This is a genomic window from Allokutzneria sp. A3M-2-11 16, assembly GCF_024213555.1.
Taxonomy (GTDB): domain Bacteria; phylum Actinomycetota; class Actinomycetes; order Mycobacteriales; family Pseudonocardiaceae; genus Allokutzneria.
In genome coordinates, this window is sequence record NZ_JANAVO010000015.1 from 55450 (window position 1) to 109950 (window position 54501).

Consider the following 54501-nt stretch of genomic DNA (forward strand, 5'->3'; position numbering starts at 1 on the left):
GCGCAACGACACCAGCTCCTGGGTGGCCTTCGGCAGCGGTGACTCCTCCAGCAGCATGCTCATCCCGGCGAACCGCTTGGTGAACTTGGCGGCGACCGCGTTGTCGAACAGGTTGATGCGAGCGTCCATGGTCTCGTCCTCACTCGTGGTGTTGCACTGGACGAACACCAGATGCCGGTGCCCCGCGCCCTGTGACAGCGCGGCGGAGTGACGCGCGCCACGCCGTCCGGCTGTCACACCGCGGGAGGTCCTGGCGTCTGGTGGGAGACACAGCCCAGAGCGAGGAGACAGGCATGGCGCGCGATCCGGCCACCGAAGCGTTCGTCACCCACCGGAACCTGCTGTTCACGGTCGCCTACGAGATGCTCGGTTCGGCCGCGGACGCGGAGGACGTCCTCCAGGAGACCTGGCTGCGCTGGGTGAACGTCGACCTCGGCACGGTGCGGGACCGGCGCGCGTACCTCGTCCGGATCACCACCCGCCAGGCGCTCACCCGACTGCGGGCGCTCGGCCGCCGCAAGGAGTCCTATGTCGGGCCCTGGCTGCCCGAGCCGCTGCTGACCACGCCCGACGTGGCCGAGGACGTCGAGCTGGCCGACAGCGTCTCGATGGCCATGTTGCTGGTGCTGGAAACGCTCGCGCCGACCGAGCGGGCCGTGTTCGTGCTCCGCGAGGTGTTCGACTTCGGCTACGACGAGATCGCCGAGGCCGTCGACAAGAGCCCCGCCGCGGTCCGCCAGATCGCCCATCGCGCGCGGGCCCACGTCGCCGCGCGCCGCCCTCGCGCGGTCACCTCCGCGGACGAGGCCCGAGGCGCGCTGGACGCGTTCCAGCGAGCGGTCGAAACCGGTGATCTGCAAGGGCTGCTCGACATCCTCGCTCCCGACGTCGTGCTGCTCGGTGATGGCGGCGGCATCAAGCAGGCCGTTCCCCGCCCGATCGTCGGAGCCGACAAGGTGGCGCGCCTGCTGGCCGCCGGGCTGGGCCGGGTCGCCGAGGCGATCTCGCTGGAACGGGTCCAGGTCAACGGATTCCCGGCGCTCCTGGTCCGGCTCGACGGCCAGCTGGACAGCGTCATGGCGGCGCACGTCGAAGACGGGCTGATCACCGGGCTCTACGCCGTGCGCAACCCGGAGAAGCTGTCCCACATGGACCGCGAGACCTCACTGCGCCGGTGACCTACCGGCGGAACCACCTCGTCGCAGATCCTGCCGCTGACCACGAAGCCACCGTGCCCGGTGCCGCGCGGGTTGAACTTGTACTTCCCCTCGAACGTCGCCCCGCCCCCGGGCGTCTTGAGCGAGAAGGTGTGCCAGCGCCCGGTATCGGCGGCCGCGAAGGTGAGCGCGCCGACAGCGGCGACAGCGCTCACGGCGGCCGGGACACGTGTTTGATCACCGTGTTTCTTCCCCCATCCGGTGTTCGGGCAACCGTTTCCGGCCGCCGGGACGAAGCCTACGAAGCACCGGGAACGCCGATCCACGCCTTTGCACCTCACCGCAAAGCATCCTGAATGTCCACACTGGACAGCTCGGGAGACGCTGTGCTTGCCTGGCCGTGTCCCGCAAGTCCCCCAGCACTCCGCCCACCAAGTAAACTCTGTCCCATGCCCCACACGCGCCCGTCCACCCCATCCCCCCGCGCGCGCCGTCTAGAGAACCCCGTTTCGTACTCATAACGGGAAAAAGAGCGCTCCAAAAACCCGTTTTGAGTACGAAACGGGGATTTGGGCTGCCCAGGTGATGTTCTGGGGAAGGGTAAGGGGGCGTTGCGGGCGTTGGGGGCCACTGGCAGGACGCGGACTAGTCGGAACATGAGAAGGAGAGCCTGTGAGCCAGCACCACCTCCGGCCGGAGGGTCTGCCCCCGGTCAACGGCTACAGCCACGTCGTGGCCACCACAGGCACGATGATCGTGGTCTCCGGCCAGGTCCCGGTGAACGGCGCGGGCAGGTTCATCGGGCGCGACGACCCGGAAGCCCAGATGCGGCAGGTGTTCGCCAACCTCGCGATCGCGCTCGCCGCGGCCGGGGCGACCATGGACCACCTGGTCAAGCTCACCGTGTACCTGACCGACCTCGCCGATCTGGACGTCTTCCGGCGCGTGCGCGACGAGCACATCTCGCACGAGAACCCGCCCGCCAGCTCACTGGTGCAGGTCAGCGGACTGGTCAATCCGGCGTTCCGCGTGGAGATCGACGCGCTGGCCGCCATCTGACCTCGGGGGTTTGTCGTGGTCAACGGTCGCTGGGGCGGGGGTTGGGTGTACTTGAAGACGCCGGAACTCACGCTGCGGTGACCGATTCGGTGGAGTGGGCTTGGGTGCGGCGGCGGGTGGGGGTGCGGTCGAGCCACCACTGCGCGATCAGCAGCGGGATCGTCCAGCCCAGCCAGGCCGACACCGAGCCGATGGCGTGCATGAACGCGATCTCGCTGCCGCCGAAGGTGGTGGCGATCCGCGGTTCCAGCGCGACGGCGGCCAACGCGGACCACAGCCGGTTGGTGATGATCGACATGGTCAGCGCGAAGCTGCGGATCATCCACCTGCGGTGCTCCGCCATCCGCCGTTTCCGCGCGCTGATGACGCCCATGGCCGTGGTGCCCAGCCACAGCGCCGCCAGGAGAACGTGGCTGACCATCGCCACCGGGCCGAACGGTGTGTTCACCCCGACGACGAACCCGAGCACCCCGGCGGGCAGCACTCCCGCGAACACGTAGACCCGGCCGATCCTCCGGTGCAGCGCCAGGTCGCGGCTGCGCAGCCACGGCCAGATCTGCAGGCAGCACGTCACCATCGCGATCGAGCCGAAGATGATGTGCGAGACCAGGATCGGGTAGTACGCGGGAAAGTCCGGCGGCGACGGCAGCCTGGACCGCGCGGGGTCGAGGCTGAGGTAGCCGGGCAGTGAAACCACCAGGAAGACCAGCACCACCAAGGCGAGCGGAGCCATCCAGGGCCTGCGCAACATCGTGTTCTCCCACCAGAAGTCGTGGCTTCCGACGGTAGGAACCGGGAGCTCTCCGCGCTCTGGTGCTGGCCGCCGCACCGGGGTGGGGTTGCCCCTACCGGAGCGCGGTGTGGTCGCGCGCGAAGTCCCGTGCATGTCCACGCATGAAAACGCTTGCCGGACAAGGAAAATGCTGTTCAAGCGCGTCGCACCGGGCGGCTCCGCGTGCGACGATCCTGCGATCGACCACCGGAGGGCTGGATGAGCGAGACGAAACCGTTGCCGCGCTTCGCGATCGGGCCGGTGGCGCTCGTCGCCGCGGTCCAGGCGGTCGTGCTGACGGCGGTGTCCGGGAGGTACGGCTTCCACCGCGACGAGCTGTACTTCCTGTCCTCCGGGGAGCACTTGGACTGGAGCTACGTCGACCACCCGCCGCTCACCCCGCTGCTCGCCAAGATCGCCGCGACGCTGTTCGGCGCCACCCCGAGCGGGTTGCGGATCGTGGCGACGCTGATCGGCGCGGCGGTCGTGGTGGTGGTCGCGCTGGTCGCGCGTGAGCTCGGCGGAGACCGGGCGGCGCAGCTCCTCGCCGCGGCGGCCACGTCGGTGTCGACGTACGTCCTCGTGGTGACGCACATGCTGTCCACCTCGACCTTGGACCTGTTGGTGTGGACCGTGATCGGCCTGCTGGCGCTCCGACTGTTCCGCGCCGGCGACGCCCGCCTGTGGGTGGCGATCGGCGCGGCGATCGGAGTCGGACTGGCCAACAAGTGGTTGGTGCTGCTGCTGGTTTCGGTGCTGGGCGTCGCGGTCCTGCTGGTCGGGCCGCGATCGGTGCTGCGCACCTGGTGGTTGGCCGGCGGAGTCGCGGTGACGACGGTGCTGGCCCTCCCACTGGTGATCTGGCAGGTCGCTCACGGGTTCCCGATGCTGACCGTGGCTTCGGGCATCAGCTCGCACGACGGCCTCAAGAACCGGCTCTTGTTCGTCCCGCAGCAGGTGACCTACCTGTTGCCCGTGCTCGTGCCGGTGTGGATCGCGGGCATGGTGCGCCTGTGGCGAGATCCCGCGCTGCGCTGGGCGCGAGCGCTGCCGATGGCCTATCTCGTGCTGTGCGCGGCGCTGTTGGTGCTGGGCGGAAAGCCGTACTACTCGATGCCCCTGTTGCTCCTCCTGGTCGCGGCGGGCGCCGAACCGACCACGCGCTGGTTCGCCACCAAGCGGCCCGTGAAGCGCGCGCTCAGCGGTGCGGTCGTGGCAGTCTCCGTCGCCCTCTCCTTCATGATCGCGCTCCCGCTGCTTCCCCCCGATGCGCTCGGCGGCAGCCCCGTCATGGCCGTGAATCGGGAGCAGGCTGAACAGATCGGCTGGCCGGGGTTCGCCGCGAACGTCGCGAGCGTGTGGCAGCGCATCCCACCCGAGCAGCGCGACAAGGCCGTGATCCTCGCCAGGAACTACGGCCAGGCGGGCGCGCTCGACCGCTACGGCGCCGAACACGGCTTGCCCAGGACGTACTCGGGGCACATGTCCTTCGCCGACTGGGGACCGCCGCCGGACGACATGACCGGGCCCGTCCTGTTGATCGGGTTCACGCCGATACCACAAGACGGATTCACCGGGTGCCGCGAGATGGCCCCGCACGACAACGGGATCGACCTCGACAACAGGGAGCAGGGCACGCAGATCGCGCTGTGCGAGGCCACGACGACGGCGTGGTCCGAGCTTTGGCCCACCCTGCGCCGCTTCTACGTCACGTGACGCCTGATCACTTCTCGTGCATCCAGGCGAGCGAGGTCCGTGATTCGCGGATGCGCCACCCCACCGCCGTCCGCACCGCGGTGCAGGCCAGTCGCAGACCGCTTGTCCGGTGGGGCGCCTGGCCGTCGCGGTAGAAGTACACGAGCGAGTTCGCCGTGGCAGCCGCCTGGTCGCCGTCGACGTCCACCAGCAGATCAGTGGTCAGGTGCTGGGTGTGCTCCCCCGCGACCTCGGCCCCTCGCAGGAAGCCGACGAGGTTGTCGACGCCGTGGAGTTCGCCGTTGCGGGGCGAGTACACCGCCACGTCCTCGGCGAAGACGGTGTCCGCGTCCCCCCACCGCTTCTCGTCGAGCAGGTGCGCGAGGCGGCTGAACAGGTCGGCGATCTCGATCCGGTCGGCGACCACGACATCCTCTTTCATTCGGGCTCCTAACGTTGGTCTCGCCAACGATATGGGATGGTGTCAGGGAAGGACACCCCTGCTCGCCTGGCCGCGCGGCTCCCACTACCGCTTCCAGCCGAGGATCGCCAGACCTTGACCCATCTGGCTCAGGCGTCGCGGCGCAGGTCCTGGATCTCGGGGAGTCGCTGGAAGCCGCCCGACGCGTAGGTGGCGACGGCGCCGACGTTGGAGCTCGGCGTGCAGACAAGCGCGCTCGACGACCCCAGCTCCCGCAGTGCGGCCGCCGCGGCGACTGTGATCGCCTTGCCGTAGCCGTGTCCCCGGTGGTCCCGGTGCACGCCCATCGGCTCAAGCAACCCGGGCTTTCCCGGACCGGCCGACCACACCGCTACCGCCGCCACCGCGTTGTCCCGCTCGTCGCGCGCGATGAGACTCCGTGCGTCGGCGTACGGCGAACCGGCCGCCATCGCGTGCCAACGCTCTTCGGTGAACGTCGACTTGTCGAACGATGCCCGGATGACCCCAGCCCAGGCGTGCGCCTGATCCGGCCCGACCACCTCGATCCGCACACCCGGGTCCTCGACAGGCGCCGCCAGATCCCGGCTCAGCGGCGTCCACGGCTCGTCGACGTCCCAGCCGTCCTCGGACAGCAAGTCCTTGAACAGCGCGCCTTTCCGGGCCTCGAGGTACACCTTCCCCTCGGGCAGCACGGTCATGTCGTGACGGAGCCGCTGTGCCAACTCCTCGTCTCGCAGGGCGTCCGGCGCGATCGTCATCCGCAACAGGTCGCGCCCGTCCAGCAGCCCGACAGCGAGAATCCGCCCGTCCCGGCTCCAGGTGCGGACCGCCGCGGCCGTCGCCTCCGCGCCGAACCGCCAGAACCAGCCCAGGTCCCCCGGGTGCAGCTGCATCGGCGCCCCGTCGTCCTGCCACTCCCGCAGCGCGGCCACGGCGTCGCCCAGCTCGTCGACTCCGGGTGTGCCCAACACGATCGTCATCTCCCGATGACACACCACCGCGCCCGCGGCGGCATCTCGTTTTCCGCCGGCGGCTCGACGCGCCCCTGTGACCACCGGTGAACGCGCGTGTTCCGCGAGCCACGTCAATTCCGTAATTTGAAAAGTTCAAGCCGTCTCCGCCACACCCTGGGTTAGGCTGGCGCCGTATCCTCGACCTGATGGGCGGTAATCTTGTCTCTCTCGCTTGAGTTGCGCAGGGACGCCAATGCGGCCGAACTGCTTGACTGGTTCAAGTACATGCGGGCGAATCACCCGGTCTACTGGGACGAGTCCCGGCAGGCGTGGCAGGTATTCGGGTACGCGGATTTCGCGCACGTTGCCTCCGATCCCTCGATCTTCTCCTCGGACTTCCGCGAGGCGTTCCCGCTGACCCCGGAGACCGAGGTGCTGATGGGCCCCGGCGTCTTCGGCGGCATGGACCCGCCCGGGCACGGCCCGGTGCGCAGGCTGGTCAGCCAGGCGTTCACCCCGAAGCGGATCGCGGCGCTGGAGCCGCGCATCGCCGAGATCGCCAAGGAGCTGCTGGGCGGCATCTCCGGGGACCGCTTCGACATGGTCGAGCAGCTGGCCTACCCGCTGCCGGTGATCATGATCGCCGACCTGCTCGGCATCCCCGCCGACGACCAGGACAAGTTCCGCGACTGGGTGGACACCTTCCTGAGCAACCAGGCGATGGAGTACCCCAACTTGCCGGAGGACTTCGCCGAGACCACCGGTCCGGCCATCCAGGCGATGGTGGCCTACTTCCACGAGAAGGCCGCCGAGAAGCGGGCCGTGCGCACCAACGACGTGTTCAGCGACCTGGTGCACGCCGAGCTGGACGGCCGCAGGCTGACCGACACGGAGATCGTCGGCATCGTGGCGCTGCTGCTCTCGGCCGGCCACATCTCCAGCAGCACGCTGATCGCCAACATCATGCTCTGCCTGGACGAACACCCCGAGGCGGAGCGGGAGCTGCGGGCCGACCACTCGCTGATCCCGGCCGCGATCGAGGAGGTGCTGCGCTACCGCAGCCCCTTCAACAACATCTTCCGCATCCTCAAGCAGGACACGGAGCTGCACGGCCACAAGATGCGCAAGGGGCAGATGGTCATCGCCTGGATGGCCTCGGCCAACCGGGACGAGACAGTCTTCCCGAACCCGGACGTCTTCGACATCCACCGCGAGCGCAACCGGCACTTCAGCTTCGGCCACGGCATCCACCACTGCCTGGGCTCGGCGCTGGCCCGGCTGGAGGCCAAGGTGCTGCTGCCGATGCTCTTCGAGCGCTTCCCGCGCTTCGAGGTCGACCACGACGGCGTCGCCTTCTACGAGCCGGACGAGCTGACCGCCAAGCACGTCCCGGTGAAGGTGCGAACGTACTGAAAAAGGCACGCCTGGGGGACCCTCGGACATTTCTCCGAGGGTCCTTTCGCGTACGGGGATCGTTTAGTCGCGCACGCCGACGAAAAGGCCCCTGCCGGACGGACCTCCTTCCAGGAATTCGACGCGAAGGCCCGCCCGGACGAATGCCCGCTCGTACTCCGGGCGTTCGAAGAGCGTAATCTCGTGGACCTCGCTGAAATGCCGGATGCCGCGCTCGGCGGTGGCCACCACGTAGTGCACCTCGATCCGGGTGTGATCGTTTTCCCGGATCGAGTGGGAGACCCGCGAGATGGTCCGCCCGTCCGCCCGGACCACGTCGGCGGCGATGTAGCCGGGGGTGAAGGTCTCCGGGAACCACCACGGTTCCACCACCACGACCCCGCCGGGGGTGAGGTGGTGGGCGAAGGTGGCCACCGCGCTGTCCAGCTCCGCGGTGTCGGCCATGTGCCCGATCGAGCTGAACATGCAGGTCACAGCATCGAATTCGCGGCCAAGCGCGAAGTCGCGCATATCGCCCTGGTGCAGCCGGACCGAGGGGGTCTTGCGCCGGGCGATGCCCACCATGTCCTCGGACAGCTCCACGCCCTCCACCTCGGCGAACTCCTCGGCGAAGAACCGCAGGTGGGAGCCGGTGCCGCAGGCGACGTCGAGCAGCGACGCCGCGTCCGTGCGGTAGGTGCGGACCAGCTTCGCGATGTCGGCGGCCTCGGTCCGGTAGTCCTTGCCGCGACCCTGGTGCACCGCGTCGTAGACCTCGGCGGCTTCCTCGACGTAGTCCTCGTACGCCACGTCGTGCTCCTCTCTGCCTAGTGGCGCCGGTGCGCCTCGGTCAGCTCCTCCAGGCGGCCGACGATCGCGTTCGGGCTGGGCTCGGCGAGCATCTCCGCGCGCAACCGCTGTGCGCCTTCGCGGAACGACGGCTCGGTGAGCACCCGCGCGACCGCGTCGCGCACGCCGCGCGCGGTGACGTCGTCGGTGTGGATGGCGATGCCCGCGCCGAGGTCCTGTTGCTGCTGGGCCTTCAGCGGCGCGTCCCACAGGTTCGTCAGCATCACCTGCGGCACCCCGTGCAGCATGGCCGTGGAGTGCGTGCCCGCGCCGCCGTGGTTGATGATCACCGAGCAGGTCGGCAGCAGCGCGTTCATCGGCACGAAGTCGACGAGCCTGGTGTTGTCCGGCACGCGCGGCAGCAGCGCCTGCTGCGTCGCGTCGAGCGTGGCGACGACCTCCGCGTCGAGGTCGCCGAGCGCTTCGAGCAGGTCGCCGAGCGACACCTCGTCCTTGCCGAGGGTCTCGCGCGCGGACACGCCCACGGTGAGGCAGATCCGGGGCTTGGCGGGCGGTTCGGCGAGCCAGTCCGGGATCACCGAGGGGCCGTTGTGCGGGACGTAGCGGGTGCCCACGGTCGGCACGCCGAGGTCGAGGCGCGTGCTCGGGGCGGACGGGTCGATGGTCCACTGCCCGGTGAGCAGGTCCTCGGAGAACGCCTTCTCCTTGCCGTAGCGGGCGAGCGTCCAGGTCATCCACTCCGCGAACGGGTCCTCGCGGTGCTCCTCCGGCTGCTCGGCCATCGCGCGGAGGAACTGCTGCCGGGCCCGGGTGACCACGTCGGGCCCCCACAGCAGCCGGGCGTGCGCGGCCCCGGACACGGTGGCGGCGATCGGCGCGGCCAGGGTCATCGGCTCCCAGACGACGAGGTCCGGCTGCCAGGACAGGGCGTAGTCGGTCAGCTCGTCGATGGTGGCGTCGCCGTTGAGCGGCTCGTGGCAGAACGCGGTGATCATCGTCTGCATGCCGAGCAGGTACTCCCAGCTCAGCCGCTCCGGCCGCTGCTCGGTGAAGTCCAGGCCCTTCTGGTAGAGGCCGATGTCACCGCCGATCCTGGTGATCAGTTCGATGATCGAGTCGTCGTTGCCGACCGGGACCGCGGTCAGCCCGGTGCCGGTGATCGCGTCCACAAGGGACGGTTGGCTGGCGACGCGGACCTCGTGGCCCGCGGTCTGCATCGCCCACGCGAGCGGGACGAGGTTGTAGTAGTGGGTCTTGTGGGCGAAGGAGCTGAACAGCACGCGCATGGGTATCTCCTCGCTCAGGCCGCGGTCACGGGCAGACGGGACACCGAGCGCAGCACGGGACTGCGCCGGTTTCGCACCACCGGGCCGGTGACCCGCAGGGCGGGCAACAACTCCAGCGCGACCTCGGCCTGGAGCCGGATGAGCGGCGCCGCGAGTCCGAAGTGGACACTGCGGTCCAGCGTGGCGGCGCCACCGGCGAGGACCACGACGTGGTCGTCCGCAGCGATCTCCGCGCCCGCCAGCTCCACCGGCTCGTGCGCGACGCGGCTCTCCAGTGCCACAGGCGGGGCATCCGGAGCACCGAGGACGGCGTTGCAGATCAGTCCGGGCACGATCTCCACGGTTGTGACCGCGAGCAGCATCCCGGCGAGGCGGGTGTCCTCCGGCGCGGGTCCCGCCTGCTCCGGGGTGAGCGCGGCGAGGTGATCGGCGAAGACGCCGTGCAGTCCGTCCACCGCGCTCATGGTGCGGAGCGTGTCGGTGGCGCGCTGCGGGCACAGCACGCTGTCCAGGGTCCGGCCGAGCCCGGCGAAGTGCGCGGGGAACCGCTCATCGGTCAGCTCGAACAGGTCGGTGAGCACCGCCGCGGGCAGCCGCCGCGCGAAGTCCGCGAGGTCGAAGCTCGGACCAAGTTCGCCCAGAAGGCGACTCGCCACAGCGGAAACGCGGGAGCGCGCGTGGTCTCCGGTGACGGGCTCGATGATCGCCCGGACCCGCTCGTAGTCAGCGCGGTCGCGGTGCAGCCCGGAGTTCTCCAGCGGCAGCACGTGCTGCGCGGGGTGCGCTCCGTCCGCGCGGCGGAGCCCGAAGCGGGGATCGCCCAGCACGTCGGCGCCCAGGTCCTGGTCGGCGATCACCCAGGTGCCGTCGTCCGCGCGGTGCACCGGTCCGCGTGCGCGAACCAGTTGCTCGGTGCTGTCGTCCATGGCGCGCAACAGAAGCGCGTAGGGGTCGCCGTGTTCACCGGAGAACCAGTGCGACGCCCGCGTGAAGTGCAGTCGCCTGCCCAGCACCCGGTCGATCGCCGGCTCGGCGTCAAGGGTGGTCATCGGTCTCCTTCGAGTGCGGTCAGCCAGTCGTCGATCGTGCGGACGGCGAACTCCGCGTGCTCGCCGTTCATCGTGAAGTGGTCGCCGGGAACGTCGGCGACGGTGTGCGCGCCGGGCCACGACGAGCGCCAGTCACCGGGCCCGCTCCACTCCGCCATCGGCTCCGACGCCCGCAGCAGCAGGACAGGAGCCTTGGGGGGCAACGGTTTCCAGTCGCCGAGCAGCCTGCGGTAGGCGCCCATCGCGGTGAGCCGGGCGTCGTCGATCTCCACCGGCGCGTTGTCCAGCGCGTAGGCGGTGATCTCCTGCTGCCACACGTTCATGGCGCTCTGGTCGTTGGGCGGGAACACATCGATGGCGACGAGGCCGAGCGGTCCCCTGCCCAGCCGCTCCAGGTGGCGAGTCAGCTCGTGCGCCATGTTCGCGCCGCCGGAGTGCCCGAGCAGCACGAACGGCCCGTCCAGCGCGGCGAGCGCCTGCGCCTGGGCCTCCAGGACGGCTTCCAGGGTCGCGGGCAACGGTTCGTCCGGCGCGAACCCGGGCTGGGGCAACGCCCACACGTCCCGATCACCGCGCGCGGCGTTGGCCAGTCGGGCGAACTCGTGCGGCCCGGCCATCGCGGCGGTGCCGCAGCAGAAAACCAGGCTCGGCCGCCGCGATCCCTCGGCCAGGCGAACCAGGTCGAGGCGGTGGCCGGTGGTGAACCGGGGGCGGAAGCGGGCGAGGTCGCCGAGCACCGCGATGAACTCCTCGGCGGTGCCCTCCGCCACAGCCGTCCGGTACATCGGCGCCAGGGTGCTCGCGCGTGCGGCCGGAGCGCTGCCGAGCCGGGATTCCAGGTGTTCGGCGAGCGCCCGCGCGCAGGAGTGCTCGAACACCAGCGTCGCGGGGAGGTCGAGCCCGGTCGCTGCCTTGAGCCGATCCCGCAGCTCAACGGCGGTCAGTGAATCGAAGCCCAGCTCCTGGAACTCCCGCTCGGCTGGGATCGTCGTCTCGTCGTCGTGCCCCAGGACGCGAGCTACCGTCGTCCGCACTAGCTGCTCCAAGTCCTTCGGAGTCTCTTGTGCTACAACGGTTTCCGCAGTCTTGGGCACGAGTTCTTCGATCAGCGGGCGAGCGCGCAGCGCGGTGAAGCCCACGGCGAAGCGCGACCAGTCCACGTCGGCGACGGCGATCGTCGTGTCGTCCTGTTCCAGGGCGATGCGCAGCTCAGCGAGGGCGCGCTCCGGGTCCATGGTGCCGAGCCCACGTCGGCGCAGGTACTCGCCCCCGGCGCCCGCGGCCATTCCGTCGCCGTCCCACAGGCCCCACGCCACCGACACCGCGTGCAGCCCGCGCGAGCGGCGCTGCTGGGCGAGTGCGTCGAGGAACGCGTTGGCGGCGCCATACGCGCCCTGGCCGCCGCTTCCCCACACGCCGGAGGTGGACGAGAACAGCACGAACGAGGTTTCCGGATCGTCAACCAAGTCGGACAGGTGTTGCGCACCAAGGGTCTTGGCAGCGAGCACGTCGACGAACTCGGCTTCCGTCATCTCGGCGACCGGCGTTGTCTGGGCGACGCCCGCCGTGTGCACGACCGTCCTCATAGGACCGTGGTCCCGGATCACGGCCGCTACCGCGTCCCTCTCAGTGATGTCACACGGCACCACGGTGGTCTTCGCGCCGAGGTCAGCGAGCTCTGCTTCCAGTTCGGTGACGCCGTCCGCGCCGGTGCCACTGCGGCTCACCAGCACGACGTGCTCAGCACCGGACTTGGCGAGCCAGCGCGCGACCTGCCTGCCCAGCGCCCCGGTGCCGCCGGTGACCAACGCGGTCCCGCCCGGCGCCCAGTCCCGCCCGCCACCGCGAACCTGCGCCCGAGCGAGGCGCCGGGCCAGAATCCCCTTGGTGCGCACGGCGATCTGATCCTCCGGGCCGCCGTCCGCCAGCACGTTGGCCAGGCTGTCCTCGCCGCCGGAGGCGGGCAGGTCGATCAAGCCGCCCCAGCGCTCGGGGTGTTCGAGGCCGATGGCCCGGCCCAGTCCCCACACCTGTGCCTGGTCCGGATCGGGCACTTCGCTCGCCGAGACGGCGACCGCGCCCCGGGTCACGCACCACAGCGGCGCGGTGCTCCCCGCGTCACCGAGGGCTTGGACCAGCGCGAGCGTGCCGACCGCGTCCAGGGTCGAGACGACGCCCGTAGCGTGCGGGAACTCACGAAGCCGGGCCGCGAGGTCGGCTCCCGGCGCGATCACCTCTGCGCCAAGGCGCTCCGAGATCGCACCCGGCTCGCCGACGACGAGCCAGCCGCTTCCGGGTTCCTGCGCCTGAATGGTCAGCGGACGCCAAGAAACGCGGTAACGCCAATCGTCCACAGTGGACTTATACGTCCGTTCAAGCCAGAACCGCTTGTGCTGGAACGGATACGTCGGAAGGTCGACGCGGCGGGCGCCCGGCAGGAAAGCGTCCCAGTCCACCGCGACACCGTGTGCTGCGGCCAGGCCGACCGCGGACCGGATCGATGCCAGCTCACCGCGTTTCCGGTGCAACGTCGGCAAGAACACTCCGTCGTCGGCGCACTCACGGCCGAGCGCCGACAGCGTGCCGTCCGGCCCCAGCTCCACGAAGACCGTCGCGCCCCGCTCACGCAGGTGCTCGATCCCATCCTGGAACCGCACCGCCTCCCGCACATGCCGCACCCAATAATCGGCCGTGTAGGCGGTGACTGGCTCACCGGTGAGGTTGGAGACGACCGGGATCTGCGGCGCAGCATAGGAAATCTCCGATGCGACACGGCGGAAGTCCTCCAGCATCGGCTCCATCAGCGGCGAGTGGAACGCGTGGCTGACGCGGAGCCGCTTCGACTTGTGCCCGCGCGTGTCCAACTCCTCCGCCGCGCGCAGCACGGGACCCTCGGCGCCGGAGAGCACGACCGAGCCGGGCGAGTTGATCGCGGCGATGCCGATCTCATCGGTCAGCAGCGAAGCGACCTCGGCTTCGGTGGCGCGAACGGAGATCATCGCGCCACCTTCGGGCAGCGCCTGCATCAGCTCGGCCCGAGCCGCGACGAGCTTGCACGCGTCCGGCAACGACAGGGCTCCGGCGACGTGCGCGGCCACGAGTTCGCCGACCGAGTGGCCAAGGAGCAGGTCCGGCTTCACGCCCCAGCTCTCGACGAGCCGGAACAGCGCGACCTCCAGAGCGAACAGCGCGGGCTGGGCGGCGCCGGTCTGGTCCAGGTCGTCCTCTCGCACCGCGAGGTGCTCGGCAACCTCGTCGAAGGCCGCCGTGAACACGGGGAACGACGCGTACAGCTCGCGTCCCATCCCGACCCGCTGACTGCCCTGCCCAGCAAAGAGGAACGCCAGCTTGCCGGGCTTGGGCGAAAACGGGGACAGTCGCCCAAGTTCACGGCGGAACCCGTCCGCGTCCACCGCGACGACGACGGCGCGGTGGCTCAGCCCGGACCGCGTGGTGGCGAGCGAGTACGCGACGTCCGCGAACGGCACATCGTCCACAATGGACGCAAGGTCACGAGCCTGTTGTTCCAGAGCCTGAATGGATCGACCGGAGAGCAGCCACGGCACGGGCCCGGCGACCTCACCAGGCGGGGTGATCTCCTCCACTGCGGGAGCTTCGAGGATGATGTGCGCGTTGGTGCCGCTGATACCAAACGACGACACCGCACACCGGCGCGGACGTTGCCCGACAGGCCACGGCTGTGCCTCGGTGAGCAGCCGCACCGCACCCGCGGACCAGTCGACGTGCGGGGTCGGCGCGTCCACGTGCAAGGTCTGCGGCAGCACTCCGTGCCGCATCGCCAGCGCCATCTTGATCACGCCGCCGACGCCGGACGCGGCCTGGGTGTGGCCGATGTTGGACTTGAGCGACCCCAGCCACAACGGCTGTTCCCTGTCCTTGCCGTAGGCCGCGAGAACCGCTTGCGCCTCGATCGGATCGCCGAGCACCGTGCCCGTGCCGTGCGCCTCCACAGCGTCCACATCGGACGGTTCGAGCCGGGCGTTGGCCAGTGCCGCCCTGATCACCCGCTGCTGCGCGGGACCGCTGGGCGCGCTGAGCCCGTTGGACACGCCGTCCTGGTTGACGGCCGATCCCCTGACAACTGCGAGCACGTCGTGGCCGTTGCGGCGCGCGTCGGACAACCGCTCCAGCAGCAGCACGCCGACACCCTCGCCCCATCCGGTGCCGTCCGCCGACGCGGCGAAGGACCGGCACCGGCCATCGGCGGCCATTCCCCGCTGGCGGCTGAACTCCACGAAGGCGTCCGGCGTGGCCATCACCGCGACGCCGCCGGCCAGGGCCATCGAGCACTCACCGCCGCGCAGCGCCTGCGCGGCCAAGTGCAACGCCACCAGGGACGACGAGCACGCCGTGTCCACCGTCAGCGAAGGTCCTTCCAGACCGTACACATAGGACAGACGACCGGAGAGCACCGCGGAGGCGTTGCCGGTCAACAGGAAGCCGCCCAACTCCTCGGGCACCTCGTCCGGTGGCGGCGCGTATCCCTGGTAGGAGGCGCCGAGGAAGACACCGGTGCGGCTGCCACGGACGGAGAGCGGCGCGATTCCCGCGCGCTCGAACGCCTCCCACGAGGTCTCCAGCAGCAACCTCTGCTGCGGGTCCATCGCCAGCGCCTCACGAGGACTGATGCCGAAGAACTCCGCGTCGAAACCCGCCACGTCGTCGAGGAATCCGCCCTCTCGGCAGTACGTGCGGCCGGGCGTCCCCGGTTCGGGGTGGTAGATGCCGTCCACGTCCCAGCCGCGGTCGGCGGGCATCTCCCCGACCGCGTCCACCCCGGCGGCGACCAGGTCCCACAGCCGCTCGGGCGAGGCCGCCCCGCCCGGGTAGCGGCAGCCGACGCCGATGATCGCGATCGGCTCCCCCGCCTCGGCGACGAGCCGCTGGTTGGCCTTGCGCAGCCGCTCGGTCTCCTTCGCCGACGCACGCAGCGCTTCGAGCAGTTTCTCCTGGGACACGGCCATGGTCAGGACTCCTCGGCACCGTCGAGGACGAGCCGCACCAGCATGTCGGCGTCCATGTCGTCGAGCTCGCTCTCCTCGGCTTCCGGCTCCTGCCCGTCGGCGAGCCGCAGCAGGTCCGCGAGCAGCCCGGACTCACGCAGCCGGGCCAGCGGGATGCTCGCCAGCGCCGCCCGCACCGCACGCTCCTCCGGATCGGCCGGTTCGCCATCCAACCGGAACTCGCCGAGCACGAACAGGGCCAGCGCCGAGGATGTGGGGTGGTCGAACACCAGCGTCGTCGGCAGCGTCAACCCGGTTGCCTCGGCGACCCGGTTGCGCAGCTCGACGGCGGTCAGCGAGTCGAAACCCAGCTCGCGCAGCGGCCGGTCCGGTTCGACTGCTTCAGCTCCGGCGTGCCCGAGCACCGCGGCGGCCTGCCGCCGGACCAGGTCGAGCACGAGCGCGCGCCGATCGTCCTCGGGCAGCGCGGCCAACCGCTCGGCGAGATCGTTCTCGGCGATCACCGGCTCGTCCAGCACCACGTCGATCAAGCCCTCGATCAACGGGCGGGACCGTGCTGCCGTGAAGCCGACAGCGAAGCGCGGCCAGTCCACATCGGCGACGGACACGAAAGTCTCGTCGTGGTCAAGGGTCTGCTGGAGCGCGGCCAGCGCGTGCTCCGGGTCCATCACGCCAAGACCGTGACGGCGCAGGTAGTCCTCGCCCGCGCCCTCACCCATCCCGCCGCCGCCCCACAGGCCCCAGGCCACGGACACCGCGTGCAGCCCGCGTGCCCTGCGCCGCACGGCGAGCGCGTCGAGGTGGGCGTTCGCGGCGGCGTAGGCGCCCTGGCCCCGGCTGCCCCACACGCCTCCGTTGGAGGAGAACAACACGAACGTCGTCCCGGGATCGTCGAGCAGGGCGTCCAGGTGCTCGGCACCGGCGACCTTGCCCGCGACGACCTCCTCGAACCGCGCAAGGTCCAGTTCGTCCAATGTGGACGTCTGCGGCATCCCCGCGGTGTGCATCACCGCCGAGAGCGGACCGTGCGCCTCGACCAGGCCCGCCACGGCGGCGCGGTCGGCGAGGTCGCACGCCGCGATGGTGACCTTGGCGCCCAGCTCGACCAGCTCCGCCTCCAGCTCGGCGGCGCCCGGCGCGGCGGGGCCACGGCGGCTGACCAGGACCACGTGCTCGGCACCGGACTTCGCGAGCCATCGCGCCACGTGGCCACCGATCGCGCCAGTGCCGCCGGTGACCAGGACTGTCCCTTGTGGACGCCACTGGCTCTCCGCTGGTCCGATCGGCGCCCGGACGAGCCGCCTGCCGAAGGCTCCCGCCGCGCGGATCATGACCTGGTCTTCGCCACCGACGACGCTCAGCGCGGCCGCGAACCGCCGCTTGGCGTCCTCGTCGGCCTGGGCAGGCACGTCCACCAGGCCGCCCCAGCGTTCTGGCTGCTCCAGCCCGACGACTCGACCCATGCCCCAGATCTGTGCCTGTTCAGGACTGACCTGGTCCCCCACGGCGTTGCTCGTCAAGAACCACAGCGGCGCGGACAGCTCGGCGTGCACCAGGTCCAGCGTCGCCGCCACCCCGGCGGGAACGGCCGGATGCTCGGAATGCGGCTGTTCGTCGGCGCCGAGCAGCGACAGCACTCCGGCGTAGGACGCGCTCCGATCGATTTCGTCCACAGTGGACACACGGACCGCTTCGACACCGTGCTCGGTCAGCGCAGCGACCCACGGGTCACCGCCTTCGCCGACCACGAGCCAGGTCCCGGACAGCTCGGGCTCGCGGTCCGGCAAGGGCTTCCATTCGATCCGGTACCGCCAGCTATCCACATTGGACTCGCCGTTTTCCCACCACGGAACCACCGCGTCGAGCCAGTACCTCTCGCGCTGGAACGCATACGTGGGTAGTTCGACGCGACGCGCATCCGGGAACAGCTTCGCCCAGTCCAGCCGCACGCCCCGCACGTGCGCCTCCGCCAGCGAGGTCAGGAACCGCCGCTCGCCGCCATCATCCCGGCGCAGCGAGCCGAGGGCCGCCGCGGGGCTCTCCGTCGCGGAGATCGTCTCCTGGATGGCGGGGACGAGCACCGGATGCGGGCTGCACTCGACGAACGCGCCGTGACCCGAGGTGAGCAGTGCCCGGACACCAGTGTCGAACTCCACCGTCTGCCGCAGGTTGCGGTACCAGTACTCCGCGTCGCACTTCGCCGTATCGATCCGCGATCCGTCCACAGTGGAATAGAACGGGATCTCCGAGGTACGCGGTGTGATTCCGGCCAGAGCGTGCAGCAAGGAATCGCGAATGCTCTCCACCTGTGCGGAGTGGGAGGCGTAGTCCACCGGAATCCGCCGCGCGTGCACACCGTCAGCTTCGCAGTCCGCGAGGAGTTCTTCCAGCGCTTCCGGCTCCCCGGAGACCACGACGACGGCAGGGCCGTTCACCGCCGCGACGGAGATCCGCTCGCCCCACTTCTCCAAGCGAGGCAACAGCTCCGCCGAGGGCACCGATACGGACACCATGCCACCGCGACCAGCGAGAGAACGGCGGATCTCGATGCTGCGCAGGGCGACAACCTTCGCGGCGTCCTCAAGGGACAGAGCACCGGCCACGCAAGCCGCTGCGATCTCGCCTTGTGAATGACCGATCACCGCAGCGGGCTCGACACCGTAGGAGCGCCACAGCTGCGCCAGCGACACCATGACCGCGAACAGCGCGGGTTGCACGATGTCCACGCGGTCCAATGGTCCGCGCAGCTCCTCGAACAAGTCCCAGTCCACGTGCGGCCGCAGCGCCGCCGCGCACTCCCGCATCCGCTCCGCGAACACCGGCTCGGACTCGATCAGCTCGGTCGCCATGCCGCTCCACTGCGAGCCTTGACCAGGGAAGACGAACACAGTCTTGGCCGTGGCTCGCGCCACCCCGCGCACGGCGAGATCCAGATCGGCCAAGCCCCGCCGCACTTCGTCCGCGTCCCGCGCCACGACCACGGCCCGGTGCGCGAACGTCGCACGCCCCGTAGCCAACGAGTGGCCGAGATCGTCGAGCCCGTAGAAGTCCACAGTGGACGCGAGCCGACGTGCTTGTGCCGTCAGTGCCTTGACGGTGCGGCCAGAGACCGGGATTAGCCAGTAGCGCTCCGGGCGCTCGGAGACTTCAGCCGGAACGCTCGGTGCGGCTTCGAGCACGAGGTGCGCGTTGGTGCCGGAGATCCCGAAGGCCGAGACGGCCGCCCGGCGCGCGCCCTCGGCCCACGGCACCGCTTCGGTCAGCAGCGACACGTTCCCGGCCGACCAGTCGACGTGCGGGGACGGGGTGTCCGCGTGCAGCGTCTTCGGCAGGACGCCGTTCCGCAGCGCCATGACCATCTTGATCACACCCGCGACCCCGGCCGCCGCCTGCGTGTGACCGATGTTGGACTTCACGGAACCCAGCCACAGCGCGGTTTCCCGGTCCTTGCCGTAGGTCGCGAGCACGGCGCGTGCCTCGATCGGGTCGCCCAGCTCGGTCCCGGTGCCGTGCGCCTCCACAACGTCCACTTCGGACGGACGCAGCTTCGCGTCGGCGAGCGCGGCCCTGATCACCTTCTGCTGCGCCGCACCGCTCGGCGCGGTCAGCCCGTTCGAGGCGCCGTCCTGGTTGACCGCGCTGCCCCGGATCACCGCGAGGACCGGGTGTCCGTTGCGCTCAGCGTCGGAAAGCCGCTCCAGCAACACCATCCCGACGCCCTCGCCCGGACCGAACCCGTCGGCGGTGGCGCCGAAAGCCTTGCAGCGCCCATCCGGCGCCAATCCGCGCTGGCGGCTGAACTGCACGAACAGGTCCGGCGCGGCCAACACGGTCACGCCGCCCGCCAGCGCCAGCGAACTCTCACCGGCGCGCAGAGACCGCACGGCCAGGTGCAGCGCCACCAACGACGACGAGCACGCAGTGTCCACTGTGACCGCAGGGCCTTCGAGACCGAGCGCGTAGGAGACGCGCCCGGCGACCATGCTCACCACGCCGCCGGTCAGCATCGCCGCTTCCAGCTCCGGCGACGCCGACCCGGCTCCTGCGGCGTAGGCATCGTGCCAGGCACCGGCGAACACCCCGACCTGCTCACCGCGCACCGTGTCCGGGTTGATCCCGGCGTGCTCGAAGGCTTCCCACGAAGTCTCCAGCAGCAGCCGCTGTTGCGGGTCCATCGCCAGCGCCTCACGAGGGCTGATCCCGAAGAACTCCGCGTCAAAACCCGCCACGTCGTCGAGGAATCCACCCTCGCGGCAGTACGTCGTTCCGGGGTGATCGGGATCGGGGTGGTAGAGGCGTTCCGCGTTCCATCCCCGGTCGGCGGGCATCGGCCCCACCGCGTCCACACCGGATTCCAGCAGCTCCCAGAACTCCTCGGGGGAGGCAACACCGCCGGGGTAGCGGCAGCTCATGCCGACGATCGCGATCGGTTCGGTGCCGCGTTCCTCGGCCACCCGCAGCCGCTCGCCGAGACTGTTGATCTCCGCCGTCGCCCGCCGCAGGTAGTCGCGGAGCTTGTCCTCTGCCGCGCTCATCCCTGTCACCGCCCCAGTTTCTGGTCGAGGAAGTCGAAGATGTCGTCATCCGACGCTGTTTCGATGTCGACTGCGGTTTCGATGTCCGTGACGGGTTTCTCGTCCTGAAGAGCCCGCCAGCGGGCCAGCAGATCGGCCATCCGGGCACCGACCTCGTCCCGCACCGTCGCGTCGAGCCGGTCGAACCGCGCGAGGGACCGCTCCAGCCGGTCGATCTCGTCCAAGACCGGTTCGGTCGGCTCCGGTGCGATCTCCGCGCACAGGTAGGCGGCGAGCGCGGTCGGCGTCGGGTGGTCGAACACCAGCGTCGCGGGCAGTTTCAGCCCGGTCACGGTGTTCATCCGGTTCCGCAGCTCGACTGCGGTCAGCGAGTCGAAGCCCAGCTCGCGGAACGCCCGATCAGCCTCGATGCCCGCCGCGCCACCGTGTCCGAGCACCGCCGCCGCCTGGGTGAGCACCACTTCCAGCACCAGTTCGTGCTGCTCCTCGGCCGTGTGCCCGGCGAGCCGCGCGGCCAAGTCCTCCGCCGTGGTCCCGGCATCCGCCGCGCTGACCGCGCGCACGGGCCCGGTCCGTACCAATCCGCGCAGCAGCGGCGCGACGGCCTTGGACCGCAGCGCCCCGAGGTCCAGTTTCATCGGCGCCAGCACCGGTTCGGTGGCGGCGATCCCCGCGTCGAACAGCGCTGCGGCTTCCTCGGCGCTCATCGGCAGCTGTCCGCCGGAGGCCATGCGGCGCACCAGCTCCTCGTGGTCGAGGTGCTTGGTCATGCCGCTGGCCTCCTTCCACAGTCCCCACGCCAGCGCGGACGTGGGCAGCCCCGCCTCTTTCCGCTTGCGCGCCAAGGCTTCCAGGTATGCGTTGGCCGCGGTGTAGTTGGCCTGTCCCGGGCTGCTGAACATCGACGACGCCGACGAGAACAGCACGAACGCGGCCAGGTCCTGGTCCCGGGTCAGCTCGTGCAGGTTGATCGCGGCGTCCACCTTCGGCCGCAGCACGGTGTCCACACGCTCGGCGTCCAGCGCGCCGATCACCCCGTCGTCGAGGACGCCCGCCGCGTGCACCACTGCCGTGATCCTGCGCCCCGCAAGGACTTCGCCCAGCGCCTCCCGATCGGCGGCGTCACAGGCGGCGACGGTGACCTTGGCGCCCAGCCCGATCAGCTCGGCCTCCAGATCCGGTGCCTTGCCGGTCCGGCTCACCAGCAGCAGATCGCGGACGCCGTGCTCGGCAACGAGGTGGCGGGCGATCGTGCCACCGGCGACACCCGTGCCGCCGGTGATCACCACGGTGCCCTCGGGGTCCAGCGGCGCGGGCACGGTCAGCACGAGCTTGCCGATGTGCTTGGCCTGGCTCAGGAAACGCAGTGCCTCGGGGGCTTCCCGCACGTCCCACGCGCGGATCGGCAGTGGCCGCAACACACCCGCCTCGAACAGCTCGACCAGCTCGCGCAGCATCTCCTGCGTGCGCTCCGGCCCAGCTTCCACCAGGTCGAACGCGCGGTAGAACACCTCGGGATGGTCGGCGGCCTCGCGGATGTCGGTTTTGCCCATCTCGATGAACCGGCCACCCGGTCGCAGCAGTCGCAGCGACGCGTCGACGAACTCCCGCGCCAACGAGTTCAGCACCACATCCATGCGGTCGAACTCACGCTCGAAGCCCAGCGTCCGCGACGACGCGATGTGCGTGATCCCCTGCTGCCGCAAGGTTTCCCACTTGCCCTGGCTCGCGGTGCCGTACACCGTCGCGCCCCAGTGCCGCGCGAGCTGCACGGCCGCCATGCCGACACCACCGGCCGCCGCGTGGATCAGCACCGACTCACCGGCCTTCAGGTCGGCCAGGTCGCGCAGCGCGTAGTAAGCGGTGAGGAACACCGCGGGCACGGAAGCGGCCTCGGCGAAGCTCCAACCAGCGGGCATCCGCACCACCATGTGGTGGTCGGCCACCGCGACCGGGCCGAACGAGCCGGGGAACATGCCCATCACCCGATCGCCCGGCGCCAAGTCGGGCACGCCCGGACCAACCTCGGTGATCACGCCCGCGCCCTCGGTGCCCATGATCGCGAGCCCCGGGTACATGCCCAGCGAGATCATCACGTCCCGGAAGTTGACTCCGGAGGCGCGCACCGCGATGCGAACCTGCCCTTCCGCCAACGGTTCCGCGGCTTCAGGGGCGGGGATCAGCGAGAGACCGTCGAGGGTTCCATCGCCCGCCTCCAGTCGCCACGGCCCGTCCGTGGGGGCAGTCAGCGCCGTCGTGTCCGCGCGGGCCAGCCGTGGCGCGGTGATCACCCCGTCGCGCGCTCGGACCTGCGGTTCCCCCGTGGAAAGCACTGCGGGAAGCATCGCGTCGTCGTCGATGTCCGCGAGCACGAACCGCCCTGGGTTCTCGGTCTGCGCGGACCGGACCAGACCCCACACGGCTGCGGTCGCCGGGTCGCTCGCGTCCCGGCTCACCAGGACCATCCGTCCGTCCTCGTTGGTCAGGAACTCCTGAACCCGTGAAAGGGCGCGATGGACGGCTTCGCGGACAGTCCCACCAGTCGGCCAGTGCACGACGACCGTGTCAGCCATCGAGTCGGCTTCCTCGCGCGGTCGCACCTCCGCCCAATCGAGCCGGAACAGCGAGTCCCTTGTGGACGACGTGAGTTCGTCGGCCACGGCGCGCACGGTCAGCGAGTCGACCGACAACACCGGCTGACCGGCAGCGTCGACCGCGTGCAACGCCACCGCGTCCGGGCCCGCGGAGCTGATCCGCACCCGCAACGTGGTCGCACCGCTGGCGTGCAGGGTCACGCCCTGCCAGGAGAACGGCAGCCGGACCGCGCCGTCCTCGGGGAAGAACGTCCCAAAGCCCAGGCTCTGCACCGCCGCGTCGAGCAGCGCCGGGTGCAGCCCGAAACCGTCGGGGTTAGCGGGCAGGCTGACCTCGGCGAAGACCTCGCCCTCGCGCACCCACCCGGACCGCACACCCCGGAAAACCGGACCGTAGCCGTAGCCCAGCTCGTCCAGGCGCGCGTACAGCTCGTCGGCGTCGGCGCGGGTGGCACCGGACGGCGGCCACTCTCCATTGTGGACTGGAGACGCGGGTTCCTCGGCCAGGAAGCCGCTGGCGTGCCGCGTGGAGTTCTCGCCGTCCCGCGTGTGCAGTGCGAACGGACGGCGGCCGGACTCATCGGCACCGGAGACCACCAGCTGGAGGCTCACAGAACCGCGCTCCGGCAGCACCAAAGGCACTTCAAGGGTCATCTCGTCCAGTCGTCCGAACCCGACCTCGTCGGCCGCCCGGATCGCCAGCTCGACGAAAGCCGTGCCCGGCAACAGAACCGTGCCGGACAAAGCGTGATCCGCGAGCCAGGGGTGCGTGCGCAGCGACAGGTTGCCCGTCAGCACAACGCTGTCGGAGTCGGGCATCCGGAGCACGGCGCCGAGCAGCGGGTGATCAGCGGCATCGAGCCCCGCCGTGCTCACATCACCGCTCAGCCCAGTGGGGTCCAGCCAGAACCGCTGGCGCTGGAAGGCATAAGTCGGCAGGTCAACGCGCTGCGCGCCCGGGAAAACCGCGCCGAAGTCCACACGCACCCCGTGCACGTGCGCCTGGCCGAGCGAGGTCAGGATGCGTCGCAACCCGCCTTCCTCGCGGCGCAGCGTGCCCAGCGTCGCGGCCTGCGCGCCGGTGTCCTCAATGGTCTCCTGCATGGACGTCGCCAGCATCGGATGCGGGTTGCACTCCAGGAACACACCGTGCCCCTGCTCAAGCAACGCGCGCGTGGCCAGCTCGAACTCCACCGGCTCCCGCATATTCCGGTACCAGTAGGCAGCGGTCAGCCCAGCGGTGTCGAACAGCCCGCCAGTCACCGTGGAGTAGAACGGGATCTCCGAGGTGCGCGGCGACACCGGGGCCAGCACGTCGTGCAGGTGGTCGTAGAACACATCGACCTGCGCGGAGTGACCCGCCGTGTCCACACCGGGAATGGGGCGGGCACGGATACCCTCCGCCGTCAGCTCCTCGGTGAGTTCCTTGAGCGCGTCGGGATAACCCGCGACGGTGGCGGAGTGCGGCCCGTTGACCGCCGCGACCGAGATGCGATCGCCGAACCGCTCAATCCGTTCGCGCACGGTGTCGGCGGGCAGGGCGATCGAGACCATTCCGCCCTGTCCGGCCAACTTCAGCCACGCCTGGCTGCGCAGGGCCACGATCCGCGCGGCGTCCACAAGGGACAGTCCGCCCGCGATGTGCGCGGCGGCGATCTCGCCCTGGCTGTGGCCGACCACCGCGGAAGGCCGAACGCCGTAGGAGAGCCACGTCCTGGCCAGCGAGACCATCATGGTGAACAGCACGGGCTGCACGACGTCGACCCGGTCCAGGCCGGGGGCTCCACGCAGGACGTCGAGCACCGACCAGTCCAGGAACTCCGACAGCGCCCGGTCGCACTCCTCCGCCGAAGCCCGGAAGACGTCCGACTCCTCCAGCAGCGCCTTCGCCATGTCCACCCACTGCGAGCCCTGGCCCGGGAAGACGAAGACGACGCGGTTGTCGCTCTGCGGCTGGCCAGTCAGGACACCGGCTTCCGGGCGACCTTCGGCCAGCGCACGCAGACCGGCGAGGACAGCTTCCCGGTCACCGCCAATGACGGCCGCGCGCTGCTCCAACGCGGCCCGGCCGGTGGCGAGGGAGAAACCGATGTCGGCGAGGCTGTGCTCGCTACCGTCCACAAAGGATGCGAGCTGGGCGGCTTGTGCCTTCAGCCCGCTCTCGCCACGACCCGACAGCACAAGCAGATGCTCAGCGGCCTCCGTCGACATCGCCGCGACGGGCTCTGGGGCGGCTTCCAGGATGACGTGGGCGTTGGTGCCCGCGATACCGAAGGACGACACGGCACTGCGACGCGGCCGGTCCACCTCCGGCCAGTCGATCCGCTCGGTGAGCAGTGCGACCTCGCCCGACGACCAGTCCACGTGCGGAGTGGGCGCGTCCACGTGCAGGGTCTGCGGCAGCACACCGTGCCGCATCGCCATGACCATCTTGATCACGCCCGCCACACCGGCCGCCGCCTGCGTGTGGCCGATGTTGGACTTCAGCGACCCCAACCACAGTGGCTCCTGCCGCCCCTTGCCGTAGGTCGCGAGCACGGCCTGCGCCTCGATCGGATCGCCGAGCACCGTGCCGGTCCCGTGCGCCTCGACAGCGTCCACATCGGACGGTCCGAGCCCGGCGACCGCGAGCGCGCGGCGAATGACTCGCTGCTGCGAAGGGCCACTCGGGGCGGTGAGGCCGTTGGAAGCGCCGTCCTGGTTGACCGCGCTCCCCCGCACCACCGCGAGGATCGGATGACCGTTGCGCTCCGCGTCGGACAGCCGCTCCACCAACAGCACGCCGACACCCTCGGAGAGGCCGACCCCATCGGCTCCCTCCGCGAACGCCTTGGACCGGCCATCGGCCGACATCACCCGCTGCCGGGAGAACTCGACGAACATCTCCGGCGTGGACATCACCGTGACGCCGCCAGCGAGCGCCATATCGCACTCACCACGCTGAAGCGCCTGAATCGCCATGTGCAATGCCACCAACGACGACGAGCACGCGGTGTCCACAGTAGCCGCTGGGCCTTCGAGGCCGAGCACGTAGGAGACGCGGCCGGACACCGCGCTCGCCGAGTTGCCGGTGCCCATGTAGCCGTCGAAGTCCTCGGCGGAGCCCACGACGAGTGGCATGTAGTGCTGGCCGTTGACACCGGCGAAGACACCGGTCGCAGAGCCCCGCAGCCCGGTCGGGTCGATCCCGGCCCGCTCCAGTGCTTCCCAGGTCGCTTCGAGGAGCAGGCGTTGCTGCGGGTCCATGGCAAGGGCCTCGCGCGGGGAGATGCCGAAGAACGCCGCGTCGAAATCGGCCGCCTCGTGCAGGAAACCACCCGCGCGGACGTAGGTCTTGCCCTGCACCCCGGGCTCGGGGTCATACAGGGTGCCGACATCCCAGCCACGGTTCTCGGGCAGCGGCGTCACCGCGTCCACGCCGTTGACGACGAGGTCCCACAGTTCTTCCGGCGAGCTGACCCCGCCGGGGAAACGGCAGCCGATGCCCACGATCGCCACCGGTTCGTCCGAAGTGGACAGTACCGGCGCCTCGGTGCGGTCGGCGGCCCCGCGCACCTGTTCCAACAGGAACTCCGCCAGCGCGACAGGAGTCGGGTAGTCGAAGATGAGCGTCGCCGGGAGGGTCAGCCCGGTCGCCGCGCCGAGCCGGTTGCGCAGCTCGACCGACGCCAGCGAGTCGAAGCCCAGTTCCTTGAAGGCCCTGGCCGATTCGACGGCTCCCCCGCTGTCGTGGCCGAGCACCGCGGCGACGTGCGCGCGGGTCAGGTCGAGCACGAAGGTGCGCTGGTCGGCTTCGGCGACCTCGGTGAGCCTGGCCGCCAACGCGGAAGCCTGACCGGGAGCGCTGACCGGCTCGGCGAGCCGACGCGCCGCGGGCAGGTCCGACACCAGCGGACGCGGACGGGCCGCGGTGTAGCGGGGCAGGAACACGTCCCAATCCACGTCGGCGACGACGAGGTGGCCGGAGTCCGCGTCCACCGCGCCGAGCGCCGATTCCGGGGTCATCGGCCGCAAACCACGGCGCAGCAAGTCGTCCTCGTCCACCCCGGCACCGCGCCACGGGCTCCACGACACGACACGCGTCGGAGCGCCACGACCACGGCGGTACACGGCGAGCGCGTCCAGGTAAGCGGTCCCGGCCGCGTAACCGCCCTGCCCGATGCCACCCCACACACCGGAGACCGACGAGAAGACGACCATGGGGACGTCTCCGGCGGTCTGGGCCAGCCGCAGCATCTCCGCTGCCTTGCCGGACACCGCCGCCGCGAAGGCACCGAGGTCCGTTTCGTCCAGTGTGGACAGTTCGACCACGGGAGGCGCGAGCACGATGAGGTCTGCGGGCCCTTCGGAGACCACGCGCTCGGCGCCGTTGGCGAGCAGCCACTCCGCCAGCTCGTCGTTCCCGCCCACGAGCTGCACAGTGCCCGTAGGGCGCCACGGGTTTCCCTTGTGCTGAGCGGGAACCAGGCGGCGGGCAAGCAATCCTGCTCCGCGCACCGCAACCTGGTCCTCCGCACCCGCGAGCGCCGAGACCAGGAGCGCACCGACCCGCTCATCTCGCTGTGCGGGCAGGTCGATCACGCCGCCCCAGTGCTCCGGCAGCTCCAGTCCGACCACCTGGCCGAGGCCCCACAGTTGCGCCTGCGCCGGGCTGGTCACCCGCTCGACCGCGCCACTGGTGACGCACCACAGCGGTGCTCGCAGACCGCCCTGCACCAGGGCTAGGACCTCCGCGACGCCCTTGGTCAGCTCGGGCTGCTCCGGGTGCGGGGTGTCATCAAGCCCGTGCAGCGACAGCACTCCGGCGATCTCGCCCTCGGCATCCGCGGCGACAACCTCGGCACCGTGCGCGGCGAGCGTGGAGGCGAACCAGCCATCGTCCTCTCCCACCACGATCCACCGTCCACTCAGGACCGGCGTGGCGGCGGTGACGGGCTTCCAGTCGATCCGATACCGCCGATTGTCCACATCGGACACCTGGGCGGTCTGTTCCAACCAGAAGTGCTGGTGCTGGAAGGCGTAGGTCGGCAGCTCGACCCGTCGCCCACGCACCGCGCCAGACCAGTCCACGGCGATCCCGTGCGCGTACGCCTCGCCCACCGAGGTCAGGAAGCGGCGTCGACCCCCCTCGTCCCGCCGCAGCGTTCCCACGGCGAACCCGTCCGTCTCCTGGATGGCCGGAACCAGAACGGGATGCGGACTCGTCTCCACGAACGCCGTAAGGCCAGATCCGATCAGCGCACGAACGGTGTCCTCAAAAAGAACGCGCTGCCTCAGATTGCGGTACCAGTACTCAGCGTCCAGCGTCGCCGTGTCGATCCGTTCGCCGGTCACCGTGGAATAGAAGGGGATCGCAGATGCAGTCGGCGTGATTCCAGCCAGCGCGGACAACAGCCGCTCGCGAATCGTTTCCACGTGAACGGAATGCGACGCATAGTCCACCGGAATCCGACGCACCCGGACACCGTCCGCCTCACACCGCGCGAACAGCACATCCAACCCAGCAGGATCACCAGACACCACAGTGGACGCCGGACCGTTCACCGCGGCAATCGAAACACCCTGCGGCAGAAGCAACTCCACCTCAGACACCGGTAGAGACACCGACATCATCCCGCCACGCCCGGCCAAATCCTCCGCGATCGCCCGGCTACGCAACGCCACAACCTTCGCAGCGTCCTCAAGCGACAAAGCACCCGCCACACAAGCCGCAGCGATCTCACCCTGGGAGTGACCGATCACGGCAGCAGGCTCCACGCCATAGGACCGCCACAGCGAAGCCAACGACACCAGAACCGCGAACAGCACGGGCTGAACCACATCGACCCGCTCCAGGGGCCCACGCAGCTCCTCGAACAGGTCCCACTCCACATGCGGAGCCAACGCCGAAGCACACTCCGCCATCCGAGCCCCGAAAACCGGCTCCGACAACAGATCAACCGCCATGCCGCTCCACTGCGAACCCTGACCAGGGAACACGAAGACCGGACGGTCGTCGACGCGCACAGACCCCGTGACCACCGAGGCATCGGGCATACCATCAGCCAGCGCGCGCAGGCCACGCAGCAGCTCGTCCCGCTCGACCCCGACGACAACCGCGCGGTTCTCCAGCTTCGCGCGGCCCGTGGCGAGCGAGAACGCGATGTCCGAGATCTCGGCCGATGAGGAAAGCGGCTCCAGCAGGCGGGAAGCCTGGTCGCGCAACGCCTTCTCGGTCCGCCCGGACAACAGCAGCGGGATCTCGCCGTGCACTCGCTGCACCGAAGGGACTTCGGCGGGCGCAGGTGCTTCCACCACGACGTGCGCGTTGGTACCCGAGATCCCGAAGGACGACACGGCGAACCGACGCGGGTGATCCCCGGAAGGCCAAGGCTGCGCCTCGGTGAGCAACCGCACCGCTCCGCTGGACCAGTCCACGTGCGGAGTGGGCGCGTCGACGTGCAGTGTGCGCGGGAGAACTCCCTGCCGCATAGCCATGATCATCTTGATCACGCCCGCGACACCCGCCGCCGCCTGCGTGTGGCCGATGTTGGACTTCAACGACCCCAACCACAAAGGCTCCGAGCGATCCTTGCCGTAAGTCGCCAGCAACGCCGCGGCCTCGATGGGGTCACCGAGATCGGTCCCCGTGCCGTGCGCCTCCACGGCGTCCACATCGGAGTAGGTCAGGCCAGCACCGGCCAGGGCCGAGTCGATCACGCGCTCCTGCGACGGGCCGTTGGGCGCGGTGAGGCCGTTGGAAGCACCGTCCTGGTTGACCGCACTCCCTCGGATCACCGCGAGGATCGGGTGACCGTTGCGCTCCGCGTCGGACAGCCGCTCCACCAACAGCACGCCGACACCCTCGGAGAAGCCGACGCCGTCCGCCGACGCCGCGAAGGCCCGCGACCGGCCGTCGGGCGATAGTGCGCGCTGACGGCTCATCTCGATGATCCCGCCGAGCGTGGACATCACGGTGACGCCACCGGCGAGCGCCATGTCGCACTCACCACGCTGAAGCGCCTGAACCGCCATGTGCAGTGCTACCAACGATGACGAGCACGCAGTGTCCACAGTGACCGCAGGACCTTCAAGGCCGAGCACGTAGGCGACGCGGCCGGACAGCACGCTGCCGGAAGTGCCGGTGCCGAGGTAGCCGCCGAAGTCCTCCTGCACGCTGTCCAGCGCGGGCGCGTAGTCGTGGTACATCGAACCCGCGAAGACCCCGGTCCTGCTGCCCCGCAACGATTGCGGGTCGATGCCCGCGCGCTCCACGGCCTCCCACGAAGTCTCCAGCAACAGCCGCTGCTGCGGGTCCATCGCCAGGGCTTCCCTGGGGGAGATCTCGAAGAACGCCGGGTCGAACAGGGCGGCCTCGTGCAGGAAGGAACCCTCTCGCACGTAGGTCTTCCCGGGCGTTCCCGGCTCGGGGTGGTAGCTGCCCGCCACATCCCAGCCGCGGTCGGACGGCAACGGCCCCGCCGCGTCCACCCCGTCATCCACCAGTCGCCACAGGTCCTCCGGCGAAGCGACTCCGCCGGGAAGACGGCAGCCCATCCCGACGACGGCGATCGGCTCCCGCTGGCTGTCCTCCACCGCGCGCAGACGCTCACGCGTCTCCTTCAGCTCGGCGAGGGCACGCTTGAAGTACTCCCGGAGCTTCGTCTCGGTGTCGTGGTCGGCCACGTGCGCTGTCCTTCCGAAGTCTCAGGGCAGGGACAAGTCGTTGTCGAACATCTGGAACAGCTCGTCGTCACTGGCACTGTCAAGATCACCGGAAGCCGGGTTCTCCGACAACGCCGCCAGCAGCGCCCGCAGCCGAGCGGCGAGCCGATCCTTCTCGCCCCGTGTCAGGTCCGGGACCCGGGCCTCCAGTTCCGCGAGCCCAGATGTGTCCACAGTGGATATCTGTGCACGCAGGTAGTCGGCGACCCGTTGTGGCGTCGGGTGGTCGAAGACCAGCATCGCGGGCAGCGTCAGCCCGGCCGCGGCGCCGAGCCGGTTCCGCAACTCCACCGCGCTCAACGAGTCGAACCCCAGCTCCTTGAACGGCCGCTGCGGACGGATCGCGTCGGTTCCGGAGTGCCCGAGCACCACCGCCGCGTGTTCCCGGACGGTCTCCAGCAGTACCCGGTCCCGTTCCGCGGAGTCCAGCCCGGCAAGCCGCCGTGCAAGGGGCTCGACCGAGCGCTCCACAGTGGACGGACCACGTCGCGGGACGAGACCGCGCAGCACAGCGGGCACGTCGTCTCGGTTCCGCAGTGCGGCGAGGTCGAACCGCACTGGCGCCACCACGGCTCCGTCAGTGACCATGGCCGCGTCGAAGGCGTCCAACGGCGACTCCAGCGCCACCAACCCGGTCCGCGCCATCCGCGACGCGTCGGTGGTGGCCCCCATGCCTTCCGACCACAAGCCCCAGGCGAGCGACTTGGTCGGCCTACCGGCAGCGGCCCTGCGCATGGCGAAAGCGTCGAGGAAGGCATTGGCCGCCGAGTACGCGGCCTGTCCGGCACCGCCGAGCATCCCCGCCGCCGAGGAGAACAACACCAGCTCGACGTCGTCGTCGCACACCTCGTCGAGGGCCAGCACCCCGTCCACCTTCGGCCGCAGCACCGCAGCCAACCGCTCCGGCGTGAGCCCGCTCAACACTCCGTCGTCGAGCACCCCAGCCGTGTGCACGACAGTGCTGACCTGGTGCTGCGCAAGAACTTCCCGGAGTGCGTCACGGTCGGCGACGTCGCACGCCACCGCCGTGACCTCGGCGTCCAGGTCCACTGTGGAGCCACTGCGGCTGACGAGCACGAGCCGCTTCACGCCGTGCGCGGTGACGAGGTGTTCGGCGATCCGCTTGGCCAGCGCCCCCGATCCACCGGTGATCAACACCGTTCCGTCCCACTTGCGCGACTGCTCGCGGGGCTTCGCGAGAACGAGGCGAGGCACACTGACCACTCCCCCGCGCACCGCGAACTGCGGCTCCCCGTGCGCGAGCGCGGTCGGCAGCGCAGCGATGTCGTCGACCTCGGCGAGCACGAACCGGCCCGGGTGCTCCGCCTGCGCCGAGCGGACAAGCCCCCACACAGCCCCGTTCGAGGACTCCGCGACGACGACGAGCTTCGCCGCACGATCCCACCGCTGAAGCAACTCGAGGACCGCAGTCACATCGTCGGTGACCCGGGTATAGACGAACTTCGCAGCCTCGCCCGCCTCCGCGAGTTCCACAACACCGTCCACCGGCGTGGGCGAACCCGTCAGCGGTTCCCACCTCAGCCGGTACAGCGGGACCGGCGCGGTAATCCCGGCGGTGTCCAGAGGCCGCAGTGTCAGCGAATCGGCGGAGAACACCAACTGGCCACCGGCGTCCGTCGCCGACACCGCGAACGCGTCCTCACCGATCTTGATGATCCGGACCCGCAGCTCACGGGCCCCGGTGGCGCGCAGCTGGACGCCTTCCCACGCGAACGGCACTCTCGGCGCACCGCCCGGGACAGCGAGGGAGATCACGTGCAACGCGGCGTCGAGCAGCGCCGGATGCACACCGAACCCTTGAACAGCAAGCCCTTCCGGCAGTTCGACCTCCGCGAAGTACTCGTCCCCTCGCTGTTCCGCCGCGCGCACGCCTTGGAAAGCCGGGCCGTAGGCGATCCCGGTGTTCTCGGCATACCAGTCCGGGCGCGGCGTCAATCCGGACGGCCACTTCTCCGAACTGTCCACAGCAGACAGTCCACTCAGGACAGCCGTGGCGTTCTTCACCCACTCCTGGCCGACCCGGGAATGCACCGCCACGGCCGTCCCATCGACCCGAAGCCGGATCTCGGCGGGCAACACCACAGGCGCGGTCAGCGTGAGTTCCGCGATCCTGGGCAGACCGACCCGCGCTCCGGCATGTGCCACGAGATCGACCAGAGCGGTTCCCGGCAGCAGCACCGAGTCCAGCACACTGTGATCTGCCAGCCACCCCGCCGCGGGCAGTTTCGCCGTCCACACTCGACCGCCGTCCTCCGGCAGCTCGACCTCGGCGCCGAGCAGCGGATGCGTGGCCCGCTCCAAGCCGACCGAGGACAGGTCACCGCTGGCGTTGGTGCCTTCCAGCCAGTAGCGGCGGCGTTGGAACGGATACGTCGGCAGATCGATCCGCCGCGCCCCGACGAAGAACTGCTCCCAGCGCACCGCGAACCCGCGCACGTGCGCCCCGGCCAGCCCGGCGAGGAACGCCTCGTGCTCGTCGCGGTTCTTGCGCAGCAACGGAATGAAGACGGCGTCGACGCAGTCCTGTCCCATCGCGGACAGAACGCCATCGGGGCCCAGCTCGACGAACGTGCGCGCGCCGGCCGACCGCACCGCGTCCAGGAACCGCACAGGCTGGCGAACGTGCCGCACCCAGTAGTCGGCGGTGGCGATCTCCGCGCCCGCGACGGCCCCGGTCACGTTGGATACCAAGGGAATCGTCGGCAGCGAGTAAGTGACACGGTCGGCCACCGCGCGGAAGGACTCCAGCATCGGCTCCATCAACGCCGAGTGGAAAGCATGACTGACCGTGAGCCGCTTCGTCTTGTGCCCGCGCTCGGCCAGCTCAGCCGCGACCGCCTCCACCGCGTCCGCGCTGCCGGAGACAACGGTGGCGTCCGGGCCGTTGATCGCGGCGATCGACACGGCGTCGCCCAGCAACGGCAGTACCTCGTCCTCGGAGGCACGCACGGACACCATCGCGCCGCGCTCGGGCAGCTCCTGCATCAGTCGGCCCCTTGCCGCGACCAGCGCGCACGCGTCGGCCAGCGAGAACACCCCGGCGACGTGGGCGGCGGCCAGCTCGCCGACGGAGTGCCCGAGCACCACGTCCGCTCGCACGCCGAACGAGCTGATCAGCCTGTACAGCGCCACTTCCAGGGCGAACAGCGCGGCCTGCGTGTAGCGGGTCTCGTCGAGGGCACTGGTGGTCAGCACCTCGCGCAACGGCAGGTCGAGGTGCTGGTCAAGAGCCGTGATCACCTCGTCGTATGCCTCGGCGAACACCGGGTGCCGGGTGGCCAGGTCGAGGCCCATCCGCGCGCGCTGACTCCCTTGTCCGGTGAACAGGAACGCCAGCCCCCCGTCCGAATCCGCGACCCCGGTCACCAGGCCCTGGTCCGCACGCCCCTCCGCGAGGGCGTCGAGCGCATCCGTGCTGAACGCCACGGCGTTGTGTTCGAAGGCCGACCGCGACAACAGCGAATACCCCAGGTCGGCGAGGTTGCCCGCCAACGGCCGCACGGCCCCGGCCTGCGCCCTCAGCGCCGCCTCGGTCCGCCCGGACAACACCAGCGGCAAGCCCTGCTGCGGCGCGACGACACGCGGAATGTCCTCTGTAGACGGAGCTTCCTCGATCACCGCGTGCGAGTTCGTCCCGCTGGCCCCGAAGGAAGAGATGCCGAACCGTCGCGGCCTTTCTCCCCGCGACCATGGCCGCGCCGACGCGAGCAACGACACCGAACCCGCGGTCCAATCGACCTTCGTGGACGGTGTGTCCGCGTGCAGCGTCTTCGGCAGCTCGCCGTGCTGGAGGGCCAGCACCATCTTGATCACGCCCGCCACACCGGCGGCAGCCTGCGTGTGACCGACGTTGGACTTCAACGAGCCCAACCACAACGGCTCGGAGCGTCCCTTGCCGTAGGTCGCCAGCAGCGCGTCCGCTTCGATCGGGTCGCCGAGCCTGGTCCCGGTGCCGTGCGCCTCGACAGCGTCCACATCGGACGGTCCGAGACCCGCGTCGGCCAGTGCCTGTCCGATGACCTCCTGCTGCGCCAGGCCGTTCGGCGCGGTCAGCCCGTTGGAGGCGCCGTCCTGGTTGACCGCGCTCCCCCGCAGCACCGCCAGGATCGGATGACCGTTGCGCTGGGCGTCGGAAAGCCGCTCCAGCAGCAGCATCCCGGCGCCCTCGCCGAAACCGGTCCCGTCCGCGTCGTCGGAGAAGGACTTGCAGCGCCCGTCTCGCGCGAGGCCGCCCTGGCGGGAGAACTCCACGAACATCGTGGGCGTGTTCAGCACGGTCACGCCACCGGCCAGGGCCAGCGAACACTCTCCGCGTCGCAGCGACTGGGCCGCGAGGTGCAGTGCCACCAGCGAGGACGAGCACGCGGTGTCCACGGTCAGCGTAGGCCCGTTCAGCCCGAGGGTGTAAGCGACGCGGCCGGAGGCCACACTGCCCGCGCTGCCGTTGACCAGATATCCCTCGAAGCCCTCCGGAGGTTCGCCCAGCCGGGTCCCGTAGTCGTTGTACATCACCCCGGCGAACAGGCCGGTTTTCGTGCCGCGCAAGGACTTCGGATCGATGCCCGCGCGCTCGACCGCCTCCCACGACGTCTCCAGCAACAGCCGCTGCTGCGGGTCGATGGTCAGCGCCTCACGCGGGCTGATGCCGAAGAACTCCGCGTCGAACTCGGCGGCGTCGTAGAGGAAACCGCCCTCGCGGGAGTAGCTGCTGCCCGGCCGCTCGCCGGTCGGGTCGTAGAGCCGGTCGGTGTCCCAACCGCGGTCAGCGGGGAAACCGCCGATGGCATCGCCACCGGCCGCGAGCAGCCGCCACAGGTCCTCGGGCGTGCGCACGCCACCGGGCAACCGGCAGCTCATCGCGACGATCGCCACCGGCTCGGCGGCCTCGGCAAGGCGTTGCCGGGCCTCGTGCAGGTCGGCGGTGACCCGCTTGAGGTACTGGCGGAGCTTGTCCTCATTGGACACTGGGCTCACCCCCATCACAGCTGCTCGTCGATGAACTTGAACAGGTCGTCGTCGCTGGCGTCGGCCAGCTGGTCGGTCACGGCGGGCACGCCCCCGACCCGCTCGGTCAGCTCCCGCAGCTTCTCCCGCAGGTCCGGCAGTCGCGCGTCGTCCGGGTCCACGCCGTCGAGCAGCCCGGCGAGCTCCTCCAGCCGTTCCAGCACCGGATCCGGCTGTTCCGCGCCGAGCGCGGCGAGCAGGTGATCGGCCAGCGCGCGCGGCGTGGGGTGCTGGAAGACCAGGGTCGCCGGCAGCCGCAACCCGGTCGCCGCGGTGAGCAGGTTCCGCAGCTCGATCGCGGTCAGCGAGTCGAACCCGAGCTCATGGAACGCCTGGTCCGCACCGATGGCGTCGGCATCACCGTGCCCGAGTACCCGTGCCGCCCCACCGCGCACCAGGTCGAGCAGGATGCGACGGCGGCCGTTGTCGTTGGCAGCGGCCAACTCCCGCCGCAACCCATCGGAGTCCTGCTCTCCAGCCATCTCCGCGGCCACAGTAGTCCTACTGACCCGCGCAGGCACGAAACCGCGTAGTAGCAACGGAACCGACTCGGGGTGCAGCCGCAGCGCCGCGCGGTCCAGCCGCATCGGCACGACCAGCGCCTCATCGACACCCATGGCCATGTCGAACAGGGCGAGGCCCTGCTCCGCGCTCATCGGAGCGAGGCCGGACCGGTGCATCCTGGCCAGATCCGCCGCGTCGAGGTGCCCGGTCATCCCGGTCGCCTGCTCCCACAGCCCCCACGCCAGCGACACCGCGGGCAGCCCGCGTGCCCGGCGGAACGACGCAAGCGCGTCCACGAATGTGTTGGCAGCAGCGTAGTTCCCCTGTCCGGGGCGGCCCAGCAGCCCGGCAGCGCCGGAGAACAGGACCAGCTCGGTGTCGTCGCCGAGCAGTTCGTGCAGGTTGAGCGCGGCGTCGACCTTCGGCCGCAGCACCGTGTCCAGCCGCTCCGGCGTCAGCGACTCGATCGCCGCGTCGTCGAGCACTCCGGCCGCGTGCACGACCGCGTCGACCGGGTGCGCGTCCAGCAGCCGCGCCAGCGCCTCACGATCCGCCGCGTCACAGGGCTCGACCCGCACGTCCGCGTCGAGGCCGGTCAGTTCTCCCGGCATCGGCCCACCGCTGCGGCTCGCCAGCACGATGTGCCGGACTCCGTGGCGCACAACGAGGTGCCGCGCGAGGAGGGTGCCGAGCGCGCCGGTCCCGCCAGTGATCAACACCCGCGTGTCCGGCCCGAACGGTGCGCGGTGCCCGGCGGTCGCCCGCGTCAGCCTCGGCACGTGGAGGGTGCCGTCGCGCAGGGCGAACTGCGGTTCTCCCGTGGCGAGCGCGGCGGTCAGGGCCTGCCGGGAGGAGTCCTCGTCGTCCATGTCGGCCAACACGAACCGACCGGGGTGCTCGGACTGGGCGGACCGGAGGAGCCCCCAGATCGCCGCGGACGGCAGGTCGGGCACGTCCTCACCGGGCCGGACGGCGATCGCCCCATCGGTGAGCACGACCAGCGTGGACGCGGCGAACCGCTCCTCCGCCAGCCATTCCCGCAGCAACGCCAACGCCTGTCCGGTCAGCCGCCGCACCCGCTCCGGCGTGGCGGGCGACCCGCACCGCAACGAGGCGAGGACGACCGCGGGCACCGGCTCGGCGAGCGCGTCGAGGGTCGCGGCCAGGCGCACCTCCGACTCGATCCGGCCCAGCTTGAAGTCGTCCGTCCCGAGCACCGCCCAGTCCCGGCGCACTTCGTCCACAGTGGATGGTGGCGCCATCGCCGTCCAGTCGACGCGGTGCAGCGAGTCCGCGCCGCCCGCCCGGGGATCGGCGTCGAAGCGACGCATCGCCAGTGACTCCAGCGAGAACACCAGCGCGCCGGACGGATCGGTCGCGGTCACGGAGAACGCGTCCTCTCCTGCTCCGGCCAGCCGAACCCGCAGCACGCGCGCACCCGTCGCGTGCAACTGGAAGCCCTGCCAAGCGAACGGCAGCATCACGTGTTCCGCACTCGCGAAGCCGCCGAGGGACCACGGCTGCAATGCCGCGTCGAGCAAGGCGGGGTGAGCCCCGAACCCGGTGGTGTCCGCCTCGTCGGAGAGCACGACCTCCGCGAAGACCTCGCCACCCCGCGTCCACGCCGCACGAACGCCCTGGAACATCGGGCCGTAGAAGTAGCCACGCTCGGCGAACCGCGCGTAGAACTCTTCCACAGCAACGGGTTCGGCGTGCGCGGGCGGCCACTCGATCGGCGTGGCCGCGACCTCGACGGCCTCCGTCAGGACACCGGCGGCATGCCGAGTCCACTCTTCGTGATCACCGCCACGCGAGGCGATGGTGATCGTCCGGCGGGCGTTCTCCTCGGCGGAGACCAGCACCTGCAAGCGCAGGGCACCGCGCTCGGGCAGGACCAACGGCGTTTGGAGCGCGAGCTCCTCCAGCCTGCCGTATCCGACCTCATCCCCAGCGCGCACGGCCAGTTCGACGAGCGCGGTTCCCGGCAGCAGAACGGTTCCGGAGACGGCGTGCTCGGCGAGCCACGCGTACGTGCTCAACGACAGGCGGCCAGTCAGCACCAGGCCGCCGTCCTCAAGTTCAACGGCAGCGCCCAGAAGTGGATGCTCAGCGGGATCGACGCCGAAACGATCGGCGGCGGCCGGGCCCACGCTCGCGGGCGAGGTGTTCAACCAGTAGCGGCGGCGCTGGAAGGGATACGTCGGCAGGTCGATGCGCCGACCGCCGCGCACCGCAGGCGACCAGTCAACGTCGACACCGCGCACGTAGGCTTCGGCGAGCGACGTCAGGAACCGCCGCCGCCCACCGTCCTCACGGCGCAACGAGCCGACGACGAGCACGTCCTGGACGGTCTCCTGGATCGCGACCGCGACGCCAGGATGCGGACTGCACTCGATGAAGACGTCGCAGCCATCGGCGGCGAGATCACGGATAGCCTGTTCGAAGTGGACGGTCTGCCTCAGATTCCGGTACCAGTACTCGGCATCCATGCTCGCGGTGTCGATCCACTCACCGGTGACGGTGGAGCGGAACGCGACCGTGCTCGTCCGCGGCCTGATCGGGGCGAGGACACGAAGCACCTCGTCCTGGATGGCCTCCACGTGTGCGGAGTGCGAGGCGTAGTCCACAGGAATGAGTCGAACCCGAACACCCTCAGCCGCCAACGCGTCCAACAACGCCTTCAACGGCTCGACATCACCAGAGACAACGACCGACGAAGGCCCGTTGCTCGCCGCGATCGACACCCCCTCAGGCAGGCGCGACTCAACGTCCGCAACCGGCAGCGCGATCGAGCCCATCCCACCACGACCAGAAATCGCCCTGATCGCCTTGCTACGCAAACACACCACGCGCGCCGCATCCTCCAGCGACAACGCCCCCGCAACGTACGCCGCAGCGATCTCGCCCTGCGAATGGCCAACCACAGCATCGGGCGACACCCCATAAGAGCGCCACAACGCCGCCAATGACACCATCACCGCGAACGTCACCGGCTGAACAACATCCACCCGGTCAAGCGGACCACGCAACTCCTCGAACAAATCCCAGTCCACAAAGGACCGGAACGCGGTGGCACACTCCTGCATCTGCGCAGCGAACACAGGCTCCGACAGCAACTCCAAGCCCATGCCGACCCACTGCGAACCCTGACCAGGGAACACAAACGCGGTCCGGCCGCTAACCGTGGCAACGCCACGAAGCTCAGCACCGTTCAACAGGACCGCACGGTGTTCGAAGGACGACCTGGTCGACAGCGAGTAGCCGACGTCGAGCGCACTCGCTCCGTCCACAAAGGATTCCAGAGCATCAACACGCGCAGTAAGCGCTTCGGCAGTGCGTCCCGACACAACCCAGGGCACGACGTCGGGGATCGGCTCCGGTGCCACTTCCGGCTGGTGCGGCGCCTCTTCGAGGATCATGTGCACGTTGGTGCCGCTGACCCCGAACGCGGAGATCCCGGCGCGGCGTGGGCGGTCCACCTCGGGCCACCGCCGGGCCTCGTTCAGCAACGACACCGCGCCCGAGGACCAGTCCACGTGGCTGGAGGGCTCGTCGGCGTGCAAGGTCCTGGGCAACAGGCCGTTTCGCAGCGCCAGCACTATCTTCAGCACACCGGCGGCTCCGGCCGCGGCCTGCGTGTGGCCCGTGTTGGACTTCAGCGAGCCCAGCCACAACGGATGGGAGCGCTCACCGCCGTACGCGGCGATCAGGGCCTGTGCCTCGATCGGGTCGCCGAGCGTGGTGCCGGTGCCGTGCGCCTCCACAGCGTCCACTTCGGACGGACGAAGCCCGGCCGCCCGCAACGCCGAGCGGATGACCCGCTGCTGCGAGGGACCGTTCGGGGCCGCGAGCCCGTTGGACGCGCCATCCTGGTTGACCGCGGAGCCCTTGATCACCGCGAGCACCGGGTGCCCGTTGCGCCGCGCGTCAGACAGACGCTCCACGAGAAGCATCACCGCACCCTCGGCCCAGCCCGTGCCGTCAGCGCCGTCGCCGAACGCCTTGCAGCGCCCGTCCGGCGCGAGCCCGCGCTGCCGGGAGAACTCGACGAACAACCCGGGCGAAGGCATGATCGTGACCCCGCCCGCCAGCGCCAGCGAGCACTCGCCGTTGCGCAGCGCCTGCGACGCGAGGTGAAGCGCGACCAAAGAGGACGAACACGCGGTGTCCACGGTGATCGCCGGCCCTTCCAGGCCGAGCGTGTAGGACACGCGACCGGAGACCACGCTGGAGGACTTGCCGGTGAGCAGGTAGCCCTGGAAGTCCTCGGGCGCCTCGTGCAGCCGCGATCCGTAGTCCTGGTGGGTCATCCCGGCGAAGACACCGGTGCTGCTGCCGCGCAAGGACTTCGGGTCGATCCCGGCCCGCTCCAGTGCCTCCCACGAGGTCTCCAGCAACAACCGCTGCTGCGGGTCCATCGCGGACGCCTCACGCGGCGAGATCCCGAAGAACGCCGCGTCGAACTCGGCCGCGTCGTAAAGGAATCCGCCTTCGCGGCAGTAGGACTTGCCGTGCGCGTTCGGATCGGGGTCGTAGAGGGCGTCGAGGTCCCAGCCGCGGTCGGTGGGCAGCTCGCCAATGGCGTCCCCACCCGCGAGCAGCATGTCCCACAACGCTTCCGGAGTGGCCACTCCGCCCGGGAGCCGACATGCCATGCCCACAATGGCGATCTCGTCACCGGAGTGGGCCTGCGGCTCCTCCTGCTCGGCCTCCGCGACGGCGCCCACCAGCTCCGCGAGTGCGAAGCGGGCGACGGCTTCCGGCGTCGGGTGGTCGAACAACAACGTGCTGGGGAGTTTCAGGCCGGTCGCGGCGTTGATCCGGTTCCGCAGCTCCAACGAGGTGAGCGAGTCGAACCCGGCGTCCTTGAAGGACCGCCCCGGTTCAACCGCCTCCGGTCCTGCATGTCCAAGCACAGCAGCGGCCTCGGCACGCACGACCGCCAACAGGGATCGCAGCTGCTCGGCTTCCGGGCGACCCGCCAGCCCAGCGGCGAGGGAGTTCCCGGAACTGTCGCGCGGCGTGAACTCGCTGAGCAGCGCACTCGCGCGGGACGAGGTGAACGCGGGCACGAAGGCGTCCCAGTCGACGTCGGCGACCACGGTCACCGTCTGCCGTCCGACGAGAGCCCGCTCCAGCGCGATCACGGCCGACTCGGCATTCATCGGCGTGACACCACGTTTGCCGAGATTGCGTTCCCCGGCACCGACCGCCATTCCTCCACCGGCCCAGACACCCCAGGCGACCGAGGTCGCGGGCAGGCCCGCGCGGCGGCGGCGCTCGGCGAGCGCGTCAAGATGGGCGTTGGCGGCGGCGTACGCGCCCTGCCCGGCGTTGCCCCACACCCCGGTGATCGACGAGAACACCACGAAGGCGTCAAGATCGCCGGTCAGCTCGTCCAGCAGGTCGGCACCAGCAACCTTGGGGCCGATCACCGCGAGCGCGCGCTCGGCGCTCAGCGTGTCGAGCACTCCGTCGTCGAGCACACCGGCCGTGTGGAACACCGACTTCAGATCCGGGATCGTCGCCAGCAACCCGGTCAGCGCAGTGCGATCGGCCGTGTCGCAGGCCGCCACGGTCACCCGCACGCCACGCGCGCTCAGATCATCCCGGAGTTCGGTGGCACCGGGCGCGTCGAGCCCCCTGCGGCTGGTCAGCACGATGTGCTCGACCCCGGTCCCCGCCAGCCAGCGCGCGACGTGCCCGCCGATCGCGCCGGTACCGCCCGTGATCAGCGCGGTGCCCCGACCACTCCACGTCCCGCCCGGGACGGCGTCGGCGCGGCGGAGCCTGCGGGCGAACGCCCCGTCCCGGCGCAGTGCCACCTGGTCCTCGGTCCCGGTGAGCACCGCCGGGTCGAACACGGCGCCGTCCAGCTCGACCTGGCCGCCCCAGCGCTCCGGGTGCTCCAGCGCGGCGACGCGGCCGAGCCCGAGCACCTGCGCGCACTCCGCCTCGCCGACATCGCTGACCGTCCACAGTGGAGCGCTGATCGCAGCGTCACCGAGCGCTTGGACCAACGTCAGCGTTGCGAGGAAACCGTTGTGGGCGGACAGAACACCCGCCACTTCGCCAACTTCGCGAAGCCGCTCGGCCAGCGCGGCGCGATCTTCACTCGGCTCGATGCGGACGACGTCGGTGCCCAGCTCGATGTCCTGACCGGAGACCAGTAGCCACAGTCCCGCCGGGCGGTTCGCGGGAAGCTCGATGCGCTGCCAGTCGACCCGGTACCGCCACTTGTCCACAGTGGACACAGTGGAGCCAGGAGCGCGGTACTCGACCGACTCCGTCCAGTACCGCTGCCGCTGGAACGGATACGTGGGCAGGTCCACCCGCCGTGCGCCGGGGAACGCCGGAGTCCAGTCCACGGCGATGCCGTGGACGTGAGCTTCACCCAGCGACGTCAGGAACCGGCGTCGACCGCCGTCGTCCCGGCGCAGCGAACCGACGGCGAACCCGTCCGTCTCCTGGATCGCCGGGACCAGAACGGGATGCGGGCTGGCCTCGACGAACGCCGAGTGCCCCTGCTCGATCAGCGCGCGGACGGTGTCCTCGAACAACACGCGCTGCCTCAGATTGCGATACCAGTACTCGGCATCCAACGTCGCCGTGTCGATCCGCTCGCCGATCACCGTGGAGTAGAACGGAATCCGCGAAGCCTTCGGCGTGATTCCAGACAGGTCCGAAAGCACACGTTTGCGAACCGATTCGACGTGAGCGGAGTGCGAGGCGTAGTCCACCGGAATACGGCGCACCCGGACACCGTCCGCTTCACACCGCGCGAACAGCACATGCAACCCAGCAGGATCGCCAGACACCACAGTGGACGCCGGACCGTTCACCGCAGCGATCGAAACACCCTGCGGCAGAAGCGACTCCACCTCAGACACCGGCAGAGACACCGACATCATCCCGCCACGCCCGGCCAAATCCTCCGCGATCGCAAGGCTCCGCAACGCCACAACCTTCGCAGCGTCCTCAAGCGACAAAGCACCCGCCACACAAGCCGCAGCGATCTCACCCTGCGAATGACCAACCACCGCAGCGGGCTTGACCCCGTAAGACCGCCACAGCGAAGCCAACGACACCAGAACGGCAAACAACACGGGCTGGACGACATCCACCCGATCCAGAGGTCCGCGCAGCTCCTCGAACAGATCCCACTCCACATGCGGAGCCAACGCCGAAGCACACTCCGCCATCCGAGCCCCGAAAACCGGCTCCGACAACAGACCAACCGCCATACCGCTCCACTGAGAACCCTGCCCAGGGAACACGAAGACCGGACGCGACACGTCGCCCGCGACACCGCGCACCACAGCTCCGGAAGCTCGCCCGTCAGCGAGCGAGCGCAGTCCTTCGAGATCGAACACGACCGCCCGATGATCCAGGTCGGCGCGGCCGGTAGCCAACGAGTACCCGACATCAACCGGAGCAGCCGCAACGGACAGAAGGCGCTTTGCCTGCACCGCAAGCACTTCAGGCATATGTCCACTGAGGACGAAGGGGAAGTCCCCCGCAGCGTCGCGATCCGGCACTGGCGCGGGCTCGACGGCTTCGAGGATCACGTGGGCATTGGTGCCGGAGATGCCGAATGACGACACCGCAGAGCGGCGCGGACGCCCCGCGTCGGGCCACTCGACCGGCTCGGTGAGCAGCCGCACCGCGCCACCGGACCAGTCGACGTGCGCGGTCGGCGCGTCCACGTGCAGGGTCCGCGGCAATACACCCTCGCGCATGGCCATGACCATCTTGATCACGCCCGCGACACCGGCCGCCGCCTGGGCATGCCCGATGTTGGACTTCAACGAGCCCAACCACACCGGCACTGTGTCGGGCCGGTCCTGGCCGTAGGTCGCCAGCACCGCCTCGGCCTCGATCGGGTCGCCGAGCCTGGTCCCGGTGCCGTGCGCTTCGACAGCGTCCACATCGGACGGTTCGAGTCCCGCGTTGGCCAGCGCCTGGCGGATCACGCGCTCCTGCGCGGGCCCACTGGGCGCGGTCAGCCCGTTGGAGGCGCCGTCCTGGTTGACCGCGCTCCCCCGCAGCACCGCCAGGACCGGATGGCCGTTGCGGTGTGCGTCGGACAAGCGCTCCAGCACGAGCATCCCGACACCCTCGGCCCACCCGGTGCCGTCAGCGTTGTCGGAGAATGCTTTGCAGCGCCCGTCCGCCGACAATCCGCGCTGCTGCGCGAACTCCACGAACATGCCGGGGTTGGCCATGACGGTCGCACCGCCTGCCAACGCCATCGAGCACTCGCCGGAACGCAGCGACTGGGCCGCGAGGTGCAGTGCCACCAACGAGGACGAGCACGCGGTGTCCACGGTCACCGCGGGACCTTCGAGGCCGAGCGTGTAGGAGACACGGCCGGATGCGACGCTCGGGGTGTTGCCCGTGAGAACGTGACCCGCTGCCTCTTCGGAGGCGCTTTGCAGTCGCGGGCCGTACTCCTGGGACATCGCGCCGACGAACACTCCGGTCGCGGTGCCGCGCAACGAGGTCGGCGCAATCCCGGCCCGCTCCAGGGCTTCCCACGAGGTCTCTAGCAACAACCGCTGCTGCGGGTCCATCGCGGACGCCTCACGCGGCGAGATCCCAAAGAACGCCGCGTCGAACTCGGTAGCGCCGATGAAGCCGCCCGAGCGCGTGTAGGTACGGCCGGGCACTCCCGGTTCCGGGTCGAACAGACCGTCGACGTCCCAACCGCGGTCCTCCGGGAACGCGGAGATCGCGTCAGTGCCGTTGCGGACCAGCTCCCAAAGCTGTTCCGGTGTGTCGGCACCGCCGGGCAAACGGCAGCTCATCGCGACGATCGCAATCGGCTCGCCCGCGCGCGCCACCGCGGGAGCCCGCTTCACCGGACGCGATGCCGATCCCACCCGCCGCGCGAGGTGATCAGCGAGCTCGGCCGGGGTCGGATGGTTGAACAGCACCCCGGACGGCAGGCTCAGCCCGGTCGCGGCGGACAACCGGTTGCGGAGGTCCACTGACGTCAGCGAGTCGAAGCCGAGGTCGCGGAAGGTCGTGCCCGCAGCCAGATCGTCCTTGCCGAGCACGAACGCGGCGTGCGCGCGAACGAGGCCGAGCATGTCGTGCGTCGGCTCGTCCACCACGTCATCGGCGACCGAGTCCAGCCAGTAGCGGCGCCGCTGGAACGCATAGGTCGGCAGGTCGACCGCGACGCCGCCGGGGAAGGCAGGACGCCAGTCCACCGCGACTCCACGCACATACGCCTGCGCTACGGAGGTGAGGAACCGGCGCCTGCCACCGTCTTCGCGACGCAGCGACTCGACCACCACCGCGTCCTGAGCGGTCTCCTGGATCGCCACCGCCAGTCCGGGATGCGGGCTGCACTCGATGAACGTGGTGACACCATCGGCGGCGAGCGCGCGCACCGACTGTTCAAAGTGGACGGTCTGTCGCAGGTTCTGGTACCAGTACTCCGCATCCACGAGCGCCGTGTCGAGCGGCACCGTCGAGTGCATCCGCACCTCGGGGGCGACCGGGCTCACCGGCGCCAGCAGCTCCAGAAGCGAACCCCGCAGCTCTTCCACGTGCGCGGAGTGCGAGGCGTAGTCGACAGGAATGAGTCGAACCCGAACACCCTCAGCCGCCAACGAGTCCAGCAACGCCTTCAACGGCTCGACATCACCGGACACCACCACGGAAGAAGGCCCGTTGACGGCCGCGAGCGACACCCCCTCCGGCAGACGGGCCTCAACCTCCGCAACCGGCAGCGCGATCGAGCCCATCCCACCACGACCGGAAATCGCCCTGATCGCCTTACTACGCAAACACACCACCCGCGCGGCATCCTCCAGCGACAGCGCGCCAGCCACGTACGCCGCAGCGATCTCGCCCTGCGAATGGCCGATCACAACATCAGGCGAGACCCCGTAGGACTGCCACAACGCCGCGAGCGACACCATCACCGCGAACGTCACCGGCTGAACAACGTCAACGCGGGAGAGCGGACCGCGCAGCTCCTCGAACAGATCCCAGTCCACAAAGGACTTGAAGGCCGCGGCGCACTCCGCCATCCGAGCCGCGAAAACCGACTCCGAGGACAGCAACTCCAAGCCCATGCCGACCCACTGCGAACCCTGACCAGGGAACACAAACGCGGTCCGGCCCTGCGCGGCGACACTGCCGACCACCGGCCCGGGGCGCCCCTCGGCGAGCGCGGACAGCTCGGCGGAGTCGAACACCACCGCACGGTGCTCGAACGGGGTCCGCGTGGTGGCAAGGGAGAATCCAACGTCCACTGTGGACGCATCAATCGTGGCGAGCTGGGCGGCCTGCCCGCGCAGAGCCGCCGGAGTACGCCCGGAGAGAACCCACGGTACCTCGGCGACCTCAGGGCGCGACTCGACGCGCGGAGCGTCAGGCGGTGCGGCCAGCACGACGTGGCAGTTGGTCCCGCCCATGCCGAACGAGGAGACCCCGGCCAACACGGGCCCCGGCCAGTCACCGGACTCGGTCTGGACCCGGATGTTCAGCTGGTCCAACGGGATTCGCGGGTTGGGCGTGCTGAAGTTCAGGCTCGCCGGGAGCCTGCGGTGGCGGATGGCCAGCGCAGTCTTGATCAGCCCGGCGATGCCCGCCGCGCCTTCGAGGTGACCGATGTTGGTCTTCACCGAGCCGACCAGCAGCGGCGAGCGGCGGGACGGCGCCGTGCCCAGCACCTCGCCAAGCGCGGCGGCCTCCACCGGGTCGCCCAGCCTCGTCCCGGTGCCGTGCAGCTCCACGTAGCGCACCTGACCCGGGTCCACATCCGCCCGCCGGTAGGCCGCCCGCAGCACGCGCTGCTGAGCGGAACGGTCCGGCGTGGTCAGGGAATCGCCGCCACCATCGTTGTTGACCGCACTGCCGCGGATCACGCAGTAGACCGGGTCGCCGTCGCCGAGCGCGTCGGCCAGGCGCTTGAGCACCACGATGCCGCCGCCCTCGCCGCGCACGTACCCGTTGGCGCGCGCGTCGAAGGTGTAGCAACGCCCGTCCGGCGACAGCGCGCCCAAGCGGTGCGCTGCCGAGGACGAGTCCGGCGAGAGGTTGAGGTTGACCCCGCCCGCCAACGCGGTCGTCGAGGCGCCGGTGCGAATGCTCTCGCAGGCCAGGTGCACCGCGACCAGCGCGGAGGACTGGCCGGAGTCCACGGTGAGGCTTTGCCCGCGCAGCCCCAGGAAGTAGGAGACGCGGTTGGCGATCATGCCCCGGTTCAGCCCGGTGATCGTGTGCTGCGTGACCTCCGACGCCGCCGCCAGACGCGCGTAGTCGTCGGCGATCGCGCCGACGAAGACGGCGGCATCCGTGCCGGTGATCGACCCGGGCACGATCCGCGCGTCCTCCAGCGCCTCCCAGGCGAGCTCCAGCACGAGCCGCTGCTGCGGGTCCATCGCCGCCGCCGCGTCCGGGGAGATCCCGAAGAACGCCGGGTCGAACCCGTCGACTTCGGCCAGGTACCCGCCCGGTCCGGGCAGTCCCCGCTCCGGCGCCCGGCGCACGGCGTTCCCCCCGCCGTCCAGCAGTGCGAAGAAGGCGTGCTTGTCCGGCGCGTCGGGAAAGCGGCACGAAAGACCGACGATCGCGATGTCATCCGGCCCTGACACCAAGTGTTCAGCCATGAAGGCCCGTTACCTCCAGTCGTCGCGAAGCCCCCACCCCGCGACCAGCGGTTGTAAACAAGACACAGCGTCGCTCTCACCAGAGCACTGGCAGTTCCTCCAGACCACGCACGAGCATCCCGGTCTTCCAACGCAGCTCCGCCGGTGCCACGGCCAGCCGGAGGTCCGGCAGCCGCTCGGCCAGCACCCGCAGCGTCACCTGGAGCTCCATCCGCGCCAACTGCGCGCCGAGGCAGTGGTGCACCCCGTGCCCGAGTCCCAGGTGCGGGTTGCGCTCGCGGTGGAAGTCCACGCGTTCCGGGTCCGGGAAGACCTCCTCGTCCCGGTTGGGCACGGCGAAGGAGAGCACCACGCCCTCGCCCGCGCGCACCGTGACGTCCCCGAGTTGAACGTCCTCCGTGGCGATCCTGGTGAACCCGGACATCGTGGTGAGCGGCGCGAACCGCAGCAGCTCGTCCACGACCGCGGGGATCAGCCCGGGATCGGCGATGATCGCCTCGTACCGGGACCTGTCCTCCAGCAACAGGTACACGAAGTTGCCGATGTGGTTGGCCGTGGTCTCGTGCCCGCCGACCAGCAGACCTCCGGCGAGCACCAGCAGCTCGTGCTCGGAGAGGCGGTCCGTGTCGTCCCGCGCCTGCACCAGCGCGCCGAGCACGTCGTCGGTCGGGTTCTCCCGGCGCTGAGCCACCAGGTCGGCCAGGTAGGCCATGAAGTCGTTGGTGGCGTTCTCGATCTCCGCCGGCGTGTACCGCCCCGCCGACATCAGCGTGTCCGCGAAGACCCCGAACAGCGCCTGGTCCTCGTGCGGCACACCGAGCATGTCGGAGATCACCGTCATCGGCAGCGGCAACGCCAGGTGCGTGCGCAGGTCCGCGGGCGAGCCCTTCGCCAGCATGTCGTCGACGAGCTCGTTCACCAGCGCGGTCACCGCGGGCCGGGCCGCCTCGATCCGCCGTGCGGTGAACGCCTTCGCCAGCAGCTTGCGCAGCCTGCTGTGCTCCGGCGGGTCCAGCGCCAGCAGCCCGCCCGGCTCCGGCGGGACCTCGGTCGCGCGCGGGATGTCCTTGCCCGCGCCCTCGGCCATGCTGAAGCGCGGATCGGTCAGCACCACCTTGGCGTCGGCGTACCTGGTGACCAGCCATCCCTCGCCACCGTAGGGCATCCGCACCCGCGCCACCGGTTCCGTCCGGCGCAGCTCCGCGTACTTGGGGTGCAGCTCCATGCCCACGGCCGGGCCGAACGGGTAGCTGTGCACGGTGCGGCTCATCGCGCGGGCTCCTTCTCAGCGGCGAACACCTCGCGCGCCGCGGCGATGACCGCGTCCACGTCGTCGTCGCTCATGTGCGGCCCGATCGGCAGGCTCAGCACCTCACCGGCGAGCCGATCCGCGATCGGCAGGTGCCAAAAGTCACCGAGGCCGGTGTAAGCCTCGGACCGGTGCACGGCGACCGGGTAGTGCGCCAGAGTGCCGATTCCCCTTGTGGCAAAAGCACTCCGAGCTTCGTCCCGGTGGTCGGCGCGGACGACGAACAGGTGCCACACCGGGTCGGCCCAGTCGGCGACGGCGGGCAGCCGCAGCCCGGGAGTTCCCGCCAGCCCGGTCAGGTAGCGCGCGGCGACCGCGCGGCGGCGGTCGTTCCACTCGTCCAGCCGCGCCAACTTGACGCGCAGGAATGCCGCCTGGAGTTCGTCGAGCCGCGAGTTGGTGGCGGGGACCTCGTGCCGGTACTTCTCCCGCGAGCCGTAATTCCGCAGCAGCCGCAGGCTTTCCGCGAGTTCGGCGTCGTCGGTGACGACCGCGCCCCCATCGCCCATCGCACCGAGGTTCTTGCCGGGGTAGAAGCTGAAAGCCGTCGCGGTGCCCGTGCCGGAACCGATGCGGCGACCCCGGTAACCGGCGCCGTGCGCCTGCGCCGCGTCCTCCAGGATCGCGAGCCCGTGCTCCCGCGCGACGGCGGTGATCGGGTCGAGGTCGGCGGGGTGCCCGTACAGGTGCACCGGCACGATCGCCTTCGTCCTCGGCGTGATCGCGGCGCGGACCAGCGCGGGGTCCATGGTGGCCGTGTGCTCGTCCGGCTCGACCGGCACCGGCCGCGCCCCGGTCTCGGTGACCGCGAGCCAGGTCGCGATGAACGTGTGCGAGGGCACCAGCACCTCGTCGCCCGGGCCGATCCCGAGGGCGCGCAGGCTCAGCTCCAGCGCGTCGCACCCGCTGCCGACCGCGACGCAGTGCCGCGCGCCGCAGTAACGCGCGAATTCGTCCTCGAATGCCTCCAGCTCGGGGCCGAGCAGAAACCAGCCGGAGTCCATCACGCGCCGATACGCCGCGTCCAGCTCGTCCCGCAACTCGGCATAGGGAGCCTTGAGATCAAGGAACGGAATACTCACTCCAGACTCCGCGCGGCTTCCAGGAAATCCGAGTACTCGCGAAAATAGTCGGATTCGTCATAATGCATCGACGCGATGACAAGTCCGACCGCGCCGGGCGAGAAATTGATGAGGTCCCGCCAGATCATCGGCCCGACGTAGAGCGCCTTCGTCGGCGAGTCCAGCTGGAACCTCATCCGCCGGTAGCCGTCGTCGACGGTGATCTCGAAGCGCCCGTGCACGGCGATGATCAGCTGTTCCAGCGAACGGTGGCCATGGGCCCCCCGAACGGTGGAGGACGGAAGGTCATAGAGGTAGTACACGCGGTTGATGTCGAACTTCACGTCCCGGTTCGACTCGACGACCGCGAGACTGCCCCTCGGATCCTTGTGTTCGGGGAGATCAATCAGTCGGCACGGTTCGACCCGGCCCACCAAGAGATCCCCATGCTCCCCATGCATAGAGTCCCGTTCCCCAGTCCTGGACAAAAGCCGTTTCCGGTTGTGCTCAGCCGGTGCGATGAGACGTGGCTCACCACCGTGGACACTCGCCGCACACCGAGAACGATCACTGCAGCCATGATGCCGATATTTCTTACGCCCGCGACCATGATGACCCACGCACCGCCGATCGGGTGGACGCGAAAAGACTTTCGAATGTCACTGTTCGAATGGGCGCGCTTTCTTGACTTCGGCTCAGGCCGTACGGTAGTGACCGCCTTACCGGATGATCTCGATCTCGGTGCGCAGCGGCAGCGCCGACGAGGACCCGCCGACCCACACCGCACGCGTGCCGGTGCCCAGCGCCCACGAGTGCGTGGCGGTGTCCCAGTGCCGCAACGCGCGGCCCGGCAGCAGCACGGTGATCCGGCGCTGCTCGCCCGGCCGCAGGCTGACCTTCTGGTAGCCCGCGAGCGCCTTCTCGGCCTGCGGCAGGCGGAGGTCCGGGCTCGCGCCGAGGTAGACCTGCGCGATCTCCGAGCCCGCCCGCGCGCCGGTGTTGCGCAGGGTGAAGGAGACCTCCACGCCGTCGCGGACGCGCTTGGCCACCGGCGTGCCGTACTCGAAGGCGGTATAGGACAGGCCGTGCCCGAACGGGAACAGCGGCTTGGCCTTTTCCCTGTCGTACCAACGGTATCCGGTGAAGATCCCCTCGCTGTACACCTGCTTGCCGCCGACCCCGGGGAAGCGCTCCGGGTGACCGGCCACCGGGTGCGTGCGGTCGTCGGCGGGGAAGGTCTGGGTGAGCTTCCCGCTCGGGTTCGCGTCGCCGAAGAGCAGCCTGGTGGTGGCCTCGGCCCCCGCCTGCCCCGGGTACCACGTGTTCAGCACGGCCTTGGTCGAGGACAGCCACGGCATGGTGATCGCCCCGCCGACGTTGAGCACCACAACCGTGCGCGGATTGGCCTTCGCCACCGCCGCGACCAGTTCGTCCTGCCTGCCCGGCAGCGCGAGCGAGGGCCGGTCCCAGTTCTCCGAGGAGTCGTCGTGCACGAACACCACGGCGGTCTTCGCGGCCTTGGCGGCGGCGACCGCCTCGTCAAGGGACTGCTGTGCCTTGCGCGGGGTGACCCAGCTCAGCGAGAAGGTCATCGCGCCCTTGTACGTGGTGCCGGAGACCTCGATCTTGTGGGTTCCGGCGGTCAGGTGCAGCGGCTGGCTGCTGACCTCGCCGAAGACCTCGCTCACCTCGATCCTGGTGGTCCCGTCCAGGGTGATCGTGGCGACCGCGTCCGGCGTCAGGCTCCCCGCGATCCGGTAGAGCCCCGGCTCGGTGACGGTCAGCGTCCCCGAGTACATCGGCCCGCTGAACCCGCTCGGGTACTCCTTGCTGGTGAAGGCGGGCGAGAGCGCCACGCCCATCGGCTCGCCCCTGAGCTCCTCGCCGACCCGGTAGTCCACCTTTCCCTTGCCGCCCATGCGTTCCCGGATGGCGTCCAGCGGCGGCGTCGCGGAGTCCGGGCGCACGTAGGCGCTGCCGAACCCGCTGACCTTCGGCTCCCGCCCGGTCGGGCCGATCACCGCGATGTCGCCCGCGGTCTCGGTGGACAGCGGCAGGGTCGCGTTCTCGTTGCGCAGCAACACCGATCCGCCCTCGGCCACCTCGCGCGCGACCTTCGTGCCCCCGGCGACGTCCCTGGCCGGACGCGGGCGCGGCCCGTCGAGCATGCCGAAGCGTTCCAGCTGCGTCAGGATGCGCGTCACCGACGTGTCCACAGTGGACTGTGCGATGGTGCCGCCTTCGACTGCCCTGCGCAGCGCCCCGGCGAAGTGGGTGGCCTCCGGCTTGTTGACCGGGTCCGGGATGCCTTCGAACCGGATGCCCAGTTCCTGGTCCAGCCCCGCCTCGATCGCCGACGTGCTCGGTGCCGCCAGCCAGTCCGACATCACCCAGCCCCGGAAGTCCCACTGCGCGCGCAGGATCTCGGTCAGCAGCCCGCGGTTGGCGCACGCCGGTGTGCCGTTGAGTTTGTTGTAGGAGCACATGAACGACCCGACCCCGGCTCGCACCGCGCTCTCGAACGGCGGCAGTTCGGTCTCCCGCAGGGTCCGCTCGTCGACCTCGGCGTCGATGGTCATCCGGTCGGTTTCCTGGTTGTTGGCCGCGAAGTGCTTGGCGTTGGCGATCACGCCCTGCGACTGGATGCCCCGGATCTCCGCCGCCGCGATCCGCGCGGTCACCACCGGGTCCTCGGCGAAGGTCTCGTAGTTGCGGCCCGCCGTGGGCACCCTGATGTTGTTCATCATCGGCGCGAGCGCCACGTCGATGTTGTGCGCGCGGGCCTCACGGCCCAGCACCGCGCCGTAGCGCCCGGCCAGCTCCTCGTCGAAGGAGGCGCCCAGCGCGATCGGCGCGGGCAACGCGATCGACGGCCGCACCGCCGTGATCCCGTTCGGCCCGTCGCTGGCCCGCAGTTCCGGGATGCCCAGGCGCGCCACCCCGGGGAGGTAGATGTTGCTCGCGGGCGTCGCGGGGTTGAACGACCAGTGCAGCATGGAGATCTTCTCGGCCAGCGTCATCCGCTTGACCAGCTCCGGCACCCGCGACCCGCTCTGCCCCGCCCCCGCCCCCGCCCCCGCCGGTGCGGTCTGGGCCGCCAACGCGACCGTGCAGGCCAGGGCGAGCGCAGTCGAGCGCCGCCTCCATGATGTCGTCATTACCGCTTTTCCCCCACGCGCTGCCCCGTCTTGGTTTCCGCAGGCTAACCCAGGAGCCACTCGCGCTTTCCCGTTGATCGAAGCTGCTTATCCGCCCGCCGTTTCAGAAGGGCGCGGGTTCGGCGATGGGCTCGGCTTCCGTCTCGGCGGTCTTCCCGCTCGGCGTCGTCCACACATGCCGACCGTCCGGCAGGTTCTCGCAGCTCCAGTTGGACTCGTGCTTCATCCGGTGGTGCCGTCTGCACTTCGGCCGCAAGTTGTCGATGCTGGTGTTCGTGCCGTCAAAGGGGCAGCAGTGATCCAGGTCGCAGCGGTGTGCGGGCCTGTTGCAACCGATCGCCGTACACGTCGGGTACCGCGCGTAGATCAACTCCCGCTGCTTCGCCGACGGCCGATACGTCGTCACATCCTCAGCGATCCCGGTCACCGGGTCGGTCAGGATGCGCTTCCAGATCCCATTCGCCGCCACATCCCGGGCGATCTTCGCGGGCAGGGGTCCGTAGCCGTGGAGGATGGCGGGTTCGTTGTTCATGCCCAGGAACGAGCCCATCGGCATGGTCAGGTAGACCGTCACCTGGCCTTGGGGGGCGCCAGTTTCCTTACCCATCAACACATCCATCGTCACATCGGCCCGCTTCTGATCCAACGTCCGGTGATCCTTCGGCAAGGCTCTGGCGATGCGGTCGATCCGGTCATAGATCAACGAGGCTTGCAACGCCGGGAAGAACATCCTCAGCAGACACATGCCGTCATCGAGGGGGATCTTCTCCACCAACCTCTGCTTCCGCTTCTCCTTATGGCGACGCTCAGCGGCCTTCGGGCCCAGCTTGTCGATGAACCGCACCGCATGCCGACGAGTCGCGGTGTAGTCGTGGGACTCAGCGAAAGCGAGGAAGTCCTGCTCGGCGATCGCAGCATGCACAGCAGACAGGGTCGAGAGCAGGTCCACGATCATCAACGCTTTGCCCTCGTCGACGCGGCCTTCGGCCAGCGCCCGCAAGACCGCTGGGCGGCCGGTGAGGTCTTCTGCGCGTTGCAACAGCCGGGCGGCCTTCGTCTTCGAGACCGCCAACAAGCGCATGAGGATTTCTTCGGCGAACTCACGATCACACAACTCCAGCTCAGCGACGTACTCCATCAGCACGACCGCGAAGTCCGCCGACGCTTTCCCCATCGCAGTGAAGTAGACCATCAGTTTATGGTCGGGATCTACAGGGAACATGTCCCTATTCTAGCGCACAATAATAGACGATCATGGCTCTACGGAGTGAATTCCCAGGCGCCCAAAAGCCCGAAAACGCAACCCGAGCGAAAAGGTGAGGGCGGGCTGGAAATCGGGGTCGGCTTTACCTGGGGTGCGCGTGCCATACGCTTGTCGCGAGGG

General features: G+C 69.9%; 21 protein-coding genes and 1 pseudogene (1 of these 22 only partly in view). 4 read left to right on the forward strand and 18 right to left on the reverse strand.

Annotated elements, in window-relative coordinates:
- Positions 1-129, reverse strand: partial view of a carboxymuconolactone decarboxylase family protein gene (locus tag NLX83_RS35755; RefSeq protein WP_254239694.1) — the start only. It extends 357 nt beyond the left edge of the window; the window shows 129 of its 486 coding nt (coding positions 1-129); its start codon is at positions 127-129; its stop codon lies off the left edge, out of view.
- Between the two features lie 164 nt (positions 130-293).
- Between NLX83_RS35755 and NLX83_RS35760 the strand changes: the two genes are divergently transcribed.
- Positions 294-1178, forward strand: a complete 885-nt coding sequence (locus NLX83_RS35760) for an RNA polymerase sigma-70 factor (RefSeq protein ID WP_254239695.1) — start codon at positions 294-296, stop codon at positions 1176-1178.
- Here NLX83_RS35760 and NLX83_RS35765 read toward each other — a convergent pair.
- Positions 1115-1372, reverse strand: coding sequence for a hypothetical protein (locus NLX83_RS35765; RefSeq protein WP_254239696.1), 258 nt, complete (start codon positions 1370-1372; stop codon positions 1115-1117). The two genes, NLX83_RS35760 and NLX83_RS35765, sit on opposite strands and share 64 nt — an antisense overlap.
- A 457-nt stretch (positions 1373-1829) precedes the next feature.
- On the opposite strand from NLX83_RS35765, the gene NLX83_RS35770 reads away from it, so the two are divergent.
- The gene (locus NLX83_RS35770; RefSeq protein ID WP_254239697.1) at positions 1830-2216 is read left to right on the forward strand and encodes a RidA family protein; all 387 of its coding nucleotides are present in this window, start codon (positions 1830-1832) and stop codon (positions 2214-2216) included.
- Between the two features lie 67 nt (positions 2217-2283).
- On the opposite strand, the gene NLX83_RS35775 is transcribed toward NLX83_RS35770, so the two are convergent.
- A complete protein-coding gene (locus tag NLX83_RS35775) occupies positions 2284-2967 on the reverse strand; it encodes a DUF2306 domain-containing protein (RefSeq protein ID WP_254239698.1) in 684 nt (227 codons plus the stop codon).
- Positions 2968-3207: 240 nt separating this feature from the next.
- Here NLX83_RS35775 and NLX83_RS35780 point away from each other — a divergent pair, with 240 nt between their 5' ends.
- Positions 3208-4704 carry an ArnT family glycosyltransferase gene (locus tag NLX83_RS35780; protein WP_254239699.1) on the forward strand — a complete coding sequence of 499 codons (1497 nt, stop codon included), beginning with the start codon at positions 3208-3210 and terminating at the stop codon, positions 4702-4704.
- A 7-nt stretch (positions 4705-4711) separates the two neighbouring features.
- Here NLX83_RS35780 and NLX83_RS35785 read toward each other — a convergent pair whose 3' ends face one another.
- Together NLX83_RS35785 and NLX83_RS35790 are read right to left on the reverse strand one after the other, a co-directional pair.
- On the reverse strand, positions 4712-5125 hold the full coding sequence (locus tag NLX83_RS35785) for a nuclear transport factor 2 family protein (protein WP_254239700.1): 414 nt from the start codon (positions 5123-5125) through the stop codon (positions 4712-4714).
- 128 nt (positions 5126-5253) lie between these two features.
- Positions 5254-6105, reverse strand: a complete 852-nt coding sequence (locus NLX83_RS35790; RefSeq protein ID WP_254239701.1) for a GNAT family N-acetyltransferase — start codon at positions 6103-6105, stop codon at positions 5254-5256.
- A gap of 192 nt (positions 6106-6297) precedes the next feature.
- Between NLX83_RS35790 and NLX83_RS35795 the strand changes: the two genes are divergently transcribed.
- Positions 6298-7491, forward strand: a complete 1194-nt coding sequence (locus tag NLX83_RS35795) for a cytochrome P450 (RefSeq protein ID WP_254239702.1) — start codon at positions 6298-6300, stop codon at positions 7489-7491.
- A gap of 63 nt (positions 7492-7554) precedes the next feature.
- Here the strand turns inward: NLX83_RS35795 and NLX83_RS35800 are convergent, their stop codons facing one another.
- The 13 genes and pseudogenes from NLX83_RS35800 to NLX83_RS35875 form a co-directional block, all read right to left on the reverse strand.
- A complete protein-coding gene (locus NLX83_RS35800) occupies positions 7555-8280 on the reverse strand; it encodes a class I SAM-dependent DNA methyltransferase (protein ID WP_254239703.1) in 726 nt (241 codons plus the stop codon).
- Positions 8281-8297: 17 nt separating this feature from the next.
- The gene (locus NLX83_RS35805) at positions 8298-9566 is read right to left on the reverse strand and encodes an activator-dependent family glycosyltransferase (protein ID WP_254239704.1); all 1269 of its coding nucleotides are present in this window, start codon (positions 9564-9566) and stop codon (positions 8298-8300) included.
- Positions 9567-9580: 14 nt separating this feature from the next.
- Positions 9581-10615: a cytochrome P450 family protein gene (locus tag NLX83_RS35810; RefSeq protein WP_254239705.1), complete on the reverse strand. Its 1035-nt coding sequence runs from the start codon at positions 10613-10615 to the stop codon at positions 9581-9583.
- Positions 10612-15594 carry an SDR family NAD(P)-dependent oxidoreductase gene (locus NLX83_RS35815; protein ID WP_374118851.1) on the reverse strand — a complete coding sequence of 1661 codons (4983 nt, stop codon included), beginning with the start codon at positions 15592-15594 and terminating at the stop codon, positions 10612-10614. The genes NLX83_RS35810 and NLX83_RS35815 overlap by 4 nt, the downstream gene beginning before the upstream one ends.
- An 8-nt stretch (positions 15595-15602) precedes the next feature.
- Entirely contained in the window at positions 15603-20144 is a 4542-nt protein-coding gene (locus NLX83_RS41660; protein WP_441296821.1) for an SDR family NAD(P)-dependent oxidoreductase, read from the reverse strand.
- Positions 20141-30286: pseudogene (locus NLX83_RS35830) on the reverse strand (type I polyketide synthase); the annotation flags it as partial. The gene NLX83_RS41660 and the pseudogene NLX83_RS35830, both read right to left, overlap by 4 nt.
- Positions 30287-30415: 129 nt before the next feature.
- On the reverse strand, positions 30416-35419 hold the full coding sequence (locus NLX83_RS35845; protein WP_254239707.1) for a type I polyketide synthase: 5004 nt from the start codon (positions 35417-35419) through the stop codon (positions 30416-30418).
- Positions 35420-35433: 14 nt separating this feature from the next.
- Positions 35434-47589: a type I polyketide synthase gene (locus NLX83_RS35850; protein ID WP_254239708.1), complete on the reverse strand. Its 12156-nt coding sequence runs from the start codon at positions 47587-47589 to the stop codon at positions 35434-35436.
- A gap of 76 nt (positions 47590-47665) precedes the next feature.
- Complete coding sequence (locus NLX83_RS35855; protein WP_254239709.1) at positions 47666-48859, reverse strand: cytochrome P450; 1194 nt, start codon at positions 48857-48859, stop codon at positions 47666-47668.
- On the reverse strand, positions 48856-49980 hold the full coding sequence (locus NLX83_RS35860; protein ID WP_254239710.1) for a DegT/DnrJ/EryC1/StrS family aminotransferase: 1125 nt from the start codon (positions 49978-49980) through the stop codon (positions 48856-48858). Before NLX83_RS35860 ends, NLX83_RS35855 begins: the two co-directional genes overlap by 4 nt.
- A complete protein-coding gene (locus tag NLX83_RS35865; protein WP_254239711.1) occupies positions 49977-50393 on the reverse strand; it encodes a sugar 3,4-ketoisomerase in 417 nt (138 codons plus the stop codon). Before NLX83_RS35865 ends, NLX83_RS35860 begins: the two co-directional genes overlap by 4 nt.
- A gap of 285 nt (positions 50394-50678) precedes the next feature.
- Complete coding sequence (locus NLX83_RS35870) at positions 50679-53117, reverse strand: beta-glucosidase family protein (RefSeq protein WP_254239712.1); 2439 nt, start codon at positions 53115-53117, stop codon at positions 50679-50681.
- A 103-nt stretch (positions 53118-53220) separates the two neighbouring features.
- Positions 53221-54339, reverse strand: coding sequence for an HNH endonuclease signature motif containing protein (locus NLX83_RS35875; protein WP_254239713.1), 1119 nt, complete (start codon positions 54337-54339; stop codon positions 53221-53223).
- Between the last annotated feature and the right edge of the window lie 162 nt (positions 54340-54501).

What these genes read in the sequence shown, in the direction of transcription:
- NLX83_RS35780 (WP_254239699.1), top strand. Translation starts at nt 3,208, where the DNA reads ATGAGCGAGACGAAACCGTTGCCGCGCTTCGCGATCGGGCCGGTGGCG.
- NLX83_RS35760 (WP_254239695.1), top strand. Translation starts at nt 294, where the DNA reads ATGGCGCGCGATCCGGCCACCGAAGCGTTCGTCACCCACCGGAACCTG.
- NLX83_RS35785 (WP_254239700.1), bottom strand. Translation starts at nt 5,125, where the DNA reads ATGAAAGAGGATGTCGTGGTCGCCGACCGGATCGAGATCGCCGACCTG.
- NLX83_RS35875 (WP_254239713.1), bottom strand. Translation starts at nt 54,339, where the DNA reads ATGTTCCCTGTAGATCCCGACCATAAACTGATGGTCTACTTCACTGCG.
- NLX83_RS35805 (WP_254239704.1), bottom strand. Translation starts at nt 9,566, where the DNA reads ATGCGCGTGCTGTTCAGCTCCTTCGCCCACAAGACCCACTACTACAAC.
- NLX83_RS35850 (WP_254239708.1), bottom strand. Translation starts at nt 47,589, where the DNA reads ATGGCTGAACACTTGGTGTCAGGGCCGGATGACATCGCGATCGTCGGT.
- NLX83_RS35870 (WP_254239712.1), bottom strand. Translation starts at nt 53,117, where the DNA reads ATGACGACATCATGGAGGCGGCGCTCGACTGCGCTCGCCCTGGCCTGC.
- NLX83_RS35810 (WP_254239705.1), bottom strand. Translation starts at nt 10,615, where the DNA reads ATGACCACCCTTGACGCCGAGCCGGCGATCGACCGGGTGCTGGGCAGG.
- NLX83_RS35775 (WP_254239698.1), bottom strand. Translation starts at nt 2,967, where the DNA reads ATGTTGCGCAGGCCCTGGATGGCTCCGCTCGCCTTGGTGGTGCTGGTC.
- NLX83_RS35855 (WP_254239709.1), bottom strand. Translation starts at nt 48,859, where the DNA reads ATGAGCCGCACCGTGCACAGCTACCCGTTCGGCCCGGCCGTGGGCATG.
- NLX83_RS35790 (WP_254239701.1), bottom strand. Translation starts at nt 6,105, where the DNA reads ATGACGATCGTGTTGGGCACACCCGGAGTCGACGAGCTGGGCGACGCC.